The 57,671-nt window shown below is 34.2% G+C and carries 59 protein-coding genes and 1 tRNA gene (2 of these 60 running past the window's edge); 23 read left to right on the forward strand and 37 right to left on the reverse strand.

Features of this window, described 5'->3' with window-relative positions:
- Both nusA and rimP read right to left on the reverse strand, forming a co-directional pair.
- A protein-coding gene (gene nusA / locus IEV72_RS01110; RefSeq protein WP_188457231.1) for a transcription termination factor NusA crosses the window boundary here: on the reverse strand, positions 1 to 1,046 show its 5' portion. The gene continues 190 nt to the left of window position 1, outside the view; the window shows 1,046 of its 1,236 coding nt (coding positions 1-1,046); it begins with the start codon at positions 1,044 to 1,046; its stop codon lies off the left edge, out of view.
- A 4-nt stretch (positions 1,047 to 1,050) separates the two neighbouring features.
- Positions 1,051 to 1,524, reverse strand: a complete 474-nt coding sequence (gene rimP, locus IEV72_RS01115) for a ribosome assembly cofactor RimP (RefSeq protein ID WP_188457232.1) — start codon at positions 1,522 to 1,524, stop codon at positions 1,051 to 1,053.
- Positions 1,525 to 1,729: 205 nt separating this feature from the next.
- On the opposite strand from rimP, the gene IEV72_RS01120 reads away from it, so the two are divergent.
- Entirely contained in the window at positions 1,730 to 2,563 is an 834-nt protein-coding gene (locus IEV72_RS01120; protein ID WP_188457233.1) for a universal stress protein, read from the forward strand.
- A gap of 8 nt (positions 2,564 to 2,571) precedes the next feature.
- Here IEV72_RS01120 and IEV72_RS01125 read toward each other — a convergent pair whose 3' ends face one another.
- The 3 genes from IEV72_RS01125 to IEV72_RS01135 all read right to left on the reverse strand — a co-directional run bounded on the left by IEV72_RS01125 (position 2,572) and on the right by IEV72_RS01135 (position 5,721).
- Complete coding sequence (locus IEV72_RS01125; protein WP_188457234.1) at positions 2,572 to 3,357, reverse strand: universal stress protein; 786 nt, start codon at positions 3,355 to 3,357, stop codon at positions 2,572 to 2,574.
- A gap of 83 nt (positions 3,358 to 3,440) precedes the next feature.
- Positions 3,441 to 4,481: a response regulator gene (locus IEV72_RS01130; protein ID WP_188457235.1), complete on the reverse strand. Its 1,041-nt coding sequence runs from the start codon at positions 4,479 to 4,481 to the stop codon at positions 3,441 to 3,443.
- Positions 4,474 to 5,721, reverse strand: coding sequence for a PAS domain-containing sensor histidine kinase (locus tag IEV72_RS01135; RefSeq protein ID WP_188457236.1), 1,248 nt, complete (start codon positions 5,719 to 5,721; stop codon positions 4,474 to 4,476). The genes IEV72_RS01130 and IEV72_RS01135 overlap by 8 nt, the downstream gene beginning before the upstream one ends.
- Before the next feature lie 353 nt (positions 5,722 to 6,074).
- On the opposite strand from IEV72_RS01135, the gene IEV72_RS01140 reads away from it, so the two are divergent.
- The 4 genes from IEV72_RS01140 (at position 6,075) to IEV72_RS01155 (ending at position 12,231) form a co-directional block, all read left to right on the forward strand.
- Positions 6,075 to 8,363 carry an efflux RND transporter permease subunit gene (locus tag IEV72_RS01140; RefSeq protein ID WP_229731769.1) on the forward strand — a complete coding sequence of 763 codons (2,289 nt, stop codon included), beginning with the start codon at positions 6,075 to 6,077 and terminating at the stop codon, positions 8,361 to 8,363.
- Between the two features lie 265 nt (positions 8,364 to 8,628).
- Positions 8,629 to 10,071, forward strand: a complete 1,443-nt coding sequence (gene asnS / locus IEV72_RS01145; protein WP_188457238.1) for an asparagine--tRNA ligase — start codon at positions 8,629 to 8,631, stop codon at positions 10,069 to 10,071.
- A 106-nt stretch (positions 10,072 to 10,177) separates the two neighbouring features.
- Positions 10,178 to 11,626: an RNA polymerase factor sigma-54 gene (gene rpoN / locus IEV72_RS01150; protein WP_188457239.1), complete on the forward strand. Its 1,449-nt coding sequence runs from the start codon at positions 10,178 to 10,180 to the stop codon at positions 11,624 to 11,626.
- Complete coding sequence (locus tag IEV72_RS01155; RefSeq protein WP_188457240.1) at positions 11,626 to 12,231, forward strand: hypothetical protein; 606 nt, start codon at positions 11,626 to 11,628, stop codon at positions 12,229 to 12,231. Before rpoN ends, IEV72_RS01155 begins: the two co-directional genes overlap by 1 nt.
- A 2-nt stretch (positions 12,232 to 12,233) precedes the next feature.
- Here the strand turns inward: IEV72_RS01155 and IEV72_RS01160 are convergent, their stop codons facing one another.
- From IEV72_RS01160 to IEV72_RS01195, 8 genes are all read right to left on the reverse strand, one after another.
- Positions 12,234 to 12,935, reverse strand: a complete 702-nt coding sequence (locus IEV72_RS01160) for a porin family protein (RefSeq protein ID WP_188457241.1) — start codon at positions 12,933 to 12,935, stop codon at positions 12,234 to 12,236.
- Between the two features lie 99 nt (positions 12,936 to 13,034).
- The gene (locus IEV72_RS01165; protein ID WP_188457242.1) at positions 13,035 to 13,517 is read right to left on the reverse strand and encodes an ExbD/TolR family protein; all 483 of its coding nucleotides are present in this window, start codon (positions 13,515 to 13,517) and stop codon (positions 13,035 to 13,037) included.
- Positions 13,518 to 13,546: 29 nt separating this feature from the next.
- Positions 13,547 to 14,158 carry an ExbD/TolR family protein gene (locus IEV72_RS01170; RefSeq protein WP_188457243.1) on the reverse strand — a complete coding sequence of 204 codons (612 nt, stop codon included), beginning with the start codon at positions 14,156 to 14,158 and terminating at the stop codon, positions 13,547 to 13,549.
- 3 nt (positions 14,159 to 14,161) lie between these two features.
- The gene (locus IEV72_RS01175) at positions 14,162 to 14,599 is read right to left on the reverse strand and encodes a hypothetical protein (RefSeq protein ID WP_188457244.1); all 438 of its coding nucleotides are present in this window, start codon (positions 14,597 to 14,599) and stop codon (positions 14,162 to 14,164) included.
- 9 nt (positions 14,600 to 14,608) lie between these two features.
- The gene (locus tag IEV72_RS01180) at positions 14,609 to 15,502 is read right to left on the reverse strand and encodes a MotA/TolQ/ExbB proton channel family protein (RefSeq protein ID WP_229731755.1); all 894 of its coding nucleotides are present in this window, start codon (positions 15,500 to 15,502) and stop codon (positions 14,609 to 14,611) included.
- A gap of 72 nt (positions 15,503 to 15,574) precedes the next feature.
- Positions 15,575 to 15,662 (reverse strand) — tRNA-Ser (locus tag IEV72_RS01185).
- A 117-nt stretch (positions 15,663 to 15,779) separates the two neighbouring features.
- Positions 15,780 to 16,814, reverse strand: coding sequence for an asparaginase (locus IEV72_RS01190; protein WP_188457245.1), 1,035 nt, complete (start codon positions 16,812 to 16,814; stop codon positions 15,780 to 15,782).
- On the reverse strand, positions 16,807 to 17,580 hold the full coding sequence (locus IEV72_RS01195) for a TatD family hydrolase (protein ID WP_188457246.1): 774 nt from the start codon (positions 17,578 to 17,580) through the stop codon (positions 16,807 to 16,809). The genes IEV72_RS01190 and IEV72_RS01195 overlap by 8 nt, the downstream gene beginning before the upstream one ends.
- A gap of 51 nt (positions 17,581 to 17,631) precedes the next feature.
- Here IEV72_RS01195 and IEV72_RS01200 point away from each other — a divergent pair, with 51 nt between their 5' ends.
- On the forward strand, positions 17,632 to 18,069 hold the full coding sequence (locus IEV72_RS01200) for a retropepsin-like aspartic protease (protein ID WP_188457247.1): 438 nt from the start codon (positions 17,632 to 17,634) through the stop codon (positions 18,067 to 18,069).
- 353 nt (positions 18,070 to 18,422) lie between these two features.
- Here IEV72_RS01200 and rpmF read toward each other — a convergent pair whose 3' ends face one another.
- From rpmF to pdxA, 3 genes are read right to left on the reverse strand one after another with little or no spacing between them, the layout of a single operon-like run.
- Positions 18,423 to 18,626 carry a 50S ribosomal protein L32 gene (rpmF, locus tag IEV72_RS01205; protein ID WP_188457248.1) on the reverse strand — a complete coding sequence of 68 codons (204 nt, stop codon included), beginning with the start codon at positions 18,624 to 18,626 and terminating at the stop codon, positions 18,423 to 18,425.
- Between the two features lie 12 nt (positions 18,627 to 18,638).
- A complete protein-coding gene (locus IEV72_RS01210; RefSeq protein WP_188457249.1) occupies positions 18,639 to 19,187 on the reverse strand; it encodes a YceD family protein in 549 nt (182 codons plus the stop codon).
- Positions 19,188 to 19,244: 57 nt separating this feature from the next.
- Complete coding sequence (gene pdxA, locus IEV72_RS01215; RefSeq protein WP_188457250.1) at positions 19,245 to 20,318, reverse strand: 4-hydroxythreonine-4-phosphate dehydrogenase PdxA; 1,074 nt, start codon at positions 20,316 to 20,318, stop codon at positions 19,245 to 19,247.
- Positions 20,319 to 20,439: 121 nt separating this feature from the next.
- Between pdxA and IEV72_RS01220 the strand changes: the two genes are divergently transcribed.
- Entirely contained in the window at positions 20,440 to 21,033 is a 594-nt protein-coding gene (locus tag IEV72_RS01220; protein WP_188457251.1) for a riboflavin synthase, read from the forward strand.
- Between the two features lie 279 nt (positions 21,034 to 21,312).
- Here the strand turns inward: IEV72_RS01220 and IEV72_RS01225 are convergent, their stop codons facing one another.
- From IEV72_RS01225 to porW, 14 genes are all read right to left on the reverse strand, one after another.
- Positions 21,313 to 22,734 carry a TolC family protein gene (locus tag IEV72_RS01225; protein ID WP_188457252.1) on the reverse strand — a complete coding sequence of 474 codons (1,422 nt, stop codon included), beginning with the start codon at positions 22,732 to 22,734 and terminating at the stop codon, positions 21,313 to 21,315.
- A 4-nt stretch (positions 22,735 to 22,738) separates the two neighbouring features.
- The gene (locus IEV72_RS01230; protein ID WP_188457253.1) at positions 22,739 to 24,088 is read right to left on the reverse strand and encodes an HlyD family secretion protein; all 1,350 of its coding nucleotides are present in this window, start codon (positions 24,086 to 24,088) and stop codon (positions 22,739 to 22,741) included.
- A gap of 11 nt (positions 24,089 to 24,099) precedes the next feature.
- Positions 24,100 to 25,776, reverse strand: coding sequence for a peptidase domain-containing ABC transporter (locus IEV72_RS01235; RefSeq protein WP_188457254.1), 1,677 nt, complete (start codon positions 25,774 to 25,776; stop codon positions 24,100 to 24,102).
- The gene (locus tag IEV72_RS01240; RefSeq protein ID WP_188457255.1) at positions 25,763 to 26,455 is read right to left on the reverse strand and encodes a TetR/AcrR family transcriptional regulator; all 693 of its coding nucleotides are present in this window, start codon (positions 26,453 to 26,455) and stop codon (positions 25,763 to 25,765) included. The genes IEV72_RS01235 and IEV72_RS01240 overlap by 14 nt, the downstream gene beginning before the upstream one ends.
- A gap of 161 nt (positions 26,456 to 26,616) precedes the next feature.
- The gene (gene atpG / locus IEV72_RS01245) at positions 26,617 to 27,489 is read right to left on the reverse strand and encodes an ATP synthase F1 subunit gamma (RefSeq protein ID WP_188457256.1); all 873 of its coding nucleotides are present in this window, start codon (positions 27,487 to 27,489) and stop codon (positions 26,617 to 26,619) included.
- 32 nt (positions 27,490 to 27,521) lie between these two features.
- Positions 27,522 to 29,102: a F0F1 ATP synthase subunit alpha gene (gene atpA, locus IEV72_RS01250; RefSeq protein WP_188457257.1), complete on the reverse strand. Its 1,581-nt coding sequence runs from the start codon at positions 29,100 to 29,102 to the stop codon at positions 27,522 to 27,524.
- Between the two features lie 41 nt (positions 29,103 to 29,143).
- The gene (atpH, locus tag IEV72_RS01255; protein ID WP_188457258.1) at positions 29,144 to 29,674 is read right to left on the reverse strand and encodes an ATP synthase F1 subunit delta; all 531 of its coding nucleotides are present in this window, start codon (positions 29,672 to 29,674) and stop codon (positions 29,144 to 29,146) included.
- Positions 29,675 to 29,685: 11 nt separating this feature from the next.
- On the reverse strand, positions 29,686 to 30,186 hold the full coding sequence (locus IEV72_RS01260) for a F0F1 ATP synthase subunit B (RefSeq protein ID WP_188457259.1): 501 nt from the start codon (positions 30,184 to 30,186) through the stop codon (positions 29,686 to 29,688).
- Positions 30,187 to 30,263: 77 nt separating this feature from the next.
- Positions 30,264 to 30,461 carry an ATP synthase F0 subunit C gene (gene atpE, locus IEV72_RS01265; protein ID WP_188457260.1) on the reverse strand — a complete coding sequence of 66 codons (198 nt, stop codon included), beginning with the start codon at positions 30,459 to 30,461 and terminating at the stop codon, positions 30,264 to 30,266.
- Positions 30,462 to 30,486: 25 nt separating this feature from the next.
- A complete protein-coding gene (gene atpB, locus IEV72_RS01270; RefSeq protein ID WP_188457261.1) occupies positions 30,487 to 31,584 on the reverse strand; it encodes a F0F1 ATP synthase subunit A in 1,098 nt (365 codons plus the stop codon).
- Between the two features lie 101 nt (positions 31,585 to 31,685).
- Positions 31,686 to 32,069 carry a hypothetical protein gene (locus IEV72_RS01275; RefSeq protein WP_188457262.1) on the reverse strand — a complete coding sequence of 128 codons (384 nt, stop codon included), beginning with the start codon at positions 32,067 to 32,069 and terminating at the stop codon, positions 31,686 to 31,688.
- On the reverse strand, positions 32,062 to 32,307 hold the full coding sequence (locus IEV72_RS01280) for an AtpZ/AtpI family protein (RefSeq protein WP_188457263.1): 246 nt from the start codon (positions 32,305 to 32,307) through the stop codon (positions 32,062 to 32,064). The genes IEV72_RS01275 and IEV72_RS01280 overlap by 8 nt, the downstream gene beginning before the upstream one ends.
- A complete protein-coding gene (locus IEV72_RS01285) occupies positions 32,255 to 32,677 on the reverse strand; it encodes a bactofilin family protein (protein ID WP_188457264.1) in 423 nt (140 codons plus the stop codon). The genes IEV72_RS01280 and IEV72_RS01285 overlap by 53 nt, the downstream gene beginning before the upstream one ends.
- 3 nt (positions 32,678 to 32,680) lie before the next feature.
- Complete coding sequence (porW, locus tag IEV72_RS01290) at positions 32,681 to 35,245, reverse strand: type IX secretion system periplasmic lipoprotein PorW/SprE (RefSeq protein ID WP_444544424.1); 2,565 nt, start codon at positions 35,243 to 35,245, stop codon at positions 32,681 to 32,683.
- Between the two features lie 170 nt (positions 35,246 to 35,415).
- Between porW and IEV72_RS01295 the strand changes: the two genes are divergently transcribed.
- Positions 35,416 to 37,440: a thioredoxin domain-containing protein gene (locus IEV72_RS01295; protein WP_188457266.1), complete on the forward strand. Its 2,025-nt coding sequence runs from the start codon at positions 35,416 to 35,418 to the stop codon at positions 37,438 to 37,440.
- 939 nt (positions 37,441 to 38,379) lie between these two features.
- Positions 38,380 to 38,748: an endonuclease domain-containing protein gene (locus IEV72_RS01300; RefSeq protein ID WP_188457267.1), complete on the forward strand. Its 369-nt coding sequence runs from the start codon at positions 38,380 to 38,382 to the stop codon at positions 38,746 to 38,748.
- A 604-nt stretch (positions 38,749 to 39,352) separates the two neighbouring features.
- Here IEV72_RS01300 and IEV72_RS01305 read toward each other — a convergent pair.
- On the reverse strand, positions 39,353 to 40,423 hold the full coding sequence (locus IEV72_RS01305; protein WP_188457268.1) for an isoaspartyl peptidase/L-asparaginase family protein: 1,071 nt from the start codon (positions 40,421 to 40,423) through the stop codon (positions 39,353 to 39,355).
- A 138-nt stretch (positions 40,424 to 40,561) separates the two neighbouring features.
- Here IEV72_RS01305 and IEV72_RS01310 point away from each other — a divergent pair, with 138 nt between their 5' ends.
- Together IEV72_RS01310 and IEV72_RS01315 are read left to right on the forward strand one after the other, a co-directional pair.
- Positions 40,562 to 41,134 (forward strand): MarC family protein, encoded by a 573-nt coding sequence (locus IEV72_RS01310; RefSeq protein WP_188457269.1) that lies wholly within the window; start codon positions 40,562 to 40,564, stop codon positions 41,132 to 41,134.
- A 4-nt stretch (positions 41,135 to 41,138) separates the two neighbouring features.
- A complete protein-coding gene (locus IEV72_RS01315; protein WP_188457270.1) occupies positions 41,139 to 41,357 on the forward strand; it encodes a hypothetical protein in 219 nt (72 codons plus the stop codon).
- A gap of 66 nt (positions 41,358 to 41,423) precedes the next feature.
- Here the strand turns inward: IEV72_RS01315 and IEV72_RS01320 are convergent, their stop codons facing one another.
- From IEV72_RS01320 to IEV72_RS01340, 5 genes are all read right to left on the reverse strand, one after another.
- On the reverse strand, positions 41,424 to 41,699 hold the full coding sequence (locus IEV72_RS01320; RefSeq protein WP_188457271.1) for a F0F1 ATP synthase subunit delta/epsilon: 276 nt from the start codon (positions 41,697 to 41,699) through the stop codon (positions 41,424 to 41,426).
- 10 nt (positions 41,700 to 41,709) lie between these two features.
- Positions 41,710 to 43,221, reverse strand: a complete 1,512-nt coding sequence (gene atpD / locus IEV72_RS01325) for a F0F1 ATP synthase subunit beta (protein ID WP_188457272.1) — start codon at positions 43,219 to 43,221, stop codon at positions 41,710 to 41,712.
- Positions 43,222 to 43,343: 122 nt separating this feature from the next.
- Positions 43,344 to 45,191, reverse strand: a complete 1,848-nt coding sequence (gene glmS, locus IEV72_RS01330) for a glutamine--fructose-6-phosphate transaminase (isomerizing) (RefSeq protein ID WP_188457273.1) — start codon at positions 45,189 to 45,191, stop codon at positions 43,344 to 43,346.
- Between the two features lie 12 nt (positions 45,192 to 45,203).
- Entirely contained in the window at positions 45,204 to 46,775 is a 1,572-nt protein-coding gene (gene bamH / locus IEV72_RS01335; RefSeq protein WP_188457274.1) for a BamH family beta-barrel-assembly machinery protein, read from the reverse strand.
- A 5-nt stretch (positions 46,776 to 46,780) separates the two neighbouring features.
- Positions 46,781 to 47,605 (reverse strand): glycogen/starch synthase, encoded by an 825-nt coding sequence (locus IEV72_RS01340; RefSeq protein ID WP_188457275.1) that lies wholly within the window; start codon positions 47,603 to 47,605, stop codon positions 46,781 to 46,783.
- A gap of 110 nt (positions 47,606 to 47,715) precedes the next feature.
- Between IEV72_RS01340 and panC the strand changes: the two genes are divergently transcribed.
- The 12 genes from panC (at position 47,716) to IEV72_RS01395 (ending at position 57,343) form a co-directional block, all read left to right on the forward strand.
- The gene (panC, locus tag IEV72_RS01345; RefSeq protein WP_188457276.1) at positions 47,716 to 48,564 is read left to right on the forward strand and encodes a pantoate--beta-alanine ligase; all 849 of its coding nucleotides are present in this window, start codon (positions 47,716 to 47,718) and stop codon (positions 48,562 to 48,564) included.
- A 2-nt stretch (positions 48,565 to 48,566) separates the two neighbouring features.
- Positions 48,567 to 48,917, forward strand: coding sequence for an aspartate 1-decarboxylase (panD, locus tag IEV72_RS01350; RefSeq protein WP_188457277.1), 351 nt, complete (start codon positions 48,567 to 48,569; stop codon positions 48,915 to 48,917).
- Between the two features lie 2 nt (positions 48,918 to 48,919).
- Entirely contained in the window at positions 48,920 to 49,897 is a 978-nt protein-coding gene (locus tag IEV72_RS01355; protein WP_188457278.1) for a lysylphosphatidylglycerol synthase transmembrane domain-containing protein, read from the forward strand.
- Between the two features lie 33 nt (positions 49,898 to 49,930).
- A complete protein-coding gene (locus IEV72_RS01360; protein ID WP_188457279.1) occupies positions 49,931 to 51,079 on the forward strand; it encodes an alpha/beta hydrolase in 1,149 nt (382 codons plus the stop codon).
- 3 nt (positions 51,080 to 51,082) lie between these two features.
- Positions 51,083 to 52,438, forward strand: a complete 1,356-nt coding sequence (gene radA / locus IEV72_RS01365) for a DNA repair protein RadA (protein ID WP_188457280.1) — start codon at positions 51,083 to 51,085, stop codon at positions 52,436 to 52,438.
- Positions 52,439 to 52,505: 67 nt separating this feature from the next.
- Positions 52,506 to 52,721, forward strand: a complete 216-nt coding sequence (locus IEV72_RS01370) for a hypothetical protein (RefSeq protein WP_194428393.1) — start codon at positions 52,506 to 52,508, stop codon at positions 52,719 to 52,721.
- Positions 52,722 to 52,838: 117 nt separating this feature from the next.
- Positions 52,839 to 53,051: a type II toxin-antitoxin system PemK/MazF family toxin gene (locus tag IEV72_RS13725; RefSeq protein ID WP_373283980.1), complete on the forward strand. Its 213-nt coding sequence runs from the start codon at positions 52,839 to 52,841 to the stop codon at positions 53,049 to 53,051.
- Between the two features lie 524 nt (positions 53,052 to 53,575).
- Complete coding sequence (locus IEV72_RS01375; protein ID WP_188457282.1) at positions 53,576 to 54,100, forward strand: hypothetical protein; 525 nt, start codon at positions 53,576 to 53,578, stop codon at positions 54,098 to 54,100.
- A gap of 93 nt (positions 54,101 to 54,193) precedes the next feature.
- The gene (locus tag IEV72_RS01380; protein ID WP_188457283.1) at positions 54,194 to 54,409 is read left to right on the forward strand and encodes a hypothetical protein; all 216 of its coding nucleotides are present in this window, start codon (positions 54,194 to 54,196) and stop codon (positions 54,407 to 54,409) included.
- A gap of 288 nt (positions 54,410 to 54,697) precedes the next feature.
- Complete coding sequence (locus tag IEV72_RS01385; protein ID WP_229731757.1) at positions 54,698 to 55,102, forward strand: ABA4-like family protein; 405 nt, start codon at positions 54,698 to 54,700, stop codon at positions 55,100 to 55,102.
- 337 nt (positions 55,103 to 55,439) lie between these two features.
- A complete protein-coding gene (locus IEV72_RS01390) occupies positions 55,440 to 56,477 on the forward strand; it encodes an HNH endonuclease domain-containing protein (RefSeq protein WP_188457284.1) in 1,038 nt (345 codons plus the stop codon).
- A gap of 5 nt (positions 56,478 to 56,482) precedes the next feature.
- Positions 56,483 to 57,343, forward strand: coding sequence for an HIT family protein (locus IEV72_RS01395; RefSeq protein WP_188457285.1), 861 nt, complete (start codon positions 56,483 to 56,485; stop codon positions 57,341 to 57,343).
- A 70-nt stretch (positions 57,344 to 57,413) separates the two neighbouring features.
- Here IEV72_RS01395 and IEV72_RS01400 read toward each other — a convergent pair whose 3' ends face one another.
- A protein-coding gene (locus IEV72_RS01400; protein ID WP_188457286.1) for a DUF3427 domain-containing protein crosses the window boundary here: on the reverse strand, positions 57,414 to 57,671 show its 3' end. It continues 2,883 nt past the right edge of the window; 258 of the gene's 3,141 nt are visible here — the last part of the coding sequence; its start codon lies beyond the right edge, outside the window; it ends in the stop codon at positions 57,414 to 57,416.

Below are 57,671 nucleotides of genomic sequence, written 5' to 3' on the forward strand. Positions count from 1 at the left end.
TCTTCAGACAATCCTTCACGAATTACTTCAATTTCGAAACCGGTTAATTGGCAAGCTAATCTAATGTTATGGCCACCACGGCCAATTGCTTTAGAAACTTCTTCTGGCTTTAAAAGCACTTCTGCGGTATTGTTTTCTTCATTAACTGTTAATGAAGCAATTTTAGCAGGACTTAAAGCTCTGGTAATGTACAAATGTTTGTTGGTTGTATAATTTATTACATCAATGTTTTCGTTTCCTAATTCACGTACAATTCCGTGAATTCTGGAGCCACGCATTCCAACACAAGCTCCAACTGGATCTATTCTATCATCATAGGTGTCTACAGCAACTTTTGCTTTTTCTCCTGAAACACGAACACATCCTTTTACGGTAATTAAACCGTCAAATACTTCTGGTATTTCTTGTTCAAATAACTTCTCTAAAAATACTGGAGAAGTTCTTGACAAGATTATAGATGGTTTATTCCCGCGCAACTCTACACTGTGAATTACTCCGCGAACGGAGTCTCCTTTTCTGTAAAAATCTCTAGGAATTTGGTGTTCTTTAGGAATAACTAATTCGTTTCCGTCATCATCAACTAAAATAACAACTTTATGACGAACGTGATGGACTTCTGCAGTGTAAATCTCCCCTTCTAAATCTTTGAATTGTTTAAAGATATTCGTGTTATCGTGCTCATGAATTTTAGCAATTAAGTTTTGACGAAGAGACAAGATTGCTCTTCTTCCTAAATGCGCTAATTTCACTTCTTCAGAAACATCTTCTCCTACTTCAAAGTCAGGTTCAATTTTTCTTGCTTCGGCTAAGGATATTTCTTTGTTGCCATCTTCTACTTCTCCATCATTAACAACAATACGGTTTCTCCAAATCTCTAAATCTCCTTTATCTGGATTTATAATAATATCAAAATTATCATCTTCGCCATATTTGCGTTTTAGAGCAGCTCTAAACACTTCTTCCAAAATGGCCATTAAGGTAACTCGGTCTATAAATTTGTCGTCCTTAAATTCTGAAAAGGAATTAATTAAATCGATATTCTCCATATCCTTATTTATTAAATATTATCATCACTTTCGCTTGTTTTATTTCTTGATAAGCTAGTTTTAGCTCTTTTTCTACCGTATGCTTCCCTTTGCCAACTGGCTTAGGTTCTCTTGCTTTCCATTGCAATTCAATGCCATCTTCGGTTGCTTCAACTAAATCTGCTTTAATTTTTTCATCGGCAGTTTCAACTTCCAATTTTCTACCTACGTTTTTTATAAATTGCCTTGGGAACATCAATTTTTCGCCTACACCAAAAGACAAAACTTCAACAGAAAAATCTTCTTCGTCTCGATCTAATTGATGTTCAATTTTTCTACTCACTGCCATGCAATCTGAAATAGATACATCTTGGTCACCGTCAATCACCACTTTAATGTGGTTGGCTGCGTTTACATCAAAGGAAACCACAAACAACTGTGGATTTTCTTCCAGTGCTTCGTCAAGGTAAATTTTGGCTTTATTAATTAATGTACTCATAGTTATAAAAAGAGGGGACAAATTGTCCCCTCTTCCTCCAATTCTAAAAATCGATTGCAAATTTAAGTATAATTTACGGTTTTGAAAAACTTTTATGCTACGATATTCTTTGACAGCCAAATTATTAGCTATCAAACAAAAAATAGATGTGTTTTTCAGGGTAAAATGAATAGTTTTTTGTAATTTTAATTAAACTTAAATAACAATGAAAAAAATCCTCGTACCAACCGATTTTTCACCGCTTGCAGAAAATGCATTGAAAATTGCAGCCAATATTGCGAAAAAACACAATGCTGAAATTTTCTTATTACACCTTCTAGATTTACCACTAGACTTAATTGACCCTACGCAAGCAAACACCAGTAACGATTTACCTGAATCTATCTTTTTCATGAAATTGGCTCACCAAAAATTTACTGCAGCCATGAAAAAAGATTACTTAAAAGGAATTAAAGTTCATGAAACCGTTGAATTTAATGAAGCCTTTGACGGAATTATGAAGGTAAGCAAAAAACATGATTGCGACTTGATTATTATGGGATCTCACGGAGCAGAAGGCTTAAAAGAAGTTTTTGTAGGTTCTAACACAGAAAAAGTTGTGCGCTATTCTGAAATACCTGTATTGGTAATTAAGAATAAAGCTGAAGATTTTAAGGCCGAACACTTGATATTTGCTACTAATCTAGCACTTGAAACAGTTGGTTCTTACCAAAATGCGCTCAAATTTTCGAAAAAAATGGGAGTAAAAATGAAAACTGTTTTTATTAATACGGTTGGAAAATTTAGAACTTCTGACCATATTGATGGGCAAATTGACAAGTTTAAAGAAGCCATTGATGATGAGCATTTTGATATTATTGTACGCAATGATAAAAATACAGAAGATGGTATTTTAAATTATGCTGAGAAAATTAACGCAGACATGATTGGTATTGGAACTCATGGTAGAAAAGGAATTTCTAGACTACTAAATGGCAGCCTAAGTGAACACTTAGTAAATCATGCTAAAAGACCAGTTATAACCTTTAAAATTAAGTAGTATTTATTTTAAGCGTGTAAAATGAATAAGGGAGTTTTAAAATGTAAAGCTTCCTTATTTTGTTTTAATTCAGAAAAAACTTTGTTTCCTACACTTAGGTTTTTCGCCGCAAAAACCAACAAATCAAAATTTGTTGCTTCTTTGGTAACCGAATCTTCTTGCTTGGCTAAGTTTATAAATTCGAAACTTTGTTTTTTTAAAGTGTTTTCTAAAATTTGTTTGGAGCTTAGCACCAAATGTTCAGCCGTTGTCAATGGTTTTAATTCTAATATTTTAAGTGATAAACCTTTCCAAACGGGTAAGTTTTTTAGTTTATTTAAGCAAGCTGGGTACAATGCGTCTGTGTAATTTACCGGAAACAAAGCAGATGTCGGTTTTACTACAGACGTGTTTTCAAAAACAATTAAAGCAGGGCATTTTACTTTGGTAGCAATGGCTTGAGTATAACTTCCTATTGCATTTTGATTTTTAGCAGATTTTCCTTTCGCCCCAATTACTAATATATCGATATTATGTTTAATTACTGCTGCACGGATTTCTTCAATAAAGCTTCCTTCTACTAAAACTGCTTTTGGTGGAGCTTGTTGATTAATCTTAACTAAGTCTTTTGCATCGCTCATCAATTTTTGATGCAATCCTAACTTGCATTTCCCACTGCATTTTTGGGAGTTTAAGCATGGTTTTTTGATATGCAGCAAGAAGAAGTTTACATCATGGTCTTTATATAATTCTAATGCGTACTGATGTGCGTGACGCGCATTAGTAGAAAAGTCGGTAAGCATTAAAATATTCATCTGTAGTAGAAACTCAAAATTTCTACAAATGTATTGGCGGATGAAGTTTTAAAAAATGATTTTTATCAATCTAAGATGATTTCTTATTTTATCTTCTCCAGAGCATCAAAATCAATGATTTTTATGTTTCTACCTTCAATTTCTAAAATGCCTTCTTTTTTAAATTTAGAAAGCGTTCTGATTAAACTTTCGGAAGCAATTCCAGCAACTGCCGCTAAATCTGAACGTGAAATGCGAATTTGACTCAATTTGTTTCGTTTTAAACGCTCTGTAAATAATAATATAGTTTGAGCCGTTTTACGTTGAACAGAGCTGTAAGCCATATCTAATAATTGGTGCTTGGTTTCTTCCAAATTTTCATCTAACAAGTCTATAATGTCATACAAAACATGGTGATTATCTTCCAAGAAAGATTGCACTTCTTGTTTGGGTATGCAGTGTATTTCTGCATCTTCTAATGCTGCTGCAAATTCTTTATATTCTACGGGTTTTTTAAAAATTAAATTTCCAAAAAAGGAATCTACTTTGTGTAGACCTGTAATCAATTCTTTTCCAGAATCGTCTATTTGAAAAGTTTTAACTACTCCATTTTTAATTAAATAAAGGTTTGTTGCTGCTTCACCAGGTTGGTAAACATAGCTTCCAGCTGTGTAGCGCTTGGTGGCAAAATTCTTTAAGCGCTCCTTAAAATGCTCGATATTTAAGTTTTGCTTGATCTCAGACTTTTTTTCAGATCGTTTTGCTTTTAAGATGTCTGTTTTAGCAATTCTACTTTCTATGGCGTTAATCAAATCTTCTTCTTCAAAAGGCTTGGTTAGATAATCGTCTGCGCCCAATTCCATTCCTTTTCTAACATCTTTATGGTCTGTTTTGGCCGAAAGAAAAATAAATGGAATTTCTAATGTAGTATCATCTTGTGCTAGGTTTGTTAAGACGTCGTAGCCATCCATTTCTGGCATCATTACATCACAAACTATAATATCAGGTAATTCACTTTTTGCTTTTTCTACTCCTTCTTTTCCGTTTTTAGCAGTAAAAACGGTGTAGTCTGAAAGCATTAAAAGTTCTTCGGTATTTTCTCTTACCGTTTTGTCATCTTCAATTAAAAGTACTCTTTTACTCATATTTTATTGGTATTTCAAAAGAAAAAACACTGCCTTTGTCTTCTTCGCTGGTAAAGTTCATTTTACCACCTAAGTTTTCCAGATGTACTTTTGCAATGTTCAATCCTATTCCTGTTCCTTGGTTAAGTATTGCATTTTCCGCTCTAAAATAGCGTTCAAATATATGTTTTTGATCTTTTTTAGGTATCCCAATGCCTTGGTCTTTTACTTCGAAATAAACTTTATTGTTTTCTTTTTTAATATTAAAATGTATTAAAGTGTCTTCCCCTGAATATTTAATAGCATTTCCTAACAAATTGGTGAGCACTAATTCTAAAACACTTTTGTCTTGTTTCATTACGCAATCTTCAAGGTCTTTTTGGTAAATAATATCTTGGCCATTTTTAAGATTAATATTTGCCGAATAAACTACTTCATTAACCAAGCCAACTAGACTAAACTCTTCGAACTTATAGTTTACTTTTCCAGACTCAAGGCGCTCTATTGAAAGAAAATCGTTTAAGATATTGGTTAAATAATGTACTTTGTTTTTTATGGTTGTCAGGTGTTTTTCTCTGTTGGGTTGTTGTTCTTCTTTTTGATACTTCCCAATGAGTGTTGCAGAAGATAAAATACCGCTTAAGGGTGTTTTAAATTCGTGAGAAACCAAAGACAGGAATTTGGTTTTTAAATCGTTTAACTCTTTTTGTTTTTTTAAAGAATCTTTTATCTTGGTTTCAGCTTGCTTTCGCTTTTTTATTTCTAGCTCTAAGTCTCTGTTAAACTCGTACAATTTATCTACAGTTTCTTTGAGTTCTTGCGTTCGTTGGTCTACTTTTCTCTCTAAAGCTTGGTTTAATTCTGCAATTTCTTTTTCGTTTTCTTTTCGAACACTAATATCTGTTATAAGCGATAGTACAAAGCTTTCACCTTTGTAGTTAAATGGGCTCAATCCTGCTTCAACTGGAAATTTTTCACCTGATTTTTTAACACCAAACAAGTCGCGCCCTACACCCATTTTTCGGCTTTCGCCTTTTTCCATAAAAAGCTTAAAATAAGCATCGTGTTTAGCATGAACTCGACTAGGAATAAGCGCATTTAAATGTTCACCAAGCAACTCGTTATTTGCGTAACCAAACATTTCTTCTGCAGAGTGATTAACTTGAACTATAATTTGGTCTTGATTCACTACCAAAACACCTTCGGAAACACCCTTAAATAAAATTGAAAAAACTTTTTGTTGGTCGGTTTCTTGAAACACAGATTTATTTTTTATCGTTCAAATTTACAATACATTTAGATTTTTACCGCTTAAGCGAAAAGAAATTACAAAAATACACTTCCTAAGCTTCATTTATTATGTTTTTACGAGTGCTTAAAGTATTTGTAATGTGTAAATTGAAGTTAAACATCAAGGCATTTAAAAGCTTTTACGAAAGCTTCACTTACATTGCATTGGTTTTAATAAATTTGCGAACTTTTTAAAACATAGCGTTGAAGTTACTTACATTTGGTTTTTGGAATACCGTTGCTCGTTTCATATTAAGAAATAGAATCTTGATTATTGTACTGCTAATAGCTAGTACAATCTTTTTATCATCGCATTGGAGTAAAATGCGATTCTCTCATACCGAAGCTAACTTATTGCCCGATAAAGATTCAATTAACCTAGAATATCAAGGTTTTTTAGAAAAATTTGGAGACGAAGGAAATTTAATTGTTATAGCTACTAAAGATGCGGATTTATTTACTCCAGAAAAGTATTCTGCTTGGGTGCAACTGGCAGATTCATTAGAAAAATATCCAGAAGTAGAATACAGTATTGGTATTGGAAACCTTCAAAAGCTACAAAAAAATGAAGAACAAAAATCTTTTGAATTTATTGCAGCTTATCCCGAAAACCCTGAAAACGAAGAAGATTTATTAGCTTACCAAAAACAACTTTTTGAAGAATTGCCGTTTTATGAAGGTTTGGTTTACAGCAAAAAATCGAATACTGTTCAAACTGCAATTTACCTTGATAAGGCCATTGTTAACGAAAAGGAACGCAAAGATTTTGTGCTTCAAGACCTTGTTCCTTTTATTGAAAGTTTTCAAGAACAACACAACATCAAGTTATATGTTTCAGGAATGCCATACATCCGTACGCTCAATTCCAAAAATATTGTAGATGAGATACAATGGTTTGTAATTGCAGCTTTATTGGTAACTTCATTTATCTTCTTCTTTTTCTTTAGAAGCTACAGAGCAACGCTTATTTCTATGCTTACCGTTGTAATTGGTGTAATGTGGGCTTTTGGATTTTTAGGCTGGTTTGGTTACGAAATTACGGTATTAACAGCCATTATTCCACCTTTAATTATTGTAATTGGTATACCAAATTGCATCTTTTTAATCAATAAGTATCAACAAGAAATAAAAAAGCACGGAAATCAGGCTAAGTCTTTGCAGCGGGTGATTACCAAAATTGGGAATGCCACTTTAATGACCAATTTAACCACTGCTTCTGGTTTTGCCACTTTTATTTTTACACAAAGTGAATTATTAACCGAGTTTGGAGTTGTTGCTTCGGTTTGTATTCTTTCTATTTTCTTACTCAGCTTACTTATTATTCCTATTATTTATAGCTATATGCCGGCTCCAAAAGACAAGCACCTTAGGCATCTTGGCAAACAATGGATTGAAGGTTTTGTAGATTGGATGGAAGCCAAAGTGAGATTTAATCGCGTAAGTATATATTTTGTTTCAGTAGGAGTTTTAGCCATTAGTATAATTGGAATCTTTAATATCAGAATTTCTGGCAGCTTGTTAGAAGACATGCCACAGAAGGCAGAGTTTTTTAAAGACATTCAATTTTTTGAAGAAGAATTTGATGGCATCATGCCTTTAGAAATAATGATAAATACCAAGCGACCACAAGGTGTGACCAAACTATCTACCATTCAGAAAATGGAAAAACTTTCTGAAATTATTACAGATTTACCACAGCTTTCTAGACCTTTATCTATAGTAGATGTTGCCAAGTATAGCAAGCAGAGTTTTTATAATAATAATCCTAAATATTATCAATTACCTACACGACAAGAACAAAATTTCATAGCTCCTTATATTAAAAGTTTGGACAATGACGAAAATAGATTTGCTGCTTACATAGACTCAACTGGGCAATATGCAAGGATGACAACCTTTATGAAAGATGTAGGTACAGAAGAAATGGAGCAAATTGAAGCTACACTTTGGCCTCAAATCAACAAAATTTTTCCAGATGGACAATTTGAAGTGAGCATCACTGGAAAAGCCTTGATTTTTCAAAAAGGAACGCGCTATTTGGTTAAAAATTTAATTATATCACTTGGGTTGGCCATTTTACTTATTGCAATATTCATGGCATGGATGTTTCGTTCTTTCCGAATGATTTTAATTTCCTTAATTCCAAATTTACTTCCCCTGTTAATGACGGCTGGTATGATGGGTTGGCTGGGTATTCCTATAAAACCATCAACTATTCTGGTATTTAGTATAGCTTTTGGAATTAGTGTAGATGATACCATTCACTTCTTGGCCAAGTATAGACAAGAACTAAAAGCAAACCATTGGAAAATTAAAAAATCGGTTTACCCTGCTTTACGCGAAACGGCGGTGAGCATGTTTTATACTTCTATTGTACTCTTCTTTGGATTTTCAGTGTTCATGATCTCTAGTTTTGGTGGTACAGTTGCTTTAGGTGGTCTAGTTTCAGCTACTTTATTGTTTGCCATGTTAGCTAACCTATTGCTTTTACCTTCACTTTTGCTTTCTTTAGAAAGAAGCATTGCCAATAAAAAAACATTGAAGGAACCACAAATGAAAATTATTGATAGTGAAGAAGACGAACAAAACATTTCTGAACAAGGGGGAAAATAACAAAAGCCTAGAAATTAAAATCTAGGCTTTTAAAGGTTGAATAAGAAATACCCCTAAAACTTATTCAGCAATACCCAAATGTAGAGATTATTTTTCTAAACTAGCATACCCAATAATGGGTATTTTTTAGCATTTTATGTTAAAATTCATTTTTACATCTAGGTTTTTATCAATTCATTACATTTTGAGTGCCGCGCATAAAGCACAATTTGTCTTGCTGAAAGGGCTTTAAAAAAGTATATTTGCGGCTAAAATTATCCGAAAAATGATAAAAGCAGATATAAAAGAAATTCTTAATAGCAATGATTTATTAAAAGAGTTTGAATGTCAAGGTTGGGTAAGATCTTTTAGGAGCAATAGGTTTATAGCTTTAAATGACGGTTCTTGTTTAGAGAATTTGCAATGCGTAGTAGATTTTGAAAGCATGGACGAAGCCGTTTTAAATCAAATAAACACAGGTGCAGCTATTTGCATACAAGGAACTTTAAAAGAAAGCGAAGGCAGTGGTCAACGCGTAGAAATACAAGTTGAAAAGCTCACAATTCTAGGTGAAGCTGATCCAGAAGATGTGCGTAAAACCATTTTATCACCAAAACGCCATAGTCTAGAAAAACTAAGAGAACAAGCACACCTGAGAGTGCGAACCAATACTTTTGGTGCCATCATGAGAGTGCGCTCAAAATTGTCTTTTGCAGTTCACCAATATTTTAACGAAAATGGCTTCAATTATGTCCACACTCCAATTATAACTGGATCTGATGCAGAAGGCGCTGGTGAAACTTTTAAAGTTACCAATTTTGATTTAGCAGATATTCCTAAAAACGAAGACGGTAGCGTTAACTTTAAAGAAGACTTTTTTGGTAAAGAAACTAACTTGAGCGTTAGTGGTCAGTTAGAAGCAGAAACCTACGCCATGGGCTTGAGCAAGGTGTATACTTTTGGTCCTACTTTTAGAGCAGAAAACTCAAATACATCAAGACATTTAGCAGAATTCTGGATGATTGAGCCTGAAGTAGCTTTTTGTGAATTGGATGGAAATATGGATTTAGCTGAAGACTTCATAAAATACGTTTTATCCTACATTAGAAAAGAATGCGATAGCGATTTAGCCTTTCTCGAAGAACGTTTACTACAAGATGAAAAAAGCAAACCGCAAGCAGAACGCTCTCCAATGGCTTTAAGAGAAAAAATTGATTTTGTATTGAAAAACAATTTCAAAAGAGTAAGCTATACGGAAGCCATAGAAATTTTAAAAAAATCAAAACCCAATAAAAAGAAGAAATTTCAATATATAATTGAAGAATGGGGAGCAGACTTACAAAGTGAACACGAACGTTATTTAGTTGAAAAACACTTTAAATGTCCTGTTATATTGTTCGATTATCCCGCAAACATCAAAGCATTTTATATGCGTTTAAACGAAGACGGCAAAACAGTTCGCGCAATGGATATTTTGTTTCCAGGTATTGGAGAAATAGTAGGTGGTTCTCAGAGAGAAGAACGTTACGATGTGCTTCTTGAAAAGATGAAAGCACTAGATATAGATCCAGAAGAACTGTGGTGGTACCTAGAAACAAGAAAGTTTGGAACTTGCAAACATAGTGGCTTCGGACTTGGTTTTGAGAGACTAGTTTTATTTGCTACTGGAATGGGCAACATCAGAGATGTAATACCCTATCCTAGAACACCACTAAATGCAGAATTTTAAAAAAATAAGTCGCTTCTTTGGCGGCTTTTTTTATTGTCTTTTCAACACAAATGCTGTAAAAGATTACTAATTATTAATTATATTTGGGTAAACATCAAATTAAACAATGCTCAAGCAACAATTCAATTTAAAACTATCGCAAAAGCTATCGCCTCAGCAAATCCAGTTGATGAAGCTGATACAGCTTCCAACTATTGCTTTTGAGCAACGCATTAAACAAGAGCTTGAAGAAAATCCAGCTTTAGAATCTGGAAAAGAAAAAGATGATGCTGCTGATGATTTTGACAATACAGATCAAAATGAAGATCACGATGTAATTGAAACTGAATTTGATGTTGATGAATATTTAAGTGATGATGAAGTCCCTGACTACAAACTATATGCAAATAATTATTCTCCAGATGATGATGAAAAAAGTATCCCGTATGCATCTGGAATTAGCTTTACACAATATTTAAATACGCAATTACAAACCTATAGTTTTACAGAAAACGAAGCTAAAATAGCTGAGTTTTTAGTGGGGAGTATAGACGATGCTGGCTACATACGCAGAAACACATTAGATTTATTAGATGATTTGGCTTTTACCCAAAACGTTTACACAGATGAAAATGAGTTACTTAAAGTTCTACAAAAAGTACAAAGTTTAGATCCGGCTGGTGTTGGAGCTCGCGATCTTAAAGAGTGTTTATTGATACAGCTTCAACGTAAAGAAAAAACAAAATCTGTAGAACTGGCTTTACAACTCATCGATGAAGCATTCGAAATGTTTGCTAAAAAACACTACACCAAATTGATGCAAAAGTTTTCCATTAGCGAAGACAACTTGCGCGATGCAATTGAAGAAATTGAAAGTTTAAATCCTAAGCCTGGAGCATCTTATGGTGGTGGAACTAAAATGGTTGAGCATGTAATTCCCGACTTTAGTATTAAAATTAAAGATGGCGATTTAGAATTGAGTTTAAATTCGAGAAACGTACCCATGATGCATGTTTCTAAGAATTACGCTAACATGCTTAAAACGTATAAAGAAAGTAAAGAAAAAACAAAAGCGCAAAAGCAGACCGCATTTTTTATCAAACAGAAACTAGATTCAGCTAAATGGTTTATTGAAGCTATTAAACAACGCCAAGAAACCTTATTTGTAACCATGAGTGCTATAATGAATCACCAAAAAGAATATTTTTTAACGGGTGATGAACGAAATTTAAAACCCATGATTTTAAAGGACATTGCTGAAGAAATAGACATGGATATTTCAACGGTTTCTCGTGTGGCAAATAGCAAATATGTAGATACACCTTACGGTACAAAACTGATAAAAGTTTTCTTTTCTGAATCGATGAAAAATGATAAAGGAGAAGATGTTTCTACTCGCGAAATAAAAAAAATTCTTGAAAATACAATTGCAAAGGAAGACAAGAAAAAACCTTATACAGATGCTAAACTGGCCAGTTTACTTAAAGAGAAAGGATATCCTATAGCAAGAAGAACCGTTGCTAAATACAGAGAACAATTAGATGTACCTGTTGCCAGATTAAGAAAAGAAATCTAGTGAAGCATTTTTTAACTTTTGGTTCTTATTTTTTTCATCCAATTTGGCTGCCTTTAGCTGGTGTTTTGTATTATTTTTTAAGCACAACAGGCTTGTATACTTCTGAGTTTGTTATTGCTCAAATTCTTGCCACAGCAACGCTAACTATATTTTTACCCATGTCCTTTTTATTTACTTTAAAGAAATTTAAAATAATTAGTAGTTACCAAATGCCTAAGGCAAAAGAAAGAAGGCTGCCTGTTTTATTTTTTACCAGTATTGCGGCATTTATGGTCAATTTTGTGTTTGGTGCTGAAAAAGCACAGGTCCTATTTTACTTTTTCTCAGGAATTTTTTTTACGGGCATAATGGCTTGTTTGCTCACTTTTATCAATTTTAAAGTAAGTTTACATATGTCTGCAATAATTGGCCTTACCTTTTTTATGGTAGCTTATATGTATCATTTTTACCAACTTGATTTATTGATAATAGCTGGGTTGATATTTGGAATTGGTTGGGTGGCTTCATCAAGATTACACCTAAGAGCCCACTCTTATTTTGAATTAATTATAGGTGCTTTGATTGGTGCCTTACCACAATTATATTTTTTCAACTTAATTTTTTAGGCTTACAGCATGTAAAAAATAAACCCGAATTTTAAAATCTCAATACCTACATCTTCTTGAGAGTCTTGGATTTGGGCATCAAAAAGCGGATTAAAATTGTACTGCACATGAAAATTTACAAAATTACTTCCGAAGGAAATATGTACACCTGTACGCCATCTATTTAATTCTGAAATACTGGAATAACGGATTGATTGCTCTGGACTTTTAAAATTTGTTCTAAAATGATACAAGTATCCTAAAGTAAAGCCAGCATAAATTCTATAAAATGAAGGATCTTCAGGGGTTGATGTTCTCCAACGCAACTGTATAGGAACTTCGGCAATATAAGTTGAAAATCGATTAGAAGAATATTCAGTAACATCTCTATCTAATACTTGAAAAACACCTCTGCTATTTTCGTCTTTAGTTATTAAGAGATTATGGCCATAGGTGTTTGCAGATAAACCAGCACCTAAACCAATTGCCCAGTTTCTTCGTTTATTGATAGGCATATCTCTTATAAAACCGCCCATAATACCACCGGATAATCCAGACTGACTTAAAGCTTCTGGAATATTATTCATTAAATTAATATGAAATCCAAAATACAGCTGGTCTTCTCTGTACAATGAATCTGGTGTGCTTAAATCTATGCGTTCAGTTTGCTCCTGAGCTAATCCTGAAAGACTGATAAATAAAAATACTACAAACAAATACTTCATAATTCAAAGATAAGCGAAAAGAGAGCTTCTTTTATAAAATACAAAAGCTGCCTTCCAAGAAAGCAGCTTTTATAATATCACTAAACTAACAAGTACTAACTATTCGTAATTCGCAAGGGAATTACCTTGTTTAGTGGTATAATTAATCTTTAAAGCTTCAGCTTTACGTAATTCTTGTTTAATATCAGATACTAAACCCATGTTGGTTTCTTGGTCTACTTTTAAAGCAGTTGTTAAATATGGAACTAATTCTTCTCTCTTAGATTGTCTCTCTTCGAAAATGAATTGTTGTATATCTGAAACTGATGCATACTTATCATTCAACTGTATTCTAGCTTCAGAGCCATATTGTTGTTGATATCTTTCTGATGGTTTACCTGCATAAATATACATGACCAAATCCTTTTTATCTAATTTTTCAGTCTGATCTGCAAAAGGCAGAACATTTTGAACTTTCAGGGAGGTGTCACGCATAACGGTAACCACCATAAAAAAGAAAAGTAGCATAAATACAATATCGGGTAAAGATGCGGTTGAAATTGCTGGCGTTCCACCATCGCCTTTCTTTTTAAACTTTGACATAGGTTCTAAAGTTTATGTTTTTAAGGTTATTAACGTTTAGGTTCTGCCTCAGATAGTTTTTGAGGATACATTTCCTTGATAATTTTTATACGCTCTTCCAGTTTCTCCTTTTTATTTTTAGGATATTCTGGATCGTTATAAGCCGCTTCCATCGCTGTAAAATCAGTTTTAAACAAACGCTTAGCTTCTCGATTTCTTAAAAAGTTGTAAGCTGCAACCAATTCATTCTGCACAGTGATGTAATTTTTATACTTGGTCTGTCTGTTGTTTTGAAGTGAGATTACAGCCTTAACAGGATTATCTGAAGAATCTGGATCTCTTGCTCCTCTACAATAATTACAAGCTTCATCTCCTTTTCCACCTCCATTATCTAAAAACTGGATAGCTGCTTCACGAAGATTTTCTACTTCCATTAGTTTATCTTCAACAAGAATATTTCCAGCATCATCAACCAAGACTTCAAAAATGTTTCTTTCTTTAAGAGTGACATCTTCTTGATCAGTATCATCTATTGGTGGCAACTTACGGCTTATCCCGCTATCGGTTTCAATAGTGGTAGTAACCAAGAAGAAAATTAAAAGCAAGAAAGCAATATCTGCCATAGATCCTGCATTAACTTCTGGTGCGTTTCTTCTAGCCATAATTTAAGATTTTGCCATTAAACTCTTCACATTAGAAGCAACAATAGCAGCTATTGCTAAACCAACTAAGATGTAAAACATAGTTAAACCTGCGCTTACCCAACGTGAACCGTATTCAGATAAAACTTCTCCGTCTCTTAAAGCAGTTTCTTGTCCTTCAGACACTAAGAAGGAAACTACTAAGATTACCAAGAAGGAACCTAATCCTATCAAGGTGTTTTTTACATTTCCAGAAAACAGACCTTTAATTACAAAGCCTAATACAGAAACTACACACAATAGTAAGATAGCATAGGCTACATACATTAGGGGTGATATTACGCTAGACTGCAATGCGGTGTCTGCTTCTAAGGCATCGTCTCCAGTGTTTAGGATTCTGAAAAACAGAATAGCTCCTAAAACACCTACTACGATTTTAAATATTTTTAAAAACTTACTCATAATAAAGTATTATTTGTTTTTGTGTGCTACTAGTAAATCGATTAACGTGATAGAAGCATCTTCCATATCGTTAACAATATTGTCAATTTTTGCTACAATATAATTGTAAAAAATCTGTAATATAATAGCAACAATAAGACCAAATACAGTTGTAAGAAGTGCAACTTTAATACCACCAGCAACTAGTGATGGCTGCATATCTCCTGCTGCTTCAATTTTATCGAATGCTTTAATCATACCAATTACTGTACCCATGAATCCAAGCATTGGTGCTAGTGCAATAAATAATGAAACCCAAGAAACGTTTTTCTCTAACTGTCCCATTTGAACTCCACCATAAGCAACTACCGCTTTTTCAGCAGCATCAACGCCTTCGTCCATTCTGTCTAAACCTTGGTAATAGATTGATGCAACTGGTCCGCTTGTATTTCTGCAAATTTCTTTAGCCGCTTCTACTCCACCGCTATTTAAAGCGTCTTCTACATTAGCAGATAATTTTTTAGTGTTTGTGGTTGCTAAATTCAAGTAAATAATACGTTCGATAGCAATTGCTAAACCTAAGATTAAACATAAAAGTACAATCCCCATAAATCCAGGACCACCTTCAATAAATCTTTTCTTTAATTCTTGGTGAAAGCCTAAGGTTTCTTCTTCTTCAACTTCAGCAGTTTGTGCAACTTCTTCTACTTCTTCAACAGCAGCCTCAGCTGTTTCTTCTACTTCAATTGAATCTGTTTCAGCAGCAGCTTCTTGTTGTTCGTCTGAAGCATCTTCTTCTGTCATTTCATCTTCTTGTAACAAAATTGTTGATGTATTTGCTTCTTCGAAATACATATTTGCACTCATCGAAGTGCTTGCGAAAAATAAACCAGCAATGGTTAAAATTGAAAATAGTCTTTTCATTGTTGTTTGTCTTAAATTAGTACTTGTTTTAATTTGGGTTAAATATATAAATAATTGTTTATTCTTTAAAAGCAGAGAGGAAGGGATTCGAACCCTCGAAACGCTTTTGGCGTTTACACACTTTCCAGGCGTGCGCCTTCGACCACTCGGCCACCTCTCTTTAACGGCCGTAAATTTATGTTTATATAAATAAACAGCAAAAAAAATTACTAGATTATCTTGTTATTATTTAATTATAATTCAAAAATGACCATATAGTAAGCATATAAGAACATTTTTATGATAATTCTCCGCGTAATGATGTTTCAAAAATAGTACGAAAAACCTTTTTACCTAATTTTTTGGTCAATAAATACATTAACTTAGCTACAGCTGCTTCAGTGGTAATGTCTTTACCAGAAATAACCCCAATTTTGGTCAAGCCTTCACTAGTTTCGTATTTCCCCATATTTACGCTTCCCCCACTGCATTGTGTAACGTTAACTACGGGTATATTATTTTGTATGGCTTGTTTTATTAATTTAATAAACCAAGGATTTAGTTTTGCATTACCGCTGCCAAAGGTTTCTAGAATAACTCCTTTTAAATTTGGGTTTTGTAAAAGATGGGCTAAAGTTGCTTCATTTATTGCAGGAAACACTTTTATAATTAATATGGCATCTTCTAATTCCTTATGAACAATTAATTTTTTTCTTCGGTTAACCTTTAGCAAAGCTGTTTCATTTACTTTTAAATTTACTCCTGATTCTGCTAAAGCTGGATAATTTAAACTGGCAAAAGCTTCAAAATGTTCTGCATTAATTTTAGTTGTTCTGTTGGCACGATACAATTTGTATTCAAAATATAAACCCACTTCGTTGATAATGGTTTTTCCGTTTCGTTTTAATCCAGCAATTTGAATGCTGGTAATTAAATTCTCTTTTGCATCGGTACGTAAATCTCCAATGGGTAACTGCGAGCCTGTAAAAATTATAGGCTTACATAAATTTTCTAACATAAATGAAAGCGCAGAAGAAGTATACGACATGGTATCGCTACCATGTAAAATTACAAAACCATCGTATTGAGTATAATTTTCTTCAATAATTCCAGCAAGGTTTATGTAATTTTCAATGCTCATATCTGAAGAATCTATTGGTTTTTCGAAACTGGTAACTTCTATATGATGTTCCAAAAGCTTGAGTTCAGGAATATTCTCCAGCAATTTGTTGAAATTAAAAGGCTTCAAACTACCCGTATTGGCATCTTTGATCATACCAATAGTACCGCCGGTGTAGATTAATAAAATAGTTGAAGTGTTGTTGTTACCCATAATTTTTAAATATATTTTTCGCGTTTTGAGTAGTTATTCTTGCCACTTCTTCAATACTTACATTATAAATTTCAGCTACTTTATTGGCTACATTTAATAAGTAACTACTTTCGTTTCTTTTCCCTCGAAAAGGTACTGGAGCTAAGTAAGGCGAATCGGTTTCCAAAACAATTTCTCTTAATGAAATACGATCTAAAAATTGATCGATTTTACCATTTTTAAAAGTAACAACACCTCCTATTCCTAGTTTCATTCCTAACTCAATGGCTTTTTCAGCTTGTTGAAAAGTGCCTGTAAAGCAATGAAAAATTCCATATAAATCATCGTCTTTTTCTTCTTCTAAAACCGAAAAAACTTCATCAAAAGCTTCTCTGCAATGTATAACAATAGGCAGCTTAAATTCCTTTGCCCATTGTATTTGCTTTTTGAAAGCTGAAATTTGCAAATCTAATTTTGTTTTATCCCAATACAAATCGATTCCAATTTCTCCAATGGCAGCAAATTTTCTTTGATCAAGTTGTGCTCTGATGTGTTTTAATTCGTCTTCTACATTTTCTCTTACTGAAGTAGGATGCAAGCCCATCATTAATTGAACCCGATTTGGATAGTTTTTTTCCAAGTTATACATAGCTTCTGTATACGAAGAATCGATAGCTGGAATGTAAAAATGCTCTATACCATTTGCAATGGCACGCTGTATCGCTTCATCTCGGTCTGCATCAAATTGTTCACTATATAAATGCGTGTGTGTATCTGTTAAAGTCATAATGGCAAATTTATTGAAATGCAAGGGCTATATTTGCCAAAAAAACTAAAAATGTCTTCGTTAAAGCAATTTCTTCTTCAAAAAAAATATAGTTTAATAAAATTAACCACAACTGCTACTGAACATCTGCAACTTACGTGTACCATAAATAATGTAAGTGGCGATTTTATTTTAGACACTGGCGCCTCCAATTCGTGCGTAGATTTTAAATATGCAGATTACTTTAAATTGCTTACAGAAGACAGTAAAGTAAGAGCTGCTGGAGCTGGAGCAACTAATATGTTAACGCGATCTTCTACAAAAAACAGTCTGAACATCGGAAATTGGACGTATAGTAAATTCAATTTGGTGTTGTTTGACATGACTCATGTTAATCAAGCCTTGGTAGAACACGAATCTGAAGTAATTCACGGAATAATTGGCGCAGACATTCTCAATGCAGGCAAAGCTATTATTGATTACAAAAAGAAGCGCTTGTATTTGAAATAGGGATTTCCAGATACAGAAATAAAACCTAAAGGATTTTCAAAGCTATGCGTTGTTTGCTACTTCGCATTTATTCACTTCTAATTATCACATCAGGAATGTCATGTTGAGATGGCAAGCAAAGCTGATAAATCAAAATCCATAAAACCATCCAATTGAGACTGTCATGCCGTAATCGGCAAGAGTCGATGTACGGCGCCTTTTTGGGTTTAGTTAAAAGATGCCGCATCAAGTGCGGCATGACAGTTAATCATGAAAGTTGTCGTTCATGTACTCTCGGGTTTGCAATCCGTGAAACAAACAAAAAAAGCCCCCAGAAATGGGAGCTGTATGTTCTACAAACAATAAGCTTAAATTTAAGCTTCTGTTTCTATTTCTTCTGTGTTATCGATTAGCACTTGTCCACGGTAATACAATTTACCTTCAGACCAGTGTGCTCTGTGGTAAAGGTGTGCTTCACCTGTTGTAGAATCTAAAGCTACTTGTGGTGCAGTTGCTTTGTAATGCGTTCTACGCTTGTCTCTTCTTGTTTTGGAAATCTTTCTCTTTGGATGCGCCATTGCTCTTATGTATTAATCTTTTAATAATCCTTTTAACTTGTCCCACCTTGGGTCTATTTCGTCTTCGTCTTTTGTTTCTTCTTTTTGGTCACTGGTTTGTGGCTTTAGTTCTTGTAATTTATTTAAAATTTCAGAATCTAAAGTTCCATCTTCAACACCTGGATGAACTCGTTTAGCCGGAAGTGCAAGCACAACAGCTTCATAAATATACTGTTGAACTTCAACTTCAAACTCGCCATGTGGCAAAATAAGAAGTTCTTCATTTACTTCTTCGTAATCATCACCAAACTTCACAACTATGTTCAAGTCATTTTCAATTTCTTGATCATAAGGCTCTAACGTAAGGTCACAGTTTAAATTCACCTTACCATCCACATCAAAATCAAGCTCGAGCATATTTGCCTTCTTGGTTAAAAGCAAATTCACCTTTACATCAGCTGCATTGAATTCTTGGTAATCAAAAAGTTCAAAGAACGAATTATCTATCTCATATTCAAACTGGTGCTTTCCAATCTTCAATCCCACAAACGGAATTGTGTAATCTTTAAATACCTTCTTCACGACATCAGTTTTGAGCCTGCAAATATAAAAAATAATTACAAACTACAAGTTGTTAGTTTAATTATGTTTAGAGCCTTGATTTTCTCTTGCTGTAGGCTTTATTTGTAAAGGGTTTTTATTCATTTCCATATAGCTCATTCTATTTTTATAAATATCAATTGCCATGTAAACCGCTTGTAAGAATGAACTCGGGTCTGCTTGATTTTTACCAGCAATATCAAAGGCGGTTCCATGGTCTGGCGAAGTTCTAATGCGGTTCATCCCTGCGGTAAAGTTGACTCCTTTTCCAAAAGCCAAGGTTTTAAACGGAATTAATCCTTGGTCATGGTAAGCAGCGATGACGGCATCAAAATTTTCATGGTTTTTAGAACCAAAAAAGCTATCTGCTGCATAAGGTCCGTAAACCAATTCGCCCTTTAAATCGTTTATTTTATGTATCGTTGGTTTCAACACCAATTGGTCTTCGTCTCCAATTACGCCGTTGTCGCCGCTATGTGGATTGATTCCTAAAACAGCAATTCTAGGTTTTACAATTCCAAAATCTTGTTGAAGCGACTGACTCATAATTTCCACTTTCTTTTGAATGCGCTCCGGTGTAATATGCGATGCTATATCTTTAACAGGAACATGGTCCGTAAGTAAACCCACTTTCAATTTTTCTGAAACCATAAACATCATGTTGTCTCCTTTCAGCTTTTGAGCAAAATAATCTGTATGTCCTGGAAAAGTAAATTCTTCAGATTGAATGCTATTTTTATTGATGGGCGCAGTTACCAATACATCAACTTCTTTGTTAATTAAAGCTTCCGTGGCAACTTCAATAGAGCGAACGGCATATTTACCTGCTACTTTATCTTCTTCACCAAAATTCACTTTAAAGTTAGATTTCCACGCATTTACCACATTTACCTTTCCATCTACTGCTTTAGATGAATGCGGAATACCGTGTAATCTAATTTCTAAATTAAAATACTTTTTAAAAAAAGAAAGCATTTTTACGTTGGCAAAAATTACAGGAGTGCAAAAGTCTAACATGCGGATGTCTTCAAAGGCCTTCAAGGCAATTTCGGGTCCTATGCCATTTAAATCTCCAATGCTTATTCCAACTTTAATGGGTTTATTCGTGCTCATCTTATGTTTTAATTTTTGTTTTGCTTTTTCTTAAATCGAACTTAAGTAAGCTGCGAAAAAGAAAGTGCTAAGTCTATTTCAATTACTTTTGCAGTACAAAGGTAACTAAATAATCAAGGAAATGTTTACAGGAATAATTGAAGAAGTGGGAAAAGTTACCCACATTACGCAAGAAGGTAGCAACTACCACTTTAATATACAAGCCAATTTTGCCAACGAATTGAAAGTTGACCAGAGCGTTGCACACAACGGCGTTTGTTTAACCGTAGTAGGTTGTAACGAAAATTCGTATCAAGTAACAGCTATTAAAGAAACCTTAGACAAAACCAATTTAGGCGATTGGAAAGTTGACACAGCTATAAATCTTGAACGCGGTATGCGTTTAAATGCGCATTTAGATGGACATATTGTACAAGGTCACGTAGACCAAACGGCAACTTGTACTTCGGTAAAAGAAGAAGATGGCAGCTGGTTTTTTAGTTTTTCTTACAGCCCGAAACAACAAAACGTAACCATAGAAAAAGGCAGCATAACCATTAACGGTGTAAGTCTGACTGTGGTAGACAGCGGTTTAAATAACTTTAGTGTTGCTATTATTCCATATACTTACAAACACACCAACTTCAACAACTTAAATGAAGGCGATGTAGTTAATTTAGAATTCGACGTAATAGGAAAATACGTAAAACGACTACTGGAAGTACAAGGTAAATAAGAAGCAATTTCCAGCTATCCGCTGCTATGCCTTCCCTTTTTTCTAGTAAAACTTTAACTGGTCTAGAAGCTTCTTAGGTCGCTGCTAGACCAGTTGTTTTACACCAAAAAAGGCTGCGGGATATCCGCTTCTATCTGGGCTAGGTCTTCCGCATTTTGCCATTAGCTTTTTGGAATAAGAAAATAAATATTCAGAATTCACAATAGAAAACGATTATGTAAAAACATCAATAGCTAATGTATGTTTGATGCTTTTAAATCAAAATGTGAAAAATCCTAATTATTCTACTAAAATCTCGTTAGCTAGTAAGTTAAACAACAAAGCTTTCGATTCAAACAAACGAGCTTTGGCTTTTATTTGTTCTAATCTAGCATCGATGAGTTGCTGTTCTCTAGAGTTAATTAAAAACACAGAACTCTCACCAAAAGAAAATTTACGTTCTTCTGCCGTTAGTAAATCATCAAAATTAGTAGCAATTTGCTGTATAGTAACCAACTGTCTTTCAAACGAACTTATTCCTTCTTGTGCGGCTTCTATTTGATTTCTAAGTTCGAGATTTTGAAATTCATATTCTAACTCTGCATCCCTAATTTTAATTTTAGTCAAACGCAAATCACCGCGTTCTTTTCTTAAAAATAAAGGCATACTAAAGGAAATACCTGCTTGGTAATTATTGGGCGTAAAGGAATTAAATTGTTCGGGTTGTTCGCTTAAAAAATTGTATTCAACATCTAAATTTGGTTTCAATCTTTCTGCTGCCAAACGCCTGTCTACTTCTAAAGATTCTATACTAGAACTTAAAAAACGAAGCAAAGGATGCTGCTCTACATCATATTGTTCTAGTTGTATTAAATTGGTCCCCAAAACATTGTCAATACTCAATTCATTCAACTCAGCAGGTAATATTCCTGGGTCCAATTGCAGAGGAACGTCGTTTTCTAACCATAAAAAATTAGAAAGTTTCAACCTAGTTTGGGTTAATTTTAAGCGTGACTTTTCTAAACTTAAATCTCTTTTTTGAACAATTATTTTGGCTTCAAGTGTATCAATAACAGGAATATCACCTTGTAAAGCGCTTTGTTTAATTCCTTGAAAACGGATTACTGCATTATCTAAAAATTCTTCAAAAATATCTACTTGTTGCTGAGCCTGATACCAATCTACATAGGCTAAAGTGGCTTTGTATAAGACTTCGTTTACTTTTAAATCTCGCTCTGCCTGATTTAAATTTTGAACTATTTTCGCTTTTTTAAGCGTGGCCATACGCTCATTGATAAACAAACCCTGACCAAGTGGCAAGGAAATTCCTGCTTTGTATAAACCATCTTCGGGAACACTGCGTTCAGGATTTAAAAACCCTCCTTCAGCTTTTTCGTAGCCTGCTTTTATATCTAAACCAAACCAAATAGGAATACTTAATCCTGCATTAAAAATTTGGTAATAATCTGTATCTTTAAAATCTTTTCCTTGATAGTCTCCCACTATTTTAGGATCAAAATTTCCTCGCGCTTTCATAAGATTTGCCTCAGCCGCAGTAATTTTTAACTCCGATTGTTTTGCAATTGGATGATATAGTTTTACATAGGCTAAAAACTCTTGCAAACTCAAGTCTAAACCCACATTGTTATCGGGTTGCTCTTGAGCATTTACGGTCAAAATAGCCGAGTAAATAAATAAGAATACAATGAAGTATTTCTTCATTAATTTATTTTTTAATGGTTGTTTTATCTACTTCTGGCTGATAATAATCGGGTGGAAATCCATTGATTTGTCGCCACAATTCATACCAAACCGGTACATTATTTAACAAAGCAAAAGAGCGCGCTCCTGTTCCTGCTCTTATGGGTTCTGGCCAGTCCGGCTCATCTGGATCGGGAGCAATTAAAACCCGGTATTTACCATTTGGGCTAATAAAGCGTTCAATAGCAACAACTTCTCCACCAAAAGTACCATACGAAAGATTTGGCCAACCTGAGAAAAATATAAATGGCCAACCGTCAAAAATAATTCGTACTTCTTCACCAACATGTATTAAAGGCAAATCGATTGGATCTACAAAAGTTTCTACTGCTAAATCTATGTCTGATGGCATAATAGTTACAATTGTCGCGCCCTCCTTAAAAGTTTCACCAACACCTTGTTGAATGGATCGATTAATATAACCGTCTTGAGGTGCAACAACATATTTAAGTGTTCGGCGAAAGCTAATGTTAGCATATTCGTTCTCTAGTTTGTATAGTTGTGACTCCGTGTCTGCTTGATTAGACAATGCCGTAAATTGTTCACTTTCAGCTTTAGAAATTTTATCTTTATATCCTGCTTTAATACTAGTAATTTCTATTTGTGCGTTTAAAACCATGTTTTTGCTCTCTAAAAGTTTGTTCTCTTGAGAAATGATTTTAGCTAAACTTTCTTGGTATTTTATCTTTTTAAGTTCGAGCTCAGTTAAGGCTTTTAAGCCTTCGCTTTCTAAAGTTTGTGTTCGTTCAAGCTGACGTTCTGCAATACCCAGTTGAATTTTAGATGCTTCAAAATTAATACTATCGCTTTGTACTTTTAAATTGGCTTGCAATAGTTTGTTTTCCGCTTGTTCGAGTTTAAGGTCTCGTTCTTCTCTAAGAGCGGCTATTTGATAGTCAAGTGCTTGTACTTTATTTTGGTAGGATTCAAACGAAAAGCCTTTTGCTTTTACTTGCGCATCTGTTCTTGCCAAAAGATTTGGATCGAAAAAGGAGTCTTTTATTTCTGAAATATGTACAATGGTATCTCCTTTTTGTACATAATCTCCTTCTTGAATATACCATTTTTCTATTCTACCAGGAATAGCCGATTGTATAGACTGTGGGCGTTGTTCAGGTCGTAAAGTAGTAATGCTTCCATTTCCACGTACAAATTGCGTCCAAGGCAAAAATAAGATGATGAAAATAATGATAAATAAAGCAATAACAAATTTATTGAAACTGTTATATCGCCTATCGTCTGAAGAGAATTTTACAGCTTTAAATTTATTGTAATCTTCTCTTATTTTTATTTTATTTTTTGAAATATGTAACATGATTACAACAATTAAGATTCAACTATTTTGCCTTTATCCAAGTAAATTTTTCGATCACACTTGCTAATCCATTTACTATTTCTGCTTACAACTATGATTGCCCATGGGTTAGTTGGTTCGAACAAGAAATCCATGATTTCATCAATTTCACCATCTTGAAATTCGACCAACGGATCTTTTAAAACCAATAATTTGGGTTTGGTTACAATCGCTCTTGCCAGCATTATTTTTTTGGCAACGGTATACGGAATATTTCTTCCTTGTGTAGCAATATTAGTATCTATCCCTAAACTTTGCGACTTAATAAACGGGCCTAAATTCAACTTTTCTATTGCCCAATCCAAATCTGCTTTTTTAACATCTGGATTGTTAAATGTAATGTTATCTCTAATACTTCCTTCAAACGGAAAATTACCAATTAAAGAGTGACCTACAAAACTTCTGTAATGATCTATTTGTATGTTATTAAATGTAATATCATTGATAAAGAAATCTCCTTCCGTTGGTAAGATAAGACCTGAAACCACTTTTAAAAGAGTTGTTTTCCCTGAACCAGAAGTACCATCTATAAAAATTCTTTCCTTTGGTTGAATAGTCAAATTTAGTCCTTCTAGAGATTTTTTCTTAGCGCCTTTGTATTTTAAACCTAGGTTAGTTAATTCTATGGTTAAATCTGTTCCAGGATCAAATGGTGTTGTACCATCAAAACGTTCTAGTTTAAGGTCGTTAACGTTACCTATTTTTTCTAAGCCTGTTAATACATCATACACATTTTCCAGTCCCAGAATTAATTTCTCAACAGAATTTACCATCAAAATAACAATTACTTCGGCACCTACAAACTGTCCGATATTCATTTGTTGGTTTACCACAAGTAATCCACCAATAATAAGTAAAGCACCAATAACGAGCACTTTAAAACCAATCATTTTAAAAAATTGCAAGCGTAAAATTTTAAAGTGATTTTCCCTAGCATTAAGGTATTTAATTACAATATCATCATGTTTTGATGAAGCCAATTTAGAACTTCCAGACACTTTAAAACTATCTGTATTTCTGGCTACTTCTTCAATCCAATGTGCTGTTTCATACTTATACTTAGATTGTATTAAGCTGGTCCGCACACCTTCTGGCGCGCTGAAGTTAAAAACCACGTACATCAACGCCACTAAAAAAACACCAAATAAAATGAAAAATGGGTGATAAAAAGAAAGTAAAATAAGACCAAAAAGAATTTGTACGCCTGCTGTGGAAAAATCGATTAACATTTTGGGTACGCCTTTTTGAATGGTCATGGTATCAAAAAAACGATTGGCTAACTCAGGCGGATAATTTGACCCAAAAGCCGTATAAATAATTCTAGGGAAACGGTATATAAATTCAAAGGAAGACTTGGTAAACAAGCGTTGTTGCAAATCTTCCGCAACCCGCATTTGCATGTAATTTAATAATCCCGCAAAAATAACACTGGCTAAAACAAGACTGATAAGTACAATCATGGTAATCCTAAATTCACCCGCTTGAATAAAGTTAATAATTGCCTGAATACCTAATGGTAGCGATAATGAAACTACTCCAGCAAATGCAGCGTATCCTAAAATTAAATAAATAGTTCTTAGTTCAAATTTGAGTAATTTAAACAACCTATTTAGTGGAGTCGGATTATTGTTGTTTTTAGTTGAACTCATTTGTAGCTAAGTTTAATTGGTTAGATACTATGTTTTTGAAAAATTGACAAGTTTTTTCTTCACTATCGCAATCGGTTATGTTTTGAAAATGCATGGCTAAATAATGTTGATGCAATGCGCCATCTATTACAGAAGATGCTAAACTTCTAGGGTAAAGATAATCTTTATTTACATGTTGAATCATTTCGACTAAACGAAACACCAAACGTTTGTAAACCTGAAAGAAACCTTTCTTATTTTCATCATCAACTGCTTTGTTATGGTAAGCTTTGGTAAATTCTTCAATAACAATTTCTCGCAAAGCAAGCTGATTAATAGCAAGGCTAAGACTTAGATTTTCTGGAGTTCCTGTAACTATTTCAATAGCTTTCATCAACTTTTGAGTACAATCCTGAATGGAATTGGTAGCGATAACTAAACGATACTCCATATAACTCCAATACAAAGAAGTTATGTACAAAAGAAATTTGTGTTTGTTTTCGAAATATCGGTAAATCGAACTTTCTGTTGATTGAATGCGCTTGGCCAGTTTCTTAAAAGTGAATTGCTCAAATCCAATTTCCTTGATTAGCTCTATACCTTGTGTTACTATTTGTGAACCCAAATTTGAACTTTCTGGATCCTTGATATACAGATTTTCATTGATCTGAATACGAATATTACTTAGTAGTTGTTCCATATTGAAAATAAGACTTACAAATTTAATAGTATTACTATCAAAAAAATATGCTTTACCATTTATTTAACGAAGAATAAAATGGAATGGACTGACTGTAAAAGGGGTAAAAATAAAAAACCCAGCTTGTTGAGCTGGGTCTTTACATATCAAAATAAAAATAGTTAATCGCTTAGTGCTTCTGCACCAGCAACAATTTCTAAAATTTCGTTGGTAATTGCAGCTTGTCGTGCCTTGTTGTAAGATAATTTTAAATCGTCTCTTAACTCTTTAGCATTATCAGTTGCTTTGTGCATAGCAGTCATTCTAGCTCCGTGTTCAGATGCTATAGAATCACGTAGCGCCTTAAACAACTGCATTTTTAATGCTTTTGGGATCAACTCTTCAACAATAGTTTGTTTTTCTTGTTCGAAGATGTAGTCGATTTGATTTGTTTCTGCTTCAGCATCTAGCATATCTTGCTTGATAGGCAGAAAATCTTCAGTTAGTACAATTTGCGTACCTGCATTTTTGAAATGATTATAAACCAAAACTACTTGATCATAAGTTTCAGCTTCAAAATCTTTCATGATTTTCTCAGTAAAGCTGGCAACCTCTTTGTAGTCTATATGATTTACAAGTTCTTCATTATGGTAATCTATAATGTAACTTTTTGAATCTAAGACTTCGTATGCTTTTTTACCTATAACCGCTAATGAAATTTTTTCATTTTTGAATCTACCTGTAGCTAAAGTTTTAACTTGTTTTACAATATTAGAATTAAAAGCACCTGCTAAACCTTTATTTGAAGAAACAGCAATAATCAATACATTTTTCACTTCACGTTCAACGGTGAATGGGCTGTTTGCTTCATTGTCTAAAGACGCACTTAAATCTTGTAAAAGCTCCTTAAGTGTATCAGCATACGGGCGCATTTTAGCAATTGCATCCTGAGCTTTGCTCAACTTTGCAGCAGAAACCATTTTCATTGCACTGGTTATCTGCATAGTTGAACCTACCGAGCTGATTCTATTTCTTAAATCTTTTAAATTTGCCATTATACTTCTTTTACAGAGTGCTTACTATAAGCTTAATCTACGTATTTTGCAGCAGCTTCTTTAGCTGCTTTCTCTAAAACGTCTGTAATTTCTTCATTAATTTTTCCAGACTTTAAAATGTCTAGTTCTTTACGGTATTGTGCATCTAGTAAAGATAAGTAATCTTTTTCGAAAGATTTGATATCTTCAATTGGCACTTTACGCATCAAGTTTTTAGTACCCGCATAAATTACCGCAATTTGCTTTTCTACTGGGAACGGATCCGATTCTGCTTGCTTTAAAATTTCAACATTACGTTTTCCTTTTTCAATGGTATTCTGAGTAGAAGCATCTAAATCTGAACCAAACTTAGCAAAAGCTTCTAATTCGCGATATTGAGCTTGGTCTAATTTTAGTGTACCAGCAACTTTCTTCATAGACTTGATCTGAGCAGAACCACCTACACGAGATACAGAAATACCTACATCAATTGCTGGACGAACACCCGAGTTAAATAAATCTGAAGTTAAGAAAATCTGACCATCGGTAATCGAAATTACGTTGGTTGGAATATATGCTGAAACGTCTCCCGCTTGCGTTTCAATAATTGGGAGTGCAGTTAATGAACCACCACCTTTTACTTTTCCTTTTAAGGATTCTGGAAGGTCATTCATTTCAGCTGCAATTTTATCGTCATTGATAATTTTTGCAGAACGCTCTAATAAACGAGAGTGTAGATAAAATACATCACCTGGATAAGCTTCACGTCCTGGAGGTCTTCTTAATAATAAAGAAACTTCCCGATAAGCCACAGCTTGTTTAGATAAATCGTCATAGATAATTAAAGCTGGACGACCTGTATCTCTAAAATATTCACCAATAGCTGCACCAGCTAACGGAGCATACACCTGCATTGGTGCTGGATCTGATGCATTTGCAGCAACAATGGTGGTATAAGCAAGTGCTCCTTTTTCTTCTAAAAGGTTAGCAATACCAGCAACTGTAGATGCTTTTTGTCCAATAGCAACATATATACAGTAAACAGGTTCACCTGCATCGTAAAATTCTTTTTGATTTAAAATAGTATCAATACAAACGGCTGTTTTACCTGTTTGACGGTCACCAATAACCAACTCACGTTGACCACGACCTACAGGAACCATTGCATCAATAGCTTTAATACCGGTTTGCATAGGTTCAGTTACAGGCTCACGAAAGATTACCCCTGGCGCTTTACGCTCGATTGGCATTTCGAAGGTTTCACCTTCAATTTGGCCTTTTCCATCGATAGGAATACCTAGTGTATTTACAACTCTTCCGGTAATGCCTTCTCCAACTTTAATAGAAGAAATCAATTTAGTTCGTTTTACAACATCACCTTCATTAACGCCAGTAGATGAACCTAAAAGTACAACACCAACGCTGTCTGCTTCTAAATTTAACACCATGCCGCGCAAACCACCTTCAAATTCAACTAGCTCGCCATATTGTACGCTAGATAAGCCATATACGTTGGCAATACCATCGCCTACTCGAAGTACTGTTCCTACTTCGTCTAATGAAGCTTCTGATGAAAATCCTGAAATTTGTTTCTTTAAAATTGCTGAAATTTCAGCAGGTTTAATCTCTGCCATAACTTGTTCTATTAAATGGGTATTTCTACCTTTATCCTTAATTAATTTACTAATTGTCTTTTTACTCTATGTAACTGATTAATTACACTTGCATCAAACTGCATATCTTTAATTCGCAATACAAAACCACCGAGTAGATTTTCGTCTACTTGCATATCTAGTTCTGCTTCTGCGCCAGTTAATTCTTTTATTTTATCTTGAATTTCTTTTTCTAATTTAGCATCTAGTTGCACTGCTGAAGTAACTTTAGCACGCTGTATTTGGTGCGCATCTTCATATTGTTCAATAAATACATTAGCAACAAGACCCAACAATTGTATTCTTCCATTAGCTGCAAGAACTTCAATTAACTGCAGGGCAGATTTATTTAATTGTTTAAATACTTCTTTTGCAACATTAAGCTTTTGTTCAACTGAAATAACTGGGCTACTAAAAACAGTTTTCAAGTTTTTATTTTCAGATAATGTAGATGCAACCAACTGCATATCTTCAAATATAGCTTTGGTATTGTTGTTCTCTTCAGCAATGCTGTAGATAGCTTTAGCGTAACGTTTTGCAGCAGATTTACTCATTTTGTAACTTATTAATTAAGTTGTACTTCTTTTAGCATTTTTTCTACTAAAGCTTTTTGAGACTTATCATCTTTCAATTCTGCTTTAATAACTTTTTCTGCAATATCAAGTGATAGCAATCCCACTTGAGATTTTAATTCTTTAATTGCTGCCTTCTTTTCTGCTTGAATGGTTTCTTGTGCTTTGGTAAGCAATTCAGCAGATTTTTTTCCAGCTTCTTCAGTTGCTTCTTCTAACAAACGCTTTTTCATGGCTTGAGCATCACGTAACATTTGGTCACGTTGTTCTCTTGCTTCGTTTAGCATTTGCTTGTTATCTTCTTTGAGATTCATCATCTCTTCTTTGGCACGGTCTGCAGCATCCAATGCATTTTGAATGCTTTCTTCTCTAGAATTTAAGCTATCTAAGATAGGTTTCCAAGCAAACTTTCTTAGTAAGAATATTAATATTACTAATATAATTGCCTGCCAAAAAAACAAGCCGAAACTAAAATCATTTATTAACTTCTCCATTATAAAAATTGTTCAGATTAATGTTAAAACAAACCGCTGTAACCAATCGTTACATACGGTTTGATTTTTTCATTTTCTTAAGCTTTACCTAAGATTAGAGCTGCGAATGCTAAACCTTCTAATAAGGCTGCAATAATAATCATGGCGGTTTGGATTTTACCTGAAGCTTCTGGCTGACGCGCAATAGCTTCCATGGCAGAACCTCCGATCTTTCCAAGACCCATACCTGCTCCGATTACAATTAATCCTGCTCCTACTAATAGTGGAATTTCCATAGTTTACAATTTATATAGTTAACAATTAAATAATTTCTTTTGTTGCATGCTCATCATGAGCGTGATCATGCTCTTCTACTGCTAAACCAATAAACAATGCCGATAACATTGTGAAGATGTAAGCCTGTAAAAAAGCTACCAATAATTCAATTACAGAAATAAACAATGCCAACAACAATGAAATTGAAGTATCTGCATAAATGTTATTTCCTACAAATATTAAAGCTATTAAGCTCATAATAACAACGTGGCCTGCAGTAATATTTGCAAACAAACGTATCATTAAAGCAAATGGCTTCGTCAAGGTTCCTAATAACTCTATAGGAATTAAAATAATTTTCATTAGTACGGGAACGCCTGGCATCCAGAAAATGTGTTTCCAGTATTCTTTATTCGCACTAAATTGTGTAATTACATAAGTAAATAAGGCTAGACAAGCTGTAACAGCGATATTTCCGGTAACATTTACACCAAGTGGCGTCATCCCTAATAAATTCAATATCCAAATAAAGAAAAATACGGTTAATAGGAAACCCATAAAGTTTCTGTATTTTTTCTCACCAATATTAGGAATTGCAATATCATCTCTTACATAAATTACCAACGGCTCTAAAACACGTCCAAAGCCTTTAGGCAGTTTAGAATGCTTGTAGTTTTTGGCTAAACCACCAAACATGAACAACAATAATATTGATGTCAATATCATAGTAGCTACATTTTTAGTAATAGAAAAGTCAAGCGGTTTGCTGTTAGTAGGATGGTTTTCTTCACCTAAGGTAATTGTTCCTTCTGCATCTGTTTTATAAATTTTACCGTGGTAAATTTTATAATATTCTCCATCAGCTTCAGCAACGGTTTCACCATGATGAAATTTTGAAGATAAAAAAACTTTCAAACCATCATCTATAAGAATTATAGGTAAAGGAAAACCAAAATGCTCACCAGTTTCACCATCGCTCCAAAAATTATAATCGTAAGAATCCTGAAGGTGATGATCTATGTATGCATCAATTTCAGACTTTGAACTTACGGCCCCGCCATCACTTTCGGCTTTTGCGAAGGTGCTAAGAGAGCAAAACACTAATAAAACTAGGATAAACTTGGCTATACTGAAGTTATGCATTTGTATCGCGTTAAATCTTTCAAATTCGGGTGCAAATGTAATTAAATAATCTTTATATTATACATCAATTTTTGAGAAGTTTCAATTGAAAAATATCTAGATTATTCCTTAAATGAAATATGGTCAAGAATTTTCTTAGTTACAAAGATTTCAAAGACTAAAGATGAAAAATAAGGAATGAAAAAAACCAAGAATTGATGAGCTTCAATCTTGAAGTCGGTTACATATTGTATGGTTAGAAATAAGATAATTTTAAATGTAGCAACTCCTAAAAAAACAAATCCAATTTGATGTTTAAAGCTTTCGCTAAAAAGCGAAACGATAATTAAGTACAAAAGTGTAATTATGGAATTAAAAGCATAGCTCCAATACATGATGCTATTATTTTCAACCTCTTCTAATAAAAAATGCGGTACAAAAAGAATGAGCATTAAGAGCAAATAAGCCAAAATAAACTTAAAAGGATGAAGAATGGGTTTACTCATCGTTCATTTTATTGAGTTGTTTAACTACAGAGTAAATGGAAGCTACTAAACCAAAAATAACCAATCCAAATGCGAAGTAGGGTTTGGATGTTTCAAATTTTAAATCGAGTTTTTCACCAAAAAATGCCATTAAATAAACCGTAACGCCTATTTGTAGACCTAATCCAGTAAAGAAAGCCCAGTTTTTAAGCGGTTTGTTCTTTTTTTCGGGTTTGTTGTTGTCTGCTTTTTTCGTCATTTAGTGATTTTACTGCTCCTTTCATTTTACAGGTTGCGTTAAAGACAGCTCCAGGTTCTATAGCAAGCTTTTCGGTAACTACATTGCCTTCGATAATAGCACTTGATTTTAGAGTAAGTGTAGAATTAACGGTAATTTCTCCAGAAAATTTACCTTCAAAATCAGCATATTCACATTGTATTGAACCTTCTACATAACCCGTTTTACCTACTACTACTTTTCCAGCTGTGGTTATATTACCCTCTACTTTTCCTTCAATTCTAAAACTTCCTTGAGAATCTATATCTCCTTTAAAAGTAGTTCCTTGTGCAATTTTGTTCTGCTCTTTAGTTAAGTCTTCCACTTTGTTATCTTTTTTATTTCCAAACATTTGCTACTGTATTTTTAGATATTCCTCCATATTTTTATGGATTTGTAATATGCTGTAATTGTCTTTCGAAATAGGGAAATATTCCCATTCTTTGAGAGTTACACCATTTTCCAATAGCAACTCTGCCATACCTTCGCTCCCTAATTTACTATTTAGGTCGTGTAAAAGTACAAAATTATAATCTTTGCTGTAAATATCTACAGAAAGCTTTAACTGTCCGTATTCCAGCTCGGTTAATCCTTGTTTTATATTCGCTTTTAATTGCGCTAACTCTTCTAATGTGTAATCATCACTTTCAAAGTAATAGACCAATTTAAAATCATCTTGATTGTTATCTGGTTTAAATTTTGCATTTTTCATGCTACCATTTAAATTATTGAGCAGTTTTTGTGCTTTTTTGCCTTCTTTAGTTTGCGGATGATCTAAAGCTACTAATTCCAGCTCTTCTTTGTAGGCATGGTAACCAAAAAGTCTTCCTTTTACTTGTGCTTGCAGCAATTTAAATTTTGGCAACATTGGTGTTGCCGTAAACTCTTCCTCCCAATACTGGATTTCTTCTAAAAGTCCTTTTAAATCTTGCTTCTGAAACTTCCTATACAATCTCGCATATACTTTGTTTGGGCTGTTTTCTCCATCCCGTAAACTTCTAGGATTCAGTAAAATTTCTGCATATCTAGAGTTTGGATGTTCACGAATAATGTTTTGTTTCCAGACTTCTGTATTGGCTTGGTCATCAAGATTCTTGTAAGCCAAATATAAATTGTACTTGGTAGGCAGAATTAGTTTTTCATCTACATTATTAAAAGTTAAAAGCTCTTTAAAACGCTCAATAGCTAGTTCGTTTTCTTTGAATTTTTCTTTGTAAATAACTCCTAATTGAAAATAAGCATAGGTGCGTTCTTCAGAAATGCTATCGATTATTTTTTTATCGGTAGGAATTTCAGAGATATAAGTTTGCGGATCGAACTGTGGGTCCGAAAAAAGATTGTCATCTTCTTCAGGCTCTTCTTCTCCATCTTCATTTGTATTTCCTTTGGAAGCTTTTTTTCCTTCCAAACGCCAATTATCGTCTAAAGCAATGTCACCCCAAGTACGCTTAAATTTTGTTTTTCCGCTAGAAATTTTAGCTGGATTGTAAAAATAAAATTCTTGCTTACTTCCATCATTTCCTGAATTGGATTTAGCACCTCCGAAGCCTCCAATTTGCGGCGCTACCACATTGGCCATGCGCTCATCTTTTTTCTGTTGAGCAAATAAGCTTTTGGCTTCTTCTTTTAATTGATTGGTGTATTTTGTAAAGTAAGCTATACGTGCTTGATCATCCATCTCAACTAAGTTTAAGATGCTGTCCGTTTCAATAGCAATGTCTTCGTATTTAATAACTTCGTCTAAATTATCGCGCTTCTTTTTGATGAGCCTGAATTCTCGCGTACTTTGATCCACATTAGTCATTGTACTATCATAATAAAAGCCGGAAGTTTTGTAGGATGCCTTATCGAAATAAATTTCTGCTAAATTAAAATAATCACGCGAACGCAAGTAAGTGCTTTCAGGTTGTTCTCGTAAAGATTTGTTGTAATAGTCTATTGCTAAATCTATGGAATCGATTTTTAAATAATGTTGAGCAGATTCGAAGTATAAGAAATCTAAGAAGTTTCTATTTTCCCAATCTTCGTGTAATTCTTGAAAATATTCTTTTACGTAGGGCGTATCTTCTGCTTGATGGTCTTCGTTTTTAAATATTTCCATAAGCGAATGTACCATGTAATTGCGTGGAGGTCTTCGTTTAAATTCAACTACCTGTTCAAAACTAGCGGTTGCTGAATCTTTATTGCCTATTTGATTGTAAAGTTGACCTTTAATATACGTCCACCTAGCTTTTTCATCATAGGTTTCTACATATTCAGCAGCAAGATCTATAGGTTCAATTGATGCTTCATAATTTTCAAGTTTAATATGAATAGCGCCAATTGTTGAATATATTTCAACTAAATCTTCTGGTAGAATTTCAGAATTTTCAGCAAGAATTTGTTGTAAATTTTCCAAAGCAGTTTCATCATAATTCAATCGCATATTGGTTTTCTGCAACCAAATTTCAGCTTTGGTAATAATTTCTGAATCGGGATAATGATTTATAATAAAGGAAAAAGCATCTTTTGCAGGAATAAATCGCTGATCGAAATAACGAGCTTTACCCAGCAAGAGATAAGCTTCATCTACTTGGTAATTGTATTCCCTACCACCCATAAACATGGAGTGTTTTTGTATACCACGTGTTGCTTTTAACTCCGCATTTCCAAAATATTCATTTAACGGAACGGTGTCGTTACGCTCGGGTGGTAATTTTGCCATCCGCTCAACAGGAAGAACTTCAAAATAATGATCTGCATTTTGTTGCTTTACATCATTAATTCCTTGAAGCATTTCAATATTACCATGATACAGAATATTATAATACGTAGTCATGGCATGGAAATTCCTATTCACGAACTTATTTTCTTTTCGCGAACAACCCCAAAGAGATAGTAAAACAATCCCTATAATAAAACTAGTTTTGTACTTCGGCATGCACTTTTTTACTTCTATAATGCTAACTCTAAAAAATATAAATTAGTATGATGTGGGCGCAAAAATAGGTTTAATATCTTAAACAAGATGAAGAAGACATAAATTTCAAAAGAAGCGAGTATTCACCATGCCATTTTTAGACTAATTCATATTTTTACTAAAAAGGAAAAATGGCAAATACTACAAATCAACTTCATTTGGCTTCTAGTCCGTATTTACTTCAGCATAAAGACAATCCAGTGCATTGGTTAGAATGGAATGCAGACAGTTTACAAATGGCAAAAAAAGAAAACAAACCGCTTATTATCAGCGTTGGTTATGCCGCCTGTCATTGGTGTCACGTAATGGCGCACGAGTCTTTTGAAGATGAACAAGTTGCTAAATTAATGAATGAACATTTTATTTGCATCAAGATTGATCGGGAAGAACGTCCTGATATCGATCAAATTTATATGGATGCTGCACAAATTTTAACGGGTCGTGGCGGTTGGCCTTTAAATGCTTTTGCTTTACCTAACGGAAAACCTTTTTATGCAGCTACTTACTTTCCTAAAGAAAATTGGAAAAAAGTGCTTCAAAATATTGCGAAAGCGTATCGGGAAAGTTATGCGCAGATAGAAGAAACTGCAAACAAACTCACCGAAGGCATACAGCTAAATGATGGATTTGAGTTTGCACCTGAAAAGTTTACCGCCTTTACCAAAACTGATTATCAGGATTTATTGGCAAGCTGGCAAAAATTCATCGATTTTGAAAAGGGCGGATTTAAAGGTGCTCCAAAATTTCCGATGCCTAATTCTTGGCAGTTTTTGCTACAATACTATTATTTTACAAAAAATGAAACCGCTTTAGAAGCCACCCTTTTGCACTTAAATGAAATGGCAAAAGGCGGAATTTACGATCAAATTGGTGGTGGATTTGCACGCTATTCGGTAGACGACAAATGGTTTGCTCCCCATTTTGAAAAAATGCTATACGACAATGCTCAACTTATAAGTTTGTATGCAAATGCGTATAAAATAGTTCCTAAAAAACAGTATAAAATACTAATCGAAGAAAGTTTAGCTTTTGTAGCCAAAGAATTAACCCACAAAAATGCTGGATTCTTTGCTTCATTAGATGCCGATAGCGAAGGCGAAGAAGGAACATATTATATTTGGAAATACGACCAATTAAACGAAATTGTTCCTGCTGAAGACTGGGATTGGTTTCAAAAATACTACCAAATTACCCAAAGAGGAAATTGGGAAAACGGAGTGAATATTTTACATGCTGTAGCTGATCCAATTCAATTTGCAAAAAAGGAAGCTTTAGATGAAAGCGATTTCTTGAATAGATTAAAATCTGTAAAAGAAAAGCTCCATGAAACACGATGGAAACGCGAACATCCCGGCTTGGATGATAAAATTCTGACTTCTTGGAATGCCTTAATGTGTAGAGCTTATGTTGATGCTGCAACGGCTTTACAAGATGAAAAGCTGCTGGAGTTAGCTGAACAAAATGCAGATTTTTTATTCGAAAATCTTTGGAGTAAAAACAAACAACTTTTTAGGAATTACAAAAATGGAAAAGCCAGCATTCCTGCCTTTTTAGATGATTATGCCTTGTTAATTGAAGCACTTCTTGCGGTATATCAAGCCAACTTTAAAAAGGAGTACCTTAACTGGGCAGAAGAACTGGTTGAAATTTGTATTCGGGATTTTTATGACGAAAAAACAGGTTTGTTTTTCTACACTTCCAAAAAAGGAGAACAACTAATCGCTCAAAAATTTGAAGTGAATGACAATGTAATTCCCGCATCCAATTCTTCTTTAGCAAAATCGCTTTACCAATTAGGATATTTACTGGAAAATGAAGAATACCTAAAAGCAAGTGAACAAATGCTGATGCATGTAAAACAAAAAATGTTTAAATCTGGACCTTATTTTGCCAATTGGTCTGTGTTAGCAGGTTGGATGACATATGCTTTAAAAGAAGTTGCTATTGTAGGAGAAAATGCAGCTAAAAAAACGTTCAACCTACAAGAAAACTTTTATGGAAACGCTTTGTTTTTAGGTGGAAACGAAGAAAATTTAGCACTACTGAAAGGCAAAAAACCCAAAACTGGAACCCGTTTTTACGTATGTGAAAACAAAACCTGTCAACAACCAACAACAGATTTAACTGAAGCGATCGAACAAATTCAAGCGTTTTAAGTTGAATAAGATAGGAAGTGTGAAGTGAAGCATATTGAAGAAACACCGTTGGGTATTTGTTTTTTTTTGAATAAATACACCCATCTCCGGTCTTCCCTCTCAGGGAAGAAAACTGATTTAGGATTATATCAACTAAAATGTTGAATTGAAACATTTTCCCTAGAGGGAAATGCCGACAGGCAAAGGGTGTTTTGAGATGAAAAAATTCCATCTCTTGGATTCTTTCAAATATACCCATCTCTGGTCTTCCTTCCTAGGGAAGATGAATGATTCAGGATCATATCAACTAAAATGTTGAATTGAAACATTTTCCCTAGAGGGAAATGCCTACAGGCAAAGGGTGTTTTTCAATGAAAAAATTATTTGATGGTTTTTTTAGAAAAAAGTCCATCCTTTAGATTCTTTCAAATACACCCATCTCGGGTCTTCCATCTCAGGGAAGAAGTTTGATTGGAGATCATATCAACTAAAATGCCGAATTGAAACATTTTCCCTTAGAGGGAAATGCCGACAGGCAAAAGGTGTTTTTAATGAAAAAATCATTTTATGGTTTTTTAGAAAAAAGTCCATCTCTTAGATTCTTTCAAATACACCCATCTCTAGTCTTCCCTCCTAGGGAAGAAGTTTGATTGGAGATCATATCAACTAAAATGCTAAATTGAAACATTTTCCCTTAGAGGGAAATGCCGATAGGCAAAGGGTGTTTTTCAATGAAAAAATCATTTGATGGTTTTTTTAGAAAAAATTCCATCTCTTAGATTCTTTCAAATACACCCATCTCGGGTCTTCCATCTCAGGGAAGAAGTTTGTTTGGAGATCATATCTACTAAAATGCCGAATTGAAACATTTTCCCTTAGAGGGAAATGCCGATAGGCAAAGTATATTTTTGTTCTTTGAAATTTACCATATTTTATTACTTTTAAAAAAAGTTGATTTGTATGCGTAACCATAATATCTTACCATATACCAAAGAAGCTAGAGAATATGCATCACAACTGCGAAAGGAAATGACAGCAGCAGAAAAAACCTTTTGGAATGCTACTAAAAAATCTAAACTAGGTGTTGTAATGCGAAGGCAAATGCCAATTCTTGATTATGTTGTAGATTTCTATATTAAAGAAATAGGCCTTGCCATCGAAATTGACGGTAATATTCATGATAATAATATCTTAGAAGATGGTTTGAGACAAGCAAGAATTGAGAAATTAGGGGTTCAATTTGTTCGTTTCACAAACCGACAAATTTCAGATGATTTACCCAAAGTTTTAGGAGAACTAAAAGAGTTGATAAATGAAATGAAAGACTAAAAATAAACATCCTTTAGGATTTTTTTCAAGCACATCCATCTCTGACATATTTCAAATACACCCATCTCTAGTCTTCCCTCCCAGGGAAGAAGTTTGATTGAAAATCATATCTACTAAAATGCCGAATTGAAACATTTTCCCTAGAGGGAAATGCCGACAGGCAAAGGGTGTTTTTCAATGAATGATTTGATTTTTTTTTTACAAAAAATCACACCCATTTCTAGAATTTTTCAATATCACACAGCTTTGATTTTCATTAAATACACCCATCTCGGGTCTTCCATCTCAGGGAAGAAGTTTGATTGGAGAACACATCTACTAAAATGCCAAATTAAAACATTTTCCCTTAGAGGGAAATTCCGTTAGGTAAAGGGTGTTTTTCAATGAGTGATTTGATTACTCTTCTTTCACAAAGAATCACACCCATCTCTAGTCTTCCCTCCCAGGGAAGAAGTTTGATTGAAAATCATATCTACTAAAATGCCGAATTGAAACATTTTCCCTAGAGGGAAATGCCGACAGGCAAAGGGTGTTTTGAGATAAAAAGCAACAAGCCGACAGGCAAAGGGTGTTCTTCAAAAGCCATAGAGCAAATTCAAGCGTTTTAATCTTCTTTGTACATCCCTATTTTTAGTTCGCCTTGTTCATTCATTTGTGCTCGAAACATTCCAGGAGTGTTGAATTCCATAACTACATTTCCTAAATGGTCTATGGCTACAATTCCACCACTTCCTCCTAGATTACCTAATTTTTCTTGAATGACTATTTTGGAAGCTTGTTCTAAACTCAAATTTTGGTATTCCATTAAAGCTGAAATATCATAAGCAACTACATTTCTGATAAAAAACTCGCCATGACCTGTTGCTGAAACCGCACAAGTTGCATTATTGGCGTAATTTCCAGCACCAATAATAGGCGAATCTCCTATTCGACCATATTTTTTATTGGTCATTCCACCTGTAGAAGTTCCTGCCACTAAATTCCCATCTTGGTCTAAAGCTACACAACCTACCGTTCCGTATTTATCATTTTGGATCAACTCGTCTTTAAAATATAATGAAGTCTTTCCATTATCATTGGCTTGACTTCGTCTTAAAGATGCTTTTTTACTTTCAGTGTGGAAATATTCGTTTTCAACCAATTCTAATCCTTGCATTTGTGCGAAAGTCTCTGCCCCTTTTCCACTTAATAAAACATGTGGTGAATTCTCCATAACTTCGAAAGCTAAATTAATGGGGTTTTTTACGGTAGTAACACCAGCTATTGCACCCGCATTTAAAGTACCACCATGCATAATTGAAGCATCCAATTCATTAACTCCATCTGCTGAAAAAACGGCACCTCTACCCGAATTAAACAAAGGCGAATCTTCTAAAATATTGATGGTTTTCATAACGGCTTCTTCAGCTTTACCACCATTAGCTAATATCTCATGACCAACACGAATGGCTTCTTCCAACTTATTTTCGTAAACAGTTTGCATTGAATCACTCATAAATTCTTTTTTAATCACTCCCGCTCCACCATGAAGTGCAATGCCAAATTGAGCTTGTTGAGATGCTCTAGCTTTTTCTACTGCTTCTTTTTGGTTCTCTACTTTTTGTTGAATTCCTTCTCGTTCTTCAACACAACTAAAAAGAAATAAACTAATCAGAAATACATAACATGTCTTCATAAAAATATTTTTTTAAATGTAAGCTAAATGAAATTTTAGGTAAAGAAATCTCTTACAAAAATTCCTTTTTATTAACATTTACGATGATTTAATATCAATTTTAGCGCGTACTTTTGCGCGCGATTTGAAAAAACAGAAATGGAATTTAATTTGAAAGAAATTTTTACAGCAGGAATGATTCTCTTTGCTGTAATTGATATTGTGGGCAGCGTGCCCATTATTGTTGACTTAAGAAAGAAAGTGGGGCACGTACAAAGTGAAAAAGCTACTTTAGTAGCTTGTATTTTGATGATTGCTTTTTTGTTTATTGGAGAAAGCATTTTAGAGTTAATTGGTATTGATGTAAATTCTTTTGCCGTTGCAGGAGCATTTATTTTGTTCTTTTTGGCTATTGAAATGATTCTAGGTATACAATTATATAAAGATGATGCGCCAGAAACTGCAGCTATTGTACCTATTGCGTTTCCTTTGATTGCTGGTGCAGGTACAATGACAACTTTACTATCTATGAAATCTGAGTTTGAAACGCAAAATATAATTGTAGCGGTAATTATCAATTGCATTATTGTTTATGCAGTCTTAAAATCTACCAAACTTATTGAACGAGTTCTAGGAAATCAAGGAATTGCAGTTATACGTAAAATTTTTGGTGTAATTTTGTTAGCCATAGCCGTTAAATTATTTACAGCTAACATTCAAAATTTATTTTAAGAATATGAAGTATTTTATTTATTTTTTAATGCTTTTTGCGGTTGCCATGATGGTTTTATCCTTGAGTTTAATAAACTTCGATAATCTACTTGGAGAAGAAAGTCAATTTGGAAGCATCAGTTTTATGGCATCATTAATTGTTTTGGTTTTACTGATTGTTTTATTGGCTTCGAAGAAAGTGAAGGAAAAATACAATGAACAATTACAAGACAAAACTCATTAAATAACAGAAATAAAAAAAGCCTGAATTTAAAAATTCAGGCTTTTTTTTGTGTAACTGCGCTGTTGTTTAATCTACAAGAACAATTACTTTATTTTCTTTTAGTTCAACTATTCCTCCATTTATAGGAAAAACTTTCTTGCCATTGATATTTTTAAACTGGCTTTCTACTTTTTCCGGTATTGGAGTATCTGCAGATAGCTTAATACCACCTTCAATTAAAATTGAAACCAAAGGCGCGTGATTGTTTAGCATCTGAAATTCACCATTAGCACCTGGAAGGCTCACTTCGTTCACCTCGCCGCTAAATAAAATTTGTTCTGGACTTACTATTTCTAAATGCATTCTAAATGGTTTAGTTATCGGCTAACATTTTTTCACCTGCTTCAATAGCTTCTTCAATACTACCTTTAAGGTTAAATGCAGCTTCAGGAAGGTGGTCTAATTCACCATCCATAATCATGTTAAATCCTTTGATGGTTTCTTTAATGTCTACTAAAACACCTTTTAAACCTGTAAATTGTTCTGCTACGTGGAAAGGCTGAGACAAGAAACGCTGTACACGTCTTGCTCTAGAAACAGCTAACTTATCTTCTTCAGAAAGTTCTTCCATACCTAAAATAGCAATAATATCTTGTAATTCTTTATAGCGTTGTAATAATTCTTTTACGCGCTGTGCACAACTATAATGATCTTCTCCTAAAATATCTGCAGTTAAAATTCTTGAAGTAGAATCCAATGGGTCTACCGCTGGATAAATACCAAGTTCTGCAATTTTTCTGGATAATACAGTTGTTGCATCTAAGTGAGAGAAAGTAGTTGCAGGCGCTGGATCGGTAAGGTCATCTGCTGGCACATAAACAGCTTGTACAGAAGTAATCGATCCTTTTTTAGTAGAAGTAATACGTTCTTGCATAGCACCCATTTCGGTAGCTAATGTAGGCTGATAACCTACTGCAGATGGCATCCGTCCTAGCAGTGCAGAAACTTCTGAACCAGCTTGTGTAAAACGGAAAATATTATCTACGAAGAAAAGTACATCTTTTCCTTCTGCGCTGTCTCCAGCACCGTCACGGAAATATTCAGCAATGGTTAATCCCGAAAGTGCAACACGTGCACGCGCTCCAGGTGGTTCATTCATCTGTCCGAAAACAAAAGTTGCTTTCGATTCTTTCATTACAGACTTATCTACTTTTTGCAAGTCCCAACCACCATCTTCCATGGAATGCATAAAATCATCTCCATATTTAATAATGCCAGACTCAAGCATTTCACGTAAAAGGTCGTTTCCTTCTCTAGTGCGTTCTCCAACACCTGCAAAAACGGATAAACCACCGTGACCTTTTGCAATGTTGTTAATCAATTCCTGAATCAATACGGTTTTACCTACACCAGCACCACCAAACAATCCAATTTTACCTCCTTTTGCGTAAGGCTCAATTAAATCGATTACTTTAATACCGGTAAATAAAACTTCAGTTGAAACGGATAAATCTTCGAAATCTGGAGCTTGTCTGTGAATAGACATTCCGCTTTCGCCAGTTTTAGGCAAATCACCTAAACCGTCAATGGCATTTCCAGTTACGTTAAACAAACGACCGTAAATATCTTTACCAATTGGCATTTGTATTGGATTTCCAGTTGAAACTACTTCAACTCCACGACTTAAACCGTCTGCAGAATCCATGGCAATTGTTTTAACTATGTTTTCACCTACGTGAGACTGTACTTCTAAAACAACTTTTACACCATCAGGACGAACAACTTCTAAAGAGTCGTAGATTTTTGGTAAGTCTTTTACATTGTCAAATTCTACATCGATAACTGGACCGATTATTTGAGCGATTTTACCTTTTACTTGAGACATTATCAATGAATTTTATTGAGAATTTATATCTAAATTTCGAGTTGCAAATATAGACGTTTTAAAAAAACTTTAAACTTACTTTTCTGTTTTTTATTTTGTATGATTTTTCAACTTAAAATTTACTATTCTACAGTAACTGATTTTGCTAAATTTCTAGGTTGATCTACATTTTTACCAAGCATTACGGCAATGTGATAAGACAACAATTGCAGAGGTATAGTAGTAAGCAAAGGCGTTAATGCTTCAAAAGTATCGGGCACTTCAATTACGTGGTCGGCCACTTTACTTACTTGCTCATCTCCTTCCGTAACTATAGCAATGATCTTTCCTTTTCTAGATTTAATTTCTTGAACATTGCTAACAACTTTTTCGTAATGGCCTTTTCTTGTAGCAATAACAACCACGGGCATTTCTTCATCTATCAAAGCAATAGGTCCGTGTTTCATTTCTGCGGCAGGATACCCTTCTGCATGAATGTAGGAAATTTCTTTTAGTTTCAACGCACCTTCTAATGCCACCGGAAAATTATAACCTCTACCTAAATACAAGCAGTTTCTTGAATTTTTATAGTGATTTGCCACTTCAATAATATGTTTATTTGCTTCTAAGGCTTTTTCTATTTTAGACGGAATCAAATCCATTTCCTGTAAATACAAATAAAAATCTGACTTACTTATGCTTCCTTTTTCTTTTCCTAATTTTAAGGCGATTAAGGTTAACAAGGTAATTTGTGTTGTAAATGCTTTGGTTGAAGCTACTCCAATTTCGGGACCAGCATGTGTGTAAGCTCCAGCATCTGTAATTCTTGAAATAGAAGAACCTACTACATTACAAACACCAAATACAAATGCTCCATTTTCTTTAGCTAACTTAATTGCTGCCATGGTATCTGCCGTTTCACCACTTTGCGAAATAGCAATTAGCACATCTCCTTTACCAATTACAGGATTTCGGTACCTAAACTCTGATGCGTATTCAACTTCAACTGGAATTCTTGCTAAGTCTTCAAAAATATATTCAGCTACTAGGCCTGCGTGCCAAGATGTACCACAAGCAACTATGATTATTCGGTTTGCATTTAAAAAGCGCTCTAAATGATCGTCTATTCCAGACATTTTTATAATTCCTTCTTTTACCAGCATTCTACCTCGGTAAGTATCTTCTATAGCGGAAGGTTGTTCATAAATTTCTTTGAGCATGAAGTGATCGTAACCGCCTTTTTCAATTTGGTCTAAATTCATTTGCAATTTCTGCACGTATGCATCAACCAAATTATCGTTTTTTATTTCGCGAACGCGAACATCTCTTCCTAAACGCACAACTGCCATTTCTCCATCTTCAAGATAAATAGCATCTTTGGTAAATTCGATGAAGGGTGAAGCATCTGAAGCGATAAAATATTCGTCTTCTCCTACTCCAATAGCTAATGGACTTCCTAAACGGGCAACCACTAATTCATTGGGTTTTTTACGATCGAAAACGGTTATAGCATAAGCTCCAACTGCTTGATTAAGCGCAATCTGAACAGCTTTTCCTAATTTTACATTATCGTTTTTTTGTACATCTTCAATTAAGTTTACCAATACTTCTGTATCCGTATCAGATGAAAACGTATAACCCCGATTAGTAAGTTCTTTTTTTAAAGATTCGTAATTTTCAATAATTCCATTGTGGATGATCACTAAATCTCCAGAATTAGAAATATGTGGATGCGAATTAACATCATTCGGTTCTCCGTGAGTAGCCCATCGGGTGTGACCAATTCCTATATTTGCAGTTAAATCTATATCTGCTTTACATTTTTTATCCAAATCTGCAACTTTGCCTTTGGTCTTACAAAGTTTGATTTCAGCATCTGAAAACAATGCAACGCCAGCACTATCGTAACCGCGATATTCTAGCCGCTGCAAACCGTTTATTACAATTGGGTAGGCATCTCGCTTCCCAATGTATCCAACAATTCCACACATAATATATTTGATTTAGTTAATTTCGGTAAATTGGAGTTTTAGTTTTACGCGTTTTTCTGGTACAGGAGAATTGCTTCCGTGAAGTACGGTACCTTTTGTAAATTCTACAGCCGATCTAAAAATACGTTCAATTTCGTCATCAGCTGTTTCAGCTTCAACTTGTACCGAAGAGTTGACGTTATCAGTAACCATTAATCCTAATTTTACATTTGTTGAATCTGATGCAATTACTTGATTGATATGGTCTGTAATACGTAAGCGATACCTTCTGCCTTCATCTTCAACATTTAAAAGTGGTCCTAAGTGACTAATTCTAGACGAACTCGGACTGTCTCCAGCAGTTCGATCTCTAAAATAATCTAAAAGCACTGTGTTGTCTTCTAGGTTAAATAAAATGATTCGGTTTATCCGGTTTGCTTTGGAGTTGGCCACATCTTCATTTACGTAAAATTCTAAATTGGCATCGTTCACCAAAATATCTCTATCGCGTAAATCTTGTAATTCGTCTGAAACTCCGTCACCATCGCTATCTTGACCAGTAAACAATTCAATTACACTATAATAACCTGCGCCACCTTTCAAGTAAAGGTTTTCTTCTCCTTCTTCTGTATTTGGATTACTGCTATCTATCAAGAAATTGTCTTCTAACAAACCTACTTTTATACCATCAAAATTAAGTCTAAAGCGATTCCAAACATTTTCGAATTCTTCTTCTGTATTTTCTGGGTCTTGGTTAGGTTGAAGCCTTTGAGTTTGGTAATGCAATGTTACATTTGCATCTTCATCTAACAAGTTGAAGGCTGCTGAAACACCATCGCCATTGGCTTTTTCCATTACAATATGTAAGCCTCTGAAAAAATTAACAAAGCTTGCGTTGCTTACCAATTCTAAATCTCCTTGTTTGTCTAAAATTGCCTCTTGAAAAAGTTGAACAGGCAAATGAACTCTAATTCTAGGCGCTAAGCTTAATGTATCTATTGATTCTGCCCCGGAACGCTGAATTAATTCTATGCGCTCTTTGAAATCTTCTAAATTAAGTGGACCTACTTCTGCTAAAGCTTCACTTTCTATATTGGGTTGAAAAGTGGATATTTGATCTGAATAATAAAGTTGATTTTGATCAAATTCTCCATCTTCACCGGGATCTATATTTCTGAGTAAATGATTAGACTTGTATACTTTTATAAAAAACTCACCATCACCTTGAACCGAATCTAATGTAAATTCTTCTTCTTCAATTTCTCTACTGTAAAAAGGCAAGGTTAGCACTACACTGTCTAATTCTGGGTCGGTTCCAAAATCTGAATTAGGCACACTAAGTTGCAATTGAGTAAGGATGCTGCTTTTAAAATTACCAAAAACAGGATCTTGATAATCTGCAAGCGTATGTAATCTTAAGTTATTAGATTGTACGCGGTTTACTCGTTTAGAATACGTAACCAGGTTTTCAGTTTCGTAAAGCGGTGGTAATTCTATTGTATTAATCAGGTCGCTTCCTGTTTCCATAAAGTCGTCATCGCACGACCAAAATGTTGTAAATATTCCAAAAACTAAGATTAGTTTTAGATAGGTTTTTTTCTGCATATTCATTAAGATTCTACTTCTTCATTTAAAACTTTAGCGAGGTAAAAGTTTTGATACACATTCGAGAATTCTTCTTTAGCAACGTAAGGCAAAATAGGGATACCTTTATCTTCTGCACACTTTACCAATTCTTCAGGCAAGTTTTCTTCCCCTAGAATTATAGCATCAGAATTTTGGATAGCCGTCTTCATCAATCCTTCGTAAGTTGGGTTTTTGAGCGCTTCTACGGCTTCGTCTTCAATCCCGTCGAACAAAACTTTTTTAATCATGTCTTGGTCTAACGTTCCTTCAAAGCCTTGATTGTATAAAGTGGTCACTATTTTTGCATCTTTAAACAAAGGTTCGTTTCCGTAGTAGTTTTTCAAGTAAAGCGGAATTAAAGCAGATAACCATCCATTAACATGAATAATATCTGGACCCCAGTTTAACTTTTTTACCGTTTCAATCACTCCTTTAGCAAAGAAAATTGCACGCTCGTCATTATCTTCAAAAAGCACTCCATCTTCGTCGCTGTAGGTAGCTTTGCGTTTAAAGTAATCTTCATTATCAATAAAATATACTTGCATTCGCTCTTTCGGAATGGAAGCCACTTTTATAATGAGTGGCATGTCTAAATCATTGATAACCAAATTCATTCCTGACAAACGAATTACTTCGTGTAGTTGGTGTCTTCTTTCGTTTATATTTCCAAATTTAGGCATGAAAATTCGGGTCTGACCACCCATGGCATTAACCATTTTTGGAGCTTCAAAAGACATGGTAGACATTTCGTTTTCAGGTAAGTATGGGATGACTTCGGAAGATACGTAAAGTATGCGCTTATCATTCATAAGAAAAACTTTATATTAAAAGTTATGTGTAAAAAACGTGCAAATTTACAAAAATTTATGCGGATTGAAGCTAAAATATTAGTTTTGCAAACAATTTCTAAAAAAGACATGTGTTAGTTAATCAAACTTCTAAGCTACAAACCAAGCTTAAAAAAGCCGTAAATAAGCAACAAAAAGTAGGCTTGGTTCCCACTATGGGCGCATTGCATTCTGGACACCTTGCCTTAATTGGTGAAGCTCAAAAAATCTGTGAGCAAGTAGTTGTCAGTATTTTTGTTAATCCTACACAGTTTAATAACGCATCTGATTTAGAAAAATATCCGCGAAATTTAGAGCAGGATCTTGCACAAATACAAAGCAGCTATCCCAATGTAATTGTATTTGCTCCAGAAGTGAGCGAAATTTATGGGAAAAATGTAGCTGCAGAAGAATTTGACTTTGGTAGCATTACCACTTTTATGGAAGGAGAATACCGCGCCGGACATTTTAATGGCGTTGGGACTATAATTAAACGCTTATTTAACTTGGTAAAACCTGATTTTGCTTTTTTTGGCGAAAAAGATTTCCAGCAATTACGCGTAATTCAAAAGCTGGTTGAAATTACAGAACAACCTGTAAAAGTAGTGGGTTGTGCAACCCAACGCGAAGTCAACGGACTAGCCAAAAGCTCTAGAAACCAACGCTTAACCGAAGAGCAAAAAGAAAAAGCTGCAATTATTTACCAAGCGCTAGAAACGGCTAAAAACAAATTTAACCAGTCTAGTATTGCTGAAATTAAAACAGAAATAAAAGGTATTTTTGAAGCTTATCCTGAATTTGAATTAGAATATTTTGAAATTGCAGACGTTAAGCATTTAGTTCCTACTGAAACCAAACAAACAAACACCCCATACCGAGCATTTATTGCAGCTTTTGTAAACGAAGTTCGCTTGATAGATAACATCGCTCTTAATTATTAATTATGTACGTACACGTAGTAAAATCGAAAATTCACCGCGTTAAGGTAACCGGTGCAGACTTAAATTATATCGGTAGCATTACCATAGACGAAGACTTGATGGATGCGGCTAATATTATTGAAGGAGAAAAAGTACAAGTGGTTAACAATACCAATGGAGAACGTTTAGAAACCTACGCCATCCCTGGTCCGAGAAAAAGCGGAGAAATAACTCTAAACGGTGCCGCCGCTAGAAAAGTAGCTCCTGGAGATATTTTAATTTTAATGACTTACGCCATGTTGGAATTAGAAGAAGCCAAGCAATTTAAACCTGCATTGGTTTTCCCTAACGAAACCAACAATTTATTAACCTAAATATGTCTGGATCTCTTGCCAAAAAAATAGCTAAAATTAGTATACCCATTGTATTAGGCGTTTTTTTTGTAGCCTATTCAATTTTTTCGGCAACTGAAGAAGAACGGCTTCAAATCTGGAATACCATAATCGGTGCTGATCCTTTGTGGGTAAGTATTTCCTTACTAATGGGAATACTATCGCATTGGGCAAGAGCTGCACGCTGGAAATACCTCTTGCTTCCCTTGGGCTGCAAACCCAAAACACTCAATAGTTTTTTTGCCATTATGTTTGGTTACCTCAGTAATTTAGGCGTCCCGCGTTCTGGCGAAATTTTACGTGGCGCCAGTTTAGCGAGTTACGAAAATGTGAGTTTTCAAAAATCTTTTGGTACTATAGTTAGCGAAAGGCTAGTAGATTTAATTGTATTGTTGCTTATTATTGGTCTAGCACTACTTTACCAATCTACAGAATTGCTGGAATTGTTTTCTACCTATCAAATCAATCCTTTACTAATTTTAGGCGCTATTGTAATCTTGATCCTGTTGTTCTTTCTTTTTCTGAAATTATTACGCACTTCAAACCATGCTTTGGTAATTAAAATACGTGAGTTTTTAGAAGGTTTATGGGAAGGTATGCAAAGCATTTTGCACATGAAACACAAGTGGCCATTCATTATTTATACCTTCTTAATTTGGGGATTTTACATCGGCATTTTTATGGTTATTAAATACAGCGTTCCTGAAGTAATAAACTTAGGCTTCGGACCGCTTTTGGTTGCTTTTATTGTAGGTACTTTTTCCATGTCGCTCACCAGTGGCGGAATAGGCATTTTTCCAGTATCTATTGGCGTGGTTTTGCACATGTATGGCATAGATAAAGTTGCAGGAGAAGCTTTTGGTTGGATTTTATGGTCAAGCCAAACCGCATTAACCATTTTTTTAGGGGTAATTTCTGCAATCTTACTTCCGCTGTACAATAAGAACCAAATTTTTAAGTAATTTAGTAGCCTAAATCACTCAATACTAACTGCTATGAAGAAGATAATACTACATGTAATCTGCTTGATTTTCTGTAACGCCTTGCTACAGGCACAACACCAATACCAAGAGATCAGTTCAGATTTTTTAGAAGAAAACAGACAGATTAAAATTCAATTACCGCGCTCTTATGAAAGCAATACCCAAAAAGAATATCCCGTTATTCTAGTTTTGGATGCCGATTATCTATTTGAACCCATAGCTGGAATGGTAGATTATTTAAGTTATTGGGAAGAAATTCCGGAAGCCATTGTAATTGGCATCATGCAAAATAAACAAAGAAGAGATGATTTTGAAATTGGTGACGAAGACCATTTGCCAATTGCTTCTGGTGAAGCTTTTTTCGATTTTTTAGAATTGGAATTAATGACTTTTGTTGAAAATAACTACCGCACAACACCGCTTCGTATTATTGCTGGACATGGCGAAAGTGCCAACTTCGCTAACTTTTTTCTCTTCAGAAAAGATCCTTTATTTCAAGCTTACATCAACTTTAGTCCATTTTATTCGCCAAAAATGAAAAGTAGAATTGTTAGCGGTTTAGAAAGAGCAGAAAGAAGAACATGGTATTATCATGGATACAGTGAAAACGAGCCGCCTGCTAAGCTTAGAGAAATGAAAGACCTTGCTATTGAAGCTGAATTAATTGAAAATCCAAATTTGAATTTCTTTAAAGATGATCACAAAAATGCAACGCATATTACTTCCGTTAGCCAAGGAATTGCCAATGCCCTAGAAAGTATTTTTTCAGTATTTAAACCCATTACACCTCTCGAATACGACCAAAATTTGTATCATGCAGAATCTGCGGTTACCTATTTAGAAGATAAATATTTTGACATTTCTACTTTCTTCAATTTAGAAATAGATATACGTATAAATGACATTATGTTTGCATCTAGAGCTATCGAGCAAAAGAAAAATTGGGATGAATACAAAGACTTGGCTAAACTCGCTAAAAAACATCAACCAAGAACACTTTTGTATAGTTACTTTTTAGCGCGATATCATCAAGAAATGGGAAATCCAAAAAAAGCCTTGAGACATTATCAAGATGCTTATGGTTACGAACCAGTAGGACAATTAACCAAAGATTTAATGCTGATTAGAGCCGAAGAAATTAAAGAAGTGTTTGGATACTAAATTATGCCGAAAAACAAAGTAGCTTACTTTTGCCAAAGCTGTGGCGCACAATACGCCAAATGGCAAGGACAATGCAACGCCTGTAAAGAATGGAATACGCTGGTAGAAGAAGTCATTACCAAAGAAGAAAAAACCACGTGGAAAACCACTAGCGTCCCTAAACGCATGACCAAACCCCAAAAAATTAATGATATTGAAGTGGCCAAAGAGCAGCGTTTGGTTACCCAAGACCAAGAGCTCAATCGGGTTTTAGGTGGCGGTATTGTGCCCGGTTCACTTATTCTGTTAGGTGGCGAACCTGGTATTGGAAAAAGCACCCTGCTGCTTCAAGTAAGTTTGCAATTGCCCTACAAAACCTTGTATGTTTCCGGAGAAGAGAGTCAGCAACAAATTAAAATGCGAGGCGAACGCATCACTTCGCAAAGCGAAAATTGCTACATTCTTTCTGAAACCAAAACCCAACACATTTTTAAGCAAGTGGAAGCTATTGAACCCGATATTTTAATTATCGATTCCATACAAACTTTGCATACTGACTATGTAGAAAGTTCGCCTGGCAGTGTTTCTCAAATTCGGGAATGCACTTCAGAGTTGATCAAATTCGCCAAAGAAACCAACACGCCGGTTTTACTTATCGGACACATTACCAAAGAAGGTAGCATTGCTGGACCCAAGGTTTTAGAACACATGGTAGATTGTGTTTTGCAATTTGAAGGCGACAGAAATCACGTATACCGCATTTTACGCGCACACAAAAACCGTTTTGGCTCAACGCATGAACTCGGTATTTACGAAATGCGTCACCAAGGTTTACGCCAAGTAAGCAACCCGTCTGAACTGCTTATTTCACGTGGTAACGAAGACTTAAGCGGCACCGCCATCGCTGCTACTTTAGAAGGCATGCGCCCACTGATGGTAGAAATACAAGCTTTGGTAAGCTCGGCCGTGTATGGTACACCACAACGCTCCACTACAGGTTACAACGCCAAACGACTCAACATGCTGTTGGCAGTCTTAGAAAAACGAGCTGGTTTTCGATTGGGTGCAAAAGATGTGTTTTTAAACATTACCGGTGGCATTAGCATAGACGACCCGGCATTGGATTTAGCCGTAGTCGCCGCCATTTTATCTTCTAACGAAGATGTGGCCATTTCCAGAACCTGCTGTTTTGCTGCCGAAATTGGCTTAGCTGGCGAAATTAGACCCGTTAGCCGCGTAGAGCAACGTGTTCTAGAAGCTGAAAAATTGGGCTTTGAAAGCATTGTAATCGCCAAATCCAGTAAACTGCCTAAAAACAATTACCAAATACAATTGATTCGTGCTGCCAAGATGGAAGATGTGGTTGATTTTTTGTTTTAAATTAAAAAAACCATCAAATCAAAAACTGAATACATAATTCGTTAAATTTGAAGAAACAATACAAATCATGAAGGCAGTTGAGTTTAAAACAAAAATAAAGGACAATCAAATTAAAATTCCAAAAAAAATGCTATCTAAGTTTGATTTTAATCATAATGAAAATATCAGGGTAATTGTACTGTTAGACGACCAAGATACAATTGATGAACAAATTTTTAAGGAAGCAACAAAGAAACAATTTCTAAAAGGCTATGCTGATTCAGATTCCATCTATGGTAATTAAAGACAAATGGACAACTTAATTTTTGGAGATATTGTTTTGCTTGAATTTCCTTACACTGACCTAAAAACATTCAAAAAAAGACCTGCTTTACTTATTTAAGATTCAAAAGATGGAGATATTGTTGTATATAGAATTACTAGCAAAATTCATACAAGTCCATTTGACATTTACATTGATGAATGGGAAGAAAGTGGATTAAAATTACCATCTGTAGTTAGGATACACAAGTTGGCCACTTTAGAAAAAGATATGATTGAATTAGTTTTAGGAAACGTAGACTATTCTTTAAAAAGAAGAATACGAGAAAAGTTAACTATGTTACCTGTTTAAAAAACTTGTTATCCAAAAACCTTTCAACTCTCCATTATTTTTTTTCGAAACTTTTAGTAGTTTTAAAATATTAACCTTGTGGCTTTCACACTGAAACTCTGCAAGGGTTCAAAACCCTTGCAGGGTTGAATAATAGTAGATAATTTAACCCGTTCATTTTGATAAAATTCTGTCAATTCGAATGAATTTCACGTTTGATATGAATAATCTCGAAGTATCGAGAATGATGATTTTTGGATGTAAATTAGGTCTCGACAGGATTTTTTTATCAAAAAATCACTACTAATTAATTTATATAATTTGTCTGTTTTCAGCTACTTTCAAAAAGCTTTACTGGTTTTACCATTAATGAACAAGTTTGATTTAATTTTTTTCCCTTAAGGGAAATGCCGAAAGGCAAAGGGTGTTTTTGCATTTTAGTTTACACCCATCCCTTACCCTTCCCTCAATGGAAGGGAAGAAGCTGACGCATAGTTTATAGATAAAGTATTGACTATCATCATCCTATTCAATATTTTTGAAACATGGCAAGCATAAACCAAATACCATTAACTCCAGATAGCACCTATCACATTTACAATCGGGCAAATGCAGATGATTTACTATTCACATCTAATAAAAACTATCTGTATTTTCTAAAAAAATACGAATACTATATTACACCTTTTGCAGATACATTCTGTTACTGTTTGATGCCAAATCATTTTCATTTTTTAATTCGAATAAAAGATGAGAAAGCAATTGAGGAATGGATGCAATTTAAAATGAAAAAACATAAAACCCTGCAAGGGTTCAGAAAGAATAAAACTTCTGACGAAACCCTCAAGGTTTCTAAAAACCTTGAGGGTTTTATCTCTCAAGAATTCAGTAACTTTTTCAATGCCTACACAAAAGCTTACAACAAAAAATACGGCAGAAGAGGTAGTTTATTCATGCATAATTTCAAGCGAAAATTAGTCAGCGATGAAGCATACCTTAAAAAACTATACCAATTAAAGTTTAGAGTGAGACAAAAAGAAAATGATGATTTTTTTCGTTTATACGAATAAAGAAAATTATGGCATAGCCTTAGCTACGGCATAATTTTATTTTGAAGTAGAAATAAAAAAAGGGTATTTTATTTATCTCAATTTAAGGTTTAATTGGTATTTGTTCATTACATTCATTACAACCCTGTTGAAGCTGGAATAGCTTCCAAACCCGAAGAATGGAATTTTTCATCGTATAAAGCCCTAATTTCAAATCAAGTAACAAAGCTCCAAAAAGACGAAGTGATTAAATGGTTCAACGACCTACAAAATTTCAAATATTGCCATCAAAAACCACCTTATCTTACCGGTGTAAACTATTTAGGATAAATTCAACAGAATGCAATAATAATGCGGCAAGGAGTCAAAAAACTCGAAAAACTTGACGAAACCTTCAAGGTTTTATCGCTAACCAGTACAACCCTGCAAGGGTTCGAAACCCTTGCAGGGTTTTGTAATGGTTATCGTTTTGTTTTAATAAGTATTGCCTATTTAATACCGATTGCTATTTTTAATATCGCATAAATGCTTCTTAAAATATGCATCAGCAATTGTATCATATTATTATTAAATTCGTAATATAAAATGAAGTAAGCTTCATTTAAAAACTCCTTCACTATGGAAGCATCTTTGGTATTTCAAATTGTCAACACTTTGGTTTTACCCGCGTGGATTGTCTTGATTTTCTTTCCTAAAAAAGCCTGGCGAAATCCTGTCATTTATACCTTTGCTGCACTAATGGCAAGTGTTTACGCCTTTTATGTCATAAGCCATTTAGGCAACTTCAATATGGAAGCTTTTAGCCAATTGGAAGGCATTAAAAGCCTATTTAGTACCGACCAAGCTGTTTTAACGGGTTGGATTCATTATTTAGTATTCGACCTGTTGGTTGGAAACTGGATAGTAAACAATGCGCAAAAAACAAGATATCCCATTACCTCATCATCCCGTGTCTCTTATTTTGTTTCTTGTTGGGTCCCGTTGGTTTTTTGTGCTACACCTTACTTAAATTGGCTAAAGTAAAAAGCTTGCAAGAAGTGAAGGCTGAAGAGTAAATTCAATATAGTAAGTTACCACCTTGCATACAGGCTTATACTTTAAATAGACTTCACAGGTTTTGCCTTTCCGCCTTTGGATGAAAAACTTATGAAGTCTTGGAAAAACAAAAACCTAACTTTCATTATTCAAAATTCAAATTGGTTACGCCCTACTTCACCCCTAGTATCCCCCAAGTATCTCCCTAGTATCTCCTAAGCAGCGTTTTGAAAAACCCAAACTAAAAAATACCCATTCCAACACATCGCCAAGCCAAAAATATTTGTTAGTTTTAGTGGATCTTAATTGGATTAAACTTTTGTAAATGAACCAACTTCCCTTTTCACCTGACATCAATAATACTGCTTTAGCTAGTGTATTTAATTACACTTCGGCTACGTATAAGTTTTATTGGTTTTTAGGTATAATTGAAGAAGTTGAACAAGGCAAAAAACAAATTCAAAAGCAAGCTATTTTTGCAAGAATGTTAGCTAATGCTTGGTATCCAGTAGAATATTACAGATTATCCTTCGGAAGTCAAGACAAAATTGAAGAATTAATACAGGATTTTAAAAGAAACACATTAATTAATCAAAGTGATTCAAAAGAGAAAATTTTTAATAAACTGATAGTTAGTGAACAAAAATCACACGAAACCAAACTATTTCATTTAGACAAAAATGTTCCACATAAATTTTTAAGTCCTTGGTTTAAAGGTTCAAAAAAAGTAGTTTATGGAGCATCAAGTAATGATTTTCAAAATGCGATGTATCGTTTATTTAAAGATAAAATTATCATCAATGACAATTGGTTTGAATACATGCAACTCAATGCAAGAATCATTAAGGATTTTATTTATTGGAATTTAGCTTTATTTGTTCAAGCGAGAAATCCAAGTACGCCAAACATTTTGAACAAGCTGATTAAACCAGCTAAAAGAAATCCACTAACCAAACAACGACTAAAATTTTGGAATGTATATTTAGAGCAAAAGCCAGAAACTAGATGTATTTTCACTAACGAAGTTTTAGATATTAAAAACTATCATGTAGATCATTTTATACCTTATTCATTTGTTACACATGATTTAATATGGAATTTAGTGCCTATAAACGCTAATTTCAATTCTTCAAAAAACAACAAACTACCACTTTTAGACAAACATTTTCATCGTTTTTACACGATTCAAAAAGATGCTATACAACTACTCGGTAAAGCCATGCCTAAAACTTTTAAAGAAGAGTATTTATCTACATTTCCAAGGTTTACAGAAAATCAGAATATAAGTTTTGATAATTATAAAGATGTAATTAGTCCTTTGATAACAGTAGCACACAATAATGGTTTTGAATATTTAGAATAGGTATCATGGTTAACCAAAACATTAACTCACACTTCACCGCCAAGGAAAGAGATAAAATGTCTTTTCCTACCCGAATTTTGCTGGATGAAAATTTAATTGAAGGTAAAGTATTGGATTTTGGTTGTGGTTTTGGGAAAGATGTTGAAGAATTAAAAGAAAAAGGATTTGATGTGCAAGGTTACGACCCACACTACCAACCCGATTACCCAGAGCAAAAATACGACACGATTGTATGTCATTATGTGTTGAATGTTCTGCAAAACCAAGAACAAGCAAAGGTTTTATATCAAGTGGCTAATCTGCTCAAATTTGGTGGGAAAGCTTATTTTAGTGTACGGCGTGACATCAAAAAACCCGGTTTTAGAACGCATTTTGTACACCAAGTAAAAACCTACCAAACCAATGTAGTTCTTCCGTTTAAAACCGTTTTTATCAATGAAAATATGGAGATTTATGAATACCAACACTACTGCTATCTCAACCAAAAAAAGACTGAAGTAAGTCCGTTTTTTGAAAAACTAGAACCCAAAGAGCAAGTTGGCGAATTGGCCAGTTGTTTTGCTTTTCGAGATAAATTTCCCGTATCAAAAGGACACACCTTGGTCATTCCCAAACGAAAAGTTTCCAATTACTTCGAGCTGAGTTTTAAAGAACAATCGGCTTGTTGGTTTTTGGTGAACCTGATTAAATCAGATCTACAAAAACAATTTAATCCCGATGGCTTTAATATCGGCATCAATGTGGACGAAGCGGCTGGACAAACTATTTTTCATTGCCACATTCACATTATTCCTAGATATAAAAATGATGTTGAAAATCCGCTTGGTGGAGTTCGTGGGGTTGTTCCTGGGAAGAAGGAGTATTGAAATGAAAAGTTTTGTATATATGACTTGTTTTTTATGTGCTTTTTTTAATTTATTACTTCTAAATATTTTACTAACCAACCCTTAATTTTGCAGCATCTTTCCACAGATAATGAGGTAAAGGTTCATTTAATTCCCATTTCACATTCATTGGCTTCGCTCCATAATATTCTCTTAGTTGTCCTTCACCAATAAAAACATAACCTATAGTTTTGCCATATTCATCTTTGTTTTTTTCTCGCACAAAGAGTAAGATTCTTTTTTCTTCTTCTTTATGCTTGATATATGAAATCCCTTTAGGAGTTTCTGGACCGGCAGAATTTTGACTTTG

Source organism: Psychroflexus planctonicus, assembly GCF_014640195.1.
GTDB lineage: Bacteria > Bacteroidota > Bacteroidia > Flavobacteriales > Flavobacteriaceae > Psychroflexus > Psychroflexus planctonicus.

What these genes read in the sequence shown, in the direction of transcription:
- glmS (WP_188457273.1), bottom strand. Translation starts at nt 45,191, where the DNA reads ATGTGTGGAATTGTTGGATACATTGGGAAGCGAGATGCCTACCCAATT.
- IEV72_RS01235 (WP_188457254.1), bottom strand. Translation starts at nt 25,776, where the DNA reads ATGAGTTCAACTAAAAACAACAATAATCCGACTCCACTAAATAGGTTG.
- IEV72_RS01320 (WP_188457271.1), bottom strand. Translation starts at nt 41,699, where the DNA reads ATGCATTTAGAAATAGTAAGTCCAGAACAAATTTTATTTAGCGGCGAG.
- IEV72_RS01190 (WP_188457245.1), bottom strand. Translation starts at nt 16,814, where the DNA reads ATGGGTAACAACAACACTTCAACTATTTTATTAATCTACACCGGCGGT.
- atpH (WP_188457258.1), bottom strand. Translation starts at nt 29,674, where the DNA reads ATGAGTAAATCTGCTGCAAAACGTTACGCTAAAGCTATCTACAGCATT.
- IEV72_RS01175 (WP_188457244.1), bottom strand. Translation starts at nt 14,599, where the DNA reads ATGAGTAAGTTTTTAAAAATATTTAAAATCGTAGTAGGTGTTTTAGGA.
- IEV72_RS01125 (WP_188457234.1), bottom strand. Translation starts at nt 3,357, where the DNA reads ATGAATATTTTAATGCTTACCGACTTTTCTACTAATGCGCGTCACGCA.
- IEV72_RS01200 (WP_188457247.1), top strand. Translation starts at nt 17,632, where the DNA reads ATGTCTTCGTTAAAGCAATTTCTTCTTCAAAAAAAATATAGTTTAATA.
- IEV72_RS01370 (WP_194428393.1), top strand. Translation starts at nt 52,506, where the DNA reads ATGAAGGCAGTTGAGTTTAAAACAAAAATAAAGGACAATCAAATTAAA.
- asnS (WP_188457238.1), top strand. Translation starts at nt 8,629, where the DNA reads ATGATAAAAGCAGATATAAAAGAAATTCTTAATAGCAATGATTTATTA.
- IEV72_RS01275 (WP_188457262.1), bottom strand. Translation starts at nt 32,069, where the DNA reads ATGAGTAAACCCATTCTTCATCCTTTTAAGTTTATTTTGGCTTATTTG.
- IEV72_RS01170 (WP_188457243.1), bottom strand. Translation starts at nt 14,158, where the DNA reads ATGGCTAGAAGAAACGCACCAGAAGTTAATGCAGGATCTATGGCAGAT.
- IEV72_RS01180 (WP_229731755.1), bottom strand. Translation starts at nt 15,502, where the DNA reads ATGAAAAGACTATTTTCAATTTTAACCATTGCTGGTTTATTTTTCGCA.
- IEV72_RS01230 (WP_188457253.1), bottom strand. Translation starts at nt 24,088, where the DNA reads ATGTTACATATTTCAAAAAATAAAATAAAAATAAGAGAAGATTACAAT.
- rpoN (WP_188457239.1), top strand. Translation starts at nt 10,178, where the DNA reads ATGCTCAAGCAACAATTCAATTTAAAACTATCGCAAAAGCTATCGCCT.
- atpE (WP_188457260.1), bottom strand. Translation starts at nt 30,461, where the DNA reads ATGGAAATTCCACTATTAGTAGGAGCAGGATTAATTGTAATCGGAGCA.
- IEV72_RS01140 (WP_229731769.1), top strand. Translation starts at nt 6,075, where the DNA reads ATGCGATTCTCTCATACCGAAGCTAACTTATTGCCCGATAAAGATTCA.
- IEV72_RS01295 (WP_188457266.1), top strand. Translation starts at nt 35,416, where the DNA reads ATGGCAAATACTACAAATCAACTTCATTTGGCTTCTAGTCCGTATTTA.
- IEV72_RS01160 (WP_188457241.1), bottom strand. Translation starts at nt 12,935, where the DNA reads ATGAAGTATTTGTTTGTAGTATTTTTATTTATCAGTCTTTCAGGATTA.
- IEV72_RS01195 (WP_188457246.1), bottom strand. Translation starts at nt 17,580, where the DNA reads ATGACTTTAACAGATACACACACGCATTTATATAGTGAACAATTTGAT.
- IEV72_RS01315 (WP_188457270.1), top strand. Translation starts at nt 41,139, where the DNA reads ATGAAGTATTTTATTTATTTTTTAATGCTTTTTGCGGTTGCCATGATG.
- IEV72_RS01385 (WP_229731757.1), top strand. Translation starts at nt 54,698, where the DNA reads ATGGAAGCATCTTTGGTATTTCAAATTGTCAACACTTTGGTTTTACCC.
- IEV72_RS01305 (WP_188457268.1), bottom strand. Translation starts at nt 40,423, where the DNA reads ATGAAGACATGTTATGTATTTCTGATTAGTTTATTTCTTTTTAGTTGT.
- IEV72_RS01390 (WP_188457284.1), top strand. Translation starts at nt 55,440, where the DNA reads ATGAACCAACTTCCCTTTTCACCTGACATCAATAATACTGCTTTAGCT.
- IEV72_RS01340 (WP_188457275.1), bottom strand. Translation starts at nt 47,605, where the DNA reads ATGAATGATAAGCGCATACTTTACGTATCTTCCGAAGTCATCCCATAC.
- IEV72_RS01240 (WP_188457255.1), bottom strand. Translation starts at nt 26,455, where the DNA reads ATGGAACAACTACTAAGTAATATTCGTATTCAGATCAATGAAAATCTG.
- IEV72_RS01285 (WP_188457264.1), bottom strand. Translation starts at nt 32,677, where the DNA reads ATGTTTGGAAATAAAAAAGATAACAAAGTGGAAGACTTAACTAAAGAG.
- atpA (WP_188457257.1), bottom strand. Translation starts at nt 29,102, where the DNA reads ATGGCAGAGATTAAACCTGCTGAAATTTCAGCAATTTTAAAGAAACAA.
- atpB (WP_188457261.1), bottom strand. Translation starts at nt 31,584, where the DNA reads ATGCATAACTTCAGTATAGCCAAGTTTATCCTAGTTTTATTAGTGTTT.
- IEV72_RS01130 (WP_188457235.1), bottom strand. Translation starts at nt 4,481, where the DNA reads ATGAGTAAAAGAGTACTTTTAATTGAAGATGACAAAACGGTAAGAGAA.
- IEV72_RS01220 (WP_188457251.1), top strand. Translation starts at nt 20,440, where the DNA reads ATGTTTACAGGAATAATTGAAGAAGTGGGAAAAGTTACCCACATTACG.
- IEV72_RS01300 (WP_188457267.1), top strand. Translation starts at nt 38,380, where the DNA reads ATGCGTAACCATAATATCTTACCATATACCAAAGAAGCTAGAGAATAT.
- IEV72_RS01260 (WP_188457259.1), bottom strand. Translation starts at nt 30,186, where the DNA reads ATGGAGAAGTTAATAAATGATTTTAGTTTCGGCTTGTTTTTTTGGCAG.
- atpG (WP_188457256.1), bottom strand. Translation starts at nt 27,489, where the DNA reads ATGGCAAATTTAAAAGATTTAAGAAATAGAATCAGCTCGGTAGGTTCA.
- IEV72_RS01165 (WP_188457242.1), bottom strand. Translation starts at nt 13,517, where the DNA reads ATGTCAAAGTTTAAAAAGAAAGGCGATGGTGGAACGCCAGCAATTTCA.
- porW (WP_444544424.1), bottom strand. Translation starts at nt 35,245, where the DNA reads ATGCCGAAGTACAAAACTAGTTTTATTATAGGGATTGTTTTACTATCT.
- IEV72_RS01360 (WP_188457279.1), top strand. Translation starts at nt 49,931, where the DNA reads ATGAAGAAGATAATACTACATGTAATCTGCTTGATTTTCTGTAACGCC.
- radA (WP_188457280.1), top strand. Translation starts at nt 51,083, where the DNA reads ATGCCGAAAAACAAAGTAGCTTACTTTTGCCAAAGCTGTGGCGCACAA.
- pdxA (WP_188457250.1), bottom strand. Translation starts at nt 20,318, where the DNA reads ATGAGCACGAATAAACCCATTAAAGTTGGAATAAGCATTGGAGATTTA.
- IEV72_RS01375 (WP_188457282.1), top strand. Translation starts at nt 53,576, where the DNA reads ATGGCAAGCATAAACCAAATACCATTAACTCCAGATAGCACCTATCAC.
- IEV72_RS01310 (WP_188457269.1), top strand. Translation starts at nt 40,562, where the DNA reads ATGGAATTTAATTTGAAAGAAATTTTTACAGCAGGAATGATTCTCTTT.
- bamH (WP_188457274.1), bottom strand. Translation starts at nt 46,775, where the DNA reads ATGCAGAAAAAAACCTATCTAAAACTAATCTTAGTTTTTGGAATATTT.
- IEV72_RS01355 (WP_188457278.1), top strand. Translation starts at nt 48,920, where the DNA reads ATGTCTGGATCTCTTGCCAAAAAAATAGCTAAAATTAGTATACCCATT.
- IEV72_RS01280 (WP_188457263.1), bottom strand. Translation starts at nt 32,307, where the DNA reads ATGACGAAAAAAGCAGACAACAACAAACCCGAAAAAAAGAACAAACCG.
- IEV72_RS01120 (WP_188457233.1), top strand. Translation starts at nt 1,730, where the DNA reads ATGAAAAAAATCCTCGTACCAACCGATTTTTCACCGCTTGCAGAAAAT.
- atpD (WP_188457272.1), bottom strand. Translation starts at nt 43,221, where the DNA reads ATGTCTCAAGTAAAAGGTAAAATCGCTCAAATAATCGGTCCAGTTATC.
- rimP (WP_188457232.1), bottom strand. Translation starts at nt 1,524, where the DNA reads ATGAGTACATTAATTAATAAAGCCAAAATTTACCTTGACGAAGCACTG.
- IEV72_RS01225 (WP_188457252.1), bottom strand. Translation starts at nt 22,734, where the DNA reads ATGAAGAAATACTTCATTGTATTCTTATTTATTTACTCGGCTATTTTG.
- panD (WP_188457277.1), top strand. Translation starts at nt 48,567, where the DNA reads ATGTACGTACACGTAGTAAAATCGAAAATTCACCGCGTTAAGGTAACC.
- IEV72_RS01395 (WP_188457285.1), top strand. Translation starts at nt 56,483, where the DNA reads ATGGTTAACCAAAACATTAACTCACACTTCACCGCCAAGGAAAGAGAT.
- rpmF (WP_188457248.1), bottom strand. Translation starts at nt 18,626, where the DNA reads ATGGCGCATCCAAAGAGAAAGATTTCCAAAACAAGAAGAGACAAGCGT.